This is a genomic window from Shewanella sp. GutCb (assembly GCF_002836135.1).
Lineage (GTDB): Bacteria > Pseudomonadota > Gammaproteobacteria > Enterobacterales > Shewanellaceae > Shewanella.
Window position 1 is genome coordinate 1 of sequence record NZ_PJBL01000020.1, and the last position, 57,076, is coordinate 57,076.

General features: G+C 44.3%; 59 protein-coding genes (1 of these 59 cut by a window edge). 17 read left to right on the forward strand and 42 right to left on the reverse strand.

Going from position 1 to position 57,076, the window contains the following annotated elements; all coding sequences use genetic code 11:
• Positions 1-325: 325 nt before the first annotated feature.
• A complete protein-coding gene (locus CXF86_RS11820) occupies positions 326-1,000 on the reverse strand; it encodes a YoaK family protein (protein WP_101093502.1) in 675 nt (224 codons plus the stop codon).
• 481 nt (positions 1,001-1,481) lie between these two features.
• Between CXF86_RS11820 and CXF86_RS11825 the strand changes: the two genes are divergently transcribed.
• Together CXF86_RS11825 and CXF86_RS11830 are read left to right on the forward strand one after the other, a co-directional pair.
• A complete protein-coding gene (locus tag CXF86_RS11825; RefSeq protein WP_102039084.1) occupies positions 1,482-1,772 on the forward strand; it encodes a DUF134 domain-containing protein in 291 nt (96 codons plus the stop codon).
• A 9-nt stretch (positions 1,773-1,781) separates the two neighbouring features.
• Positions 1,782-2,294 (forward strand): NifB/NifX family molybdenum-iron cluster-binding protein, encoded by a 513-nt coding sequence (locus CXF86_RS11830; RefSeq protein ID WP_102039085.1) that lies wholly within the window; start codon positions 1,782-1,784, stop codon positions 2,292-2,294.
• Between the two features lie 167 nt (positions 2,295-2,461).
• Here the strand turns inward: CXF86_RS11830 and CXF86_RS11835 are convergent, their stop codons facing one another.
• Positions 2,462-3,343 (reverse strand): DMT family transporter, encoded by an 882-nt coding sequence (locus tag CXF86_RS11835; protein WP_102039086.1) that lies wholly within the window; start codon positions 3,341-3,343, stop codon positions 2,462-2,464.
• 142 nt (positions 3,344-3,485) lie between these two features.
• Here CXF86_RS11835 and CXF86_RS11840 point away from each other — a divergent pair, with 142 nt between their 5' ends.
• Positions 3,486-3,977 (forward strand): MarR family winged helix-turn-helix transcriptional regulator, encoded by a 492-nt coding sequence (locus CXF86_RS11840; RefSeq protein ID WP_102039087.1) that lies wholly within the window; start codon positions 3,486-3,488, stop codon positions 3,975-3,977.
• Between the two features lie 111 nt (positions 3,978-4,088).
• Here CXF86_RS11840 and CXF86_RS11845 read toward each other — a convergent pair whose 3' ends face one another.
• The 7 genes from CXF86_RS11845 to CXF86_RS11875 all read right to left on the reverse strand — a co-directional run bounded on the left by CXF86_RS11845 (position 4,089) and on the right by CXF86_RS11875 (position 9,439).
• Positions 4,089-5,087: a permease gene (locus tag CXF86_RS11845; RefSeq protein ID WP_101093507.1), complete on the reverse strand. Its 999-nt coding sequence runs from the start codon at positions 5,085-5,087 to the stop codon at positions 4,089-4,091.
• Between the two features lie 125 nt (positions 5,088-5,212).
• Positions 5,213-5,461: a thioredoxin family protein gene (locus CXF86_RS11850; protein WP_102039088.1), complete on the reverse strand. Its 249-nt coding sequence runs from the start codon at positions 5,459-5,461 to the stop codon at positions 5,213-5,215.
• 68 nt (positions 5,462-5,529) lie between these two features.
• Positions 5,530-5,856, reverse strand: coding sequence for an ArsR/SmtB family transcription factor (locus tag CXF86_RS11855; RefSeq protein WP_102039089.1), 327 nt, complete (start codon positions 5,854-5,856; stop codon positions 5,530-5,532).
• Between the two features lie 302 nt (positions 5,857-6,158).
• Positions 6,159-6,410 carry a DUF2999 family protein gene (locus CXF86_RS11860; protein ID WP_101093510.1) on the reverse strand — a complete coding sequence of 84 codons (252 nt, stop codon included), beginning with the start codon at positions 6,408-6,410 and terminating at the stop codon, positions 6,159-6,161.
• Positions 6,411-6,660: 250 nt separating this feature from the next.
• On the reverse strand, positions 6,661-7,293 hold the full coding sequence (locus CXF86_RS11865) for a flavin reductase family protein (RefSeq protein WP_102039090.1): 633 nt from the start codon (positions 7,291-7,293) through the stop codon (positions 6,661-6,663).
• A 212-nt stretch (positions 7,294-7,505) separates the two neighbouring features.
• Positions 7,506-7,892: a hypothetical protein gene (locus CXF86_RS11870; protein ID WP_232775166.1), complete on the reverse strand. Its 387-nt coding sequence runs from the start codon at positions 7,890-7,892 to the stop codon at positions 7,506-7,508.
• Entirely contained in the window at positions 7,892-9,439 is a 1,548-nt protein-coding gene (locus CXF86_RS11875; RefSeq protein WP_102039091.1) for a S41 family peptidase, read from the reverse strand. The genes CXF86_RS11870 and CXF86_RS11875 overlap by 1 nt, the downstream gene beginning before the upstream one ends.
• A gap of 356 nt (positions 9,440-9,795) precedes the next feature.
• On the opposite strand from CXF86_RS11875, the gene CXF86_RS11880 reads away from it, so the two are divergent.
• Both CXF86_RS11880 and CXF86_RS11885 read left to right on the forward strand, forming a co-directional pair.
• Positions 9,796-10,851, forward strand: coding sequence for a cysteine synthase A (locus CXF86_RS11880; RefSeq protein WP_102039092.1), 1,056 nt, complete (start codon positions 9,796-9,798; stop codon positions 10,849-10,851).
• Between the two features lie 107 nt (positions 10,852-10,958).
• The gene (locus CXF86_RS11885; RefSeq protein ID WP_101093514.1) at positions 10,959-11,453 is read left to right on the forward strand and encodes a peptidylprolyl isomerase; all 495 of its coding nucleotides are present in this window, start codon (positions 10,959-10,961) and stop codon (positions 11,451-11,453) included.
• Between the two features lie 41 nt (positions 11,454-11,494).
• Here CXF86_RS11885 and CXF86_RS11890 read toward each other — a convergent pair whose 3' ends face one another.
• The 4 genes from CXF86_RS11890 to CXF86_RS11905 form a co-directional block, all read right to left on the reverse strand.
• The gene (locus CXF86_RS11890; protein ID WP_102039093.1) at positions 11,495-12,115 is read right to left on the reverse strand and encodes a hypothetical protein; all 621 of its coding nucleotides are present in this window, start codon (positions 12,113-12,115) and stop codon (positions 11,495-11,497) included.
• 58 nt (positions 12,116-12,173) lie between these two features.
• Entirely contained in the window at positions 12,174-13,322 is a 1,149-nt protein-coding gene (locus tag CXF86_RS11895; protein ID WP_101093516.1) for a sensor domain-containing diguanylate cyclase, read from the reverse strand.
• 479 nt (positions 13,323-13,801) lie between these two features.
• A complete protein-coding gene (locus tag CXF86_RS11900) occupies positions 13,802-14,176 on the reverse strand; it encodes a DP-EP family protein (RefSeq protein ID WP_102039094.1) in 375 nt (124 codons plus the stop codon).
• Between the two features lie 78 nt (positions 14,177-14,254).
• Positions 14,255-17,524: an nSTAND1 domain-containing NTPase gene (locus CXF86_RS11905; protein WP_102039095.1), complete on the reverse strand. Its 3,270-nt coding sequence runs from the start codon at positions 17,522-17,524 to the stop codon at positions 14,255-14,257.
• Between the two features lie 459 nt (positions 17,525-17,983).
• Between CXF86_RS11905 and CXF86_RS11910 the strand changes: the two genes are divergently transcribed.
• The gene (locus tag CXF86_RS11910; RefSeq protein WP_101093520.1) at positions 17,984-18,307 is read left to right on the forward strand and encodes a hypothetical protein; all 324 of its coding nucleotides are present in this window, start codon (positions 17,984-17,986) and stop codon (positions 18,305-18,307) included.
• Positions 18,308-18,360: 53 nt separating this feature from the next.
• Here the strand turns inward: CXF86_RS11910 and CXF86_RS11915 are convergent, their stop codons facing one another.
• From CXF86_RS11915 to CXF86_RS11960, 11 genes are all read right to left on the reverse strand, one after another.
• A complete protein-coding gene (locus CXF86_RS11915; RefSeq protein WP_101093521.1) occupies positions 18,361-18,570 on the reverse strand; it encodes a TOBE domain-containing protein in 210 nt (69 codons plus the stop codon).
• Between the two features lie 250 nt (positions 18,571-18,820).
• Positions 18,821-19,924, reverse strand: a complete 1,104-nt coding sequence (locus tag CXF86_RS11920) for an FAD-dependent monooxygenase (RefSeq protein ID WP_102039096.1) — start codon at positions 19,922-19,924, stop codon at positions 18,821-18,823.
• A gap of 3 nt (positions 19,925-19,927) precedes the next feature.
• Complete coding sequence (locus CXF86_RS11925) at positions 19,928-22,096, reverse strand: LodA/GoxA family CTQ-dependent oxidase (protein WP_219622734.1); 2,169 nt, start codon at positions 22,094-22,096, stop codon at positions 19,928-19,930.
• 2 nt (positions 22,097-22,098) lie between these two features.
• Positions 22,099-23,244 carry a ferritin-like domain-containing protein gene (locus CXF86_RS11930; RefSeq protein ID WP_180961056.1) on the reverse strand — a complete coding sequence of 382 codons (1,146 nt, stop codon included), beginning with the start codon at positions 23,242-23,244 and terminating at the stop codon, positions 22,099-22,101.
• Positions 23,241-23,543, reverse strand: coding sequence for a hypothetical protein (locus CXF86_RS22585; RefSeq protein ID WP_145992386.1), 303 nt, complete (start codon positions 23,541-23,543; stop codon positions 23,241-23,243). The genes CXF86_RS11930 and CXF86_RS22585 overlap by 4 nt, the downstream gene beginning before the upstream one ends.
• Positions 23,544-23,632: 89 nt before the next feature.
• On the reverse strand, positions 23,633-24,454 hold the full coding sequence (locus CXF86_RS11935; RefSeq protein WP_102039098.1) for an HvfC/BufC N-terminal domain-containing protein: 822 nt from the start codon (positions 24,452-24,454) through the stop codon (positions 23,633-23,635).
• Positions 24,451-25,407: an MNIO family bufferin maturase gene (locus CXF86_RS11940; protein WP_102039099.1), complete on the reverse strand. Its 957-nt coding sequence runs from the start codon at positions 25,405-25,407 to the stop codon at positions 24,451-24,453. The genes CXF86_RS11935 and CXF86_RS11940 overlap by 4 nt, the downstream gene beginning before the upstream one ends.
• Positions 25,408-25,419: 12 nt before the next feature.
• Positions 25,420-26,052, reverse strand: a complete 633-nt coding sequence (locus tag CXF86_RS11945; RefSeq protein ID WP_101093527.1) for a hypothetical protein — start codon at positions 26,050-26,052, stop codon at positions 25,420-25,422.
• 24 nt (positions 26,053-26,076) lie between these two features.
• Positions 26,077-27,438 carry a ferritin-like domain-containing protein gene (locus CXF86_RS11950; RefSeq protein WP_102039100.1) on the reverse strand — a complete coding sequence of 454 codons (1,362 nt, stop codon included), beginning with the start codon at positions 27,436-27,438 and terminating at the stop codon, positions 26,077-26,079.
• A gap of 312 nt (positions 27,439-27,750) precedes the next feature.
• Positions 27,751-28,920, reverse strand: a complete 1,170-nt coding sequence (locus CXF86_RS11955; RefSeq protein WP_232775165.1) for an MFS transporter — start codon at positions 28,918-28,920, stop codon at positions 27,751-27,753.
• Between the two features lie 367 nt (positions 28,921-29,287).
• Entirely contained in the window at positions 29,288-30,325 is a 1,038-nt protein-coding gene (locus CXF86_RS11960; RefSeq protein ID WP_232775164.1) for a class I SAM-dependent rRNA methyltransferase, read from the reverse strand.
• Positions 30,326-30,505: 180 nt separating this feature from the next.
• Here CXF86_RS11960 and CXF86_RS11965 point away from each other — a divergent pair, with 180 nt between their 5' ends.
• Positions 30,506-31,099: an esterase/lipase family protein gene (locus CXF86_RS11965; protein WP_101093530.1), complete on the forward strand. Its 594-nt coding sequence runs from the start codon at positions 30,506-30,508 to the stop codon at positions 31,097-31,099.
• On the opposite strand, the gene CXF86_RS11970 is transcribed toward CXF86_RS11965, so the two are convergent.
• Both CXF86_RS11970 and CXF86_RS11975 read right to left on the reverse strand, forming a co-directional pair.
• Positions 31,096-31,755 carry a GAF domain-containing protein gene (locus CXF86_RS11970; protein ID WP_102039102.1) on the reverse strand — a complete coding sequence of 220 codons (660 nt, stop codon included), beginning with the start codon at positions 31,753-31,755 and terminating at the stop codon, positions 31,096-31,098. The two genes, CXF86_RS11965 and CXF86_RS11970, sit on opposite strands and share 4 nt — an antisense overlap.
• 152 nt (positions 31,756-31,907) lie before the next feature.
• A complete protein-coding gene (locus CXF86_RS11975) occupies positions 31,908-32,858 on the reverse strand; it encodes a helix-turn-helix domain-containing protein (RefSeq protein ID WP_102039103.1) in 951 nt (316 codons plus the stop codon).
• 203 nt (positions 32,859-33,061) lie between these two features.
• On the opposite strand from CXF86_RS11975, the gene CXF86_RS11980 reads away from it, so the two are divergent.
• Positions 33,062-33,943: a hypothetical protein gene (locus CXF86_RS11980; RefSeq protein WP_101093533.1), complete on the forward strand. Its 882-nt coding sequence runs from the start codon at positions 33,062-33,064 to the stop codon at positions 33,941-33,943.
• Positions 33,944-34,015: 72 nt separating this feature from the next.
• On the opposite strand, the gene CXF86_RS11985 is transcribed toward CXF86_RS11980, so the two are convergent.
• On the reverse strand, positions 34,016-35,362 hold the full coding sequence (locus CXF86_RS11985; protein ID WP_257985335.1) for a sensor histidine kinase: 1,347 nt from the start codon (positions 35,360-35,362) through the stop codon (positions 34,016-34,018).
• A complete protein-coding gene (locus CXF86_RS11990; protein ID WP_101093534.1) occupies positions 35,356-36,045 on the reverse strand; it encodes a response regulator transcription factor in 690 nt (229 codons plus the stop codon). Before CXF86_RS11990 ends, CXF86_RS11985 begins: the two co-directional genes overlap by 7 nt.
• A 129-nt stretch (positions 36,046-36,174) precedes the next feature.
• On the opposite strand from CXF86_RS11990, the gene CXF86_RS11995 reads away from it, so the two are divergent.
• From CXF86_RS11995 to CXF86_RS12015, 5 genes are all read left to right on the forward strand, one after another.
• Complete coding sequence (locus tag CXF86_RS11995; RefSeq protein ID WP_101093535.1) at positions 36,175-37,227, forward strand: glycosyltransferase family 2 protein; 1,053 nt, start codon at positions 36,175-36,177, stop codon at positions 37,225-37,227.
• Positions 37,227-38,636, forward strand: a complete 1,410-nt coding sequence (locus CXF86_RS12000) for an ArnT family glycosyltransferase (protein ID WP_102039104.1) — start codon at positions 37,227-37,229, stop codon at positions 38,634-38,636. The genes CXF86_RS11995 and CXF86_RS12000 overlap by 1 nt, the downstream gene beginning before the upstream one ends.
• On the forward strand, positions 38,618-39,058 hold the full coding sequence (locus tag CXF86_RS12005) for a GtrA family protein (protein WP_101093537.1): 441 nt from the start codon (positions 38,618-38,620) through the stop codon (positions 39,056-39,058). Before CXF86_RS12000 ends, CXF86_RS12005 begins: the two co-directional genes overlap by 19 nt.
• A 114-nt stretch (positions 39,059-39,172) precedes the next feature.
• Complete coding sequence (locus CXF86_RS12010; RefSeq protein WP_102039105.1) at positions 39,173-40,696, forward strand: FG-GAP repeat domain-containing protein; 1,524 nt, start codon at positions 39,173-39,175, stop codon at positions 40,694-40,696.
• Between the two features lie 237 nt (positions 40,697-40,933).
• Positions 40,934-42,298, forward strand: coding sequence for a DUF4397 domain-containing protein (locus tag CXF86_RS12015; protein ID WP_102039106.1), 1,365 nt, complete (start codon positions 40,934-40,936; stop codon positions 42,296-42,298).
• A gap of 54 nt (positions 42,299-42,352) precedes the next feature.
• Here the strand turns inward: CXF86_RS12015 and CXF86_RS12020 are convergent, their stop codons facing one another.
• Positions 42,353-42,775 (reverse strand): hypothetical protein, encoded by a 423-nt coding sequence (locus CXF86_RS12020; RefSeq protein WP_257985336.1) that lies wholly within the window; start codon positions 42,773-42,775, stop codon positions 42,353-42,355.
• A gap of 245 nt (positions 42,776-43,020) precedes the next feature.
• Positions 43,021-43,257 (reverse strand): transposase, encoded by a 237-nt coding sequence (locus tag CXF86_RS12025; RefSeq protein ID WP_102039108.1) that lies wholly within the window; start codon positions 43,255-43,257, stop codon positions 43,021-43,023.
• Positions 43,258-43,745: 488 nt separating this feature from the next.
• On the opposite strand from CXF86_RS12025, the gene CXF86_RS12030 reads away from it, so the two are divergent.
• Both CXF86_RS12030 and CXF86_RS12035 read left to right on the forward strand, forming a co-directional pair.
• On the forward strand, positions 43,746-44,414 hold the full coding sequence (locus tag CXF86_RS12030; RefSeq protein ID WP_180961057.1) for a YiaD family glycine zipper/OmpA-like lipoprotein: 669 nt from the start codon (positions 43,746-43,748) through the stop codon (positions 44,412-44,414).
• 229 nt (positions 44,415-44,643) lie between these two features.
• Positions 44,644-45,432 (forward strand): molybdate ABC transporter substrate-binding protein, encoded by a 789-nt coding sequence (locus CXF86_RS12035; RefSeq protein WP_232775162.1) that lies wholly within the window; start codon positions 44,644-44,646, stop codon positions 45,430-45,432.
• Positions 45,433-45,528: 96 nt separating this feature from the next.
• Here CXF86_RS12035 and mgtE read toward each other — a convergent pair whose 3' ends face one another.
• From mgtE to CXF86_RS12095, 12 genes are all read right to left on the reverse strand, one after another.
• Positions 45,529-46,893: a magnesium transporter gene (gene mgtE / locus CXF86_RS12040; RefSeq protein WP_101093544.1), complete on the reverse strand. Its 1,365-nt coding sequence runs from the start codon at positions 46,891-46,893 to the stop codon at positions 45,529-45,531.
• Between the two features lie 85 nt (positions 46,894-46,978).
• Positions 46,979-47,254, reverse strand: coding sequence for an HPr family phosphocarrier protein (locus tag CXF86_RS12045; RefSeq protein ID WP_101093545.1), 276 nt, complete (start codon positions 47,252-47,254; stop codon positions 46,979-46,981).
• A complete protein-coding gene (gene rapZ, locus CXF86_RS12050) occupies positions 47,241-48,095 on the reverse strand; it encodes an RNase adapter RapZ (protein ID WP_101098039.1) in 855 nt (284 codons plus the stop codon). The genes CXF86_RS12045 and rapZ overlap by 14 nt, the downstream gene beginning before the upstream one ends.
• 468 nt (positions 48,096-48,563) lie before the next feature.
• Positions 48,564-49,007, reverse strand: a complete 444-nt coding sequence (ptsN, locus tag CXF86_RS12055; RefSeq protein ID WP_101092614.1) for a PTS IIA-like nitrogen regulatory protein PtsN — start codon at positions 49,005-49,007, stop codon at positions 48,564-48,566.
• A 2-nt stretch (positions 49,008-49,009) separates the two neighbouring features.
• Positions 49,010-49,297, reverse strand: a complete 288-nt coding sequence (gene hpf / locus CXF86_RS12060; RefSeq protein WP_101092613.1) for a ribosome hibernation promoting factor — start codon at positions 49,295-49,297, stop codon at positions 49,010-49,012.
• Positions 49,298-49,327: 30 nt separating this feature from the next.
• Complete coding sequence (locus CXF86_RS12065) at positions 49,328-50,839, reverse strand: RNA polymerase factor sigma-54 (protein ID WP_101092612.1); 1,512 nt, start codon at positions 50,837-50,839, stop codon at positions 49,328-49,330.
• A gap of 137 nt (positions 50,840-50,976) precedes the next feature.
• A complete protein-coding gene (gene lptB, locus CXF86_RS12070) occupies positions 50,977-51,708 on the reverse strand; it encodes an LPS export ABC transporter ATP-binding protein (RefSeq protein ID WP_101092611.1) in 732 nt (243 codons plus the stop codon).
• Positions 51,705-52,253 (reverse strand): lipopolysaccharide transport periplasmic protein LptA, encoded by a 549-nt coding sequence (lptA, locus tag CXF86_RS12075; RefSeq protein WP_101092610.1) that lies wholly within the window; start codon positions 52,251-52,253, stop codon positions 51,705-51,707. The genes lptB and lptA overlap by 4 nt, the downstream gene beginning before the upstream one ends.
• A gap of 63 nt (positions 52,254-52,316) precedes the next feature.
• Positions 52,317-52,874 carry an LPS export ABC transporter periplasmic protein LptC gene (gene lptC, locus CXF86_RS12080; protein WP_101092609.1) on the reverse strand — a complete coding sequence of 186 codons (558 nt, stop codon included), beginning with the start codon at positions 52,872-52,874 and terminating at the stop codon, positions 52,317-52,319.
• On the reverse strand, positions 52,871-53,422 hold the full coding sequence (kdsC, locus tag CXF86_RS12085; protein ID WP_101092608.1) for a 3-deoxy-manno-octulosonate-8-phosphatase KdsC: 552 nt from the start codon (positions 53,420-53,422) through the stop codon (positions 52,871-52,873). Before kdsC ends, lptC begins: the two co-directional genes overlap by 4 nt.
• A gap of 1 nt (position 53,423) precedes the next feature.
• Entirely contained in the window at positions 53,424-54,401 is a 978-nt protein-coding gene (locus CXF86_RS12090; RefSeq protein ID WP_101092607.1) for a KpsF/GutQ family sugar-phosphate isomerase, read from the reverse strand.
• 46 nt (positions 54,402-54,447) lie between these two features.
• Entirely contained in the window at positions 54,448-55,407 is a 960-nt protein-coding gene (locus tag CXF86_RS12095) for a calcium/sodium antiporter (RefSeq protein WP_101092606.1), read from the reverse strand.
• Positions 55,408-55,582: 175 nt separating this feature from the next.
• On the opposite strand from CXF86_RS12095, the gene CXF86_RS12100 reads away from it, so the two are divergent.
• Both CXF86_RS12100 and mlaE read left to right on the forward strand, forming a co-directional pair.
• Entirely contained in the window at positions 55,583-56,395 is an 813-nt protein-coding gene (locus CXF86_RS12100; protein ID WP_101092605.1) for an ATP-binding cassette domain-containing protein, read from the forward strand.
• Positions 56,382-57,076, forward strand: the 5' portion of a protein-coding gene (gene mlaE / locus CXF86_RS12105; RefSeq protein ID WP_101092604.1) for a lipid asymmetry maintenance ABC transporter permease subunit MlaE. Its footprint extends 91 nt past the window's final position; 695 of the gene's 786 nt are visible here — the first part of the coding sequence; the start codon lies at positions 56,382-56,384; its stop codon lies beyond the right edge, outside the window. Before CXF86_RS12100 ends, mlaE begins: the two co-directional genes overlap by 14 nt.

Below are 57,076 nucleotides of genomic sequence, written 5' to 3' on the forward strand. Positions count from 1 at the left end.
GGAGGGGATAATTGATGTTGTTGGTTATTCTTAATAAATATAATCTTAAAATAATTGAGGTTAAAGTATCTTTTTTACTTGTTTTTCTGATTCTAGATCCGTTTTTTCTGTTATAAATTGGCATAGTGTCGTTGAGGTTCTCGATTCTAAAGCTAATGAGTTTCGCCTAGCATACTTGTTTGCTGATGAATCTTTACTGCAATGCTTCAGGAGATAATTTTAGGTGCTAAAAGCGCCAATATAAGTGATTTATAGGTGTTCTTTACCATTGATAAAGCGTTATTTTTTATCAAAATTAGAGAGATAATGGGCTGAGTTTGTACTGTTACTTTATAGTGATGATAGCCGTTTTTACTTTATATAGACGATAGCTGATGGCTAAAATGATGCAGATCCCAGCGGGAATACTGAGCGCGTAGAATTGAAAATGGTGAAATAGCACCGCGCCTATTGTGCCACCACAGATAAAGCCTGTGATGATAAGTAAAAACAGTACCGCTTTGCGTTTATCAAAAATTTCCCCTTTGAACCAACCTCCTAACATGATCCCAAGATCTGTAAATATCCCCGTGACATGTGTTGTTCTGACAATCGCGCCACTATAGGTTGTCGCCAACGCATTTTGCAATCCACAGGCCGCAGATGCCAGATAGTGGCCAAAATAGGTCCCCCCTTGCAGAAAATAAATAGCAAAAAGAAGCAGTGAGGCTTCGATAATAAGCAAGGTATCGTAATGGCGGCCAAGTTTAACTGAGCTCCCAGATAGCAGTGCACCCGATAATGTGGCGCCCAGCATAAAACTGACAAGGAGCCCAATAAGATGAAACAACATTTTAGGTGATGAGTTCAGTAACTGGGTGCCAACTAAAGTGGCGGTGCCAGATAGGTGAGATACCGATTGATGCTCAAACCCCATCAATCCAATCGCATTGATACAGCCTGCTGTCAGCGCAAGAATAAAGGCGCCATATTCAACCCATTTGGGTAATTTTGATATCACATGAACTCCAGATTTGAGCGCGGTAAGTCGATGATTTATTTGCTGAGAGCGTAATGGCCAGTTTGTATAGCGTAGAGACTAATAGTGTTATGTCGCAATGTGTGAAGGTTGATTTAACCATCAAAGCGGCTTGTTTTCGCTGTGAGTATTTTACCGTCTATCAAAGGGCTCAACTGTTTAGTCGATCGCAAAACCGCAGTCATTCGTTACTAACTTATCGCTAGAACTAAGGCTGTGAATATTCACCTAACCCTAGTCCAATATCTGAATCGTTTATTACCTGTTTTATAGCGGGCAATTGCGCGTTAATAAATGCATATTCTCCGATAAGGTTAAGCGAGTGCGAATATTGACCAGTGTGAACTAAGCCACAGTTTGTTGTTGGGTGATTGCAATACCATACAGTTATTGGCGTAGGCCAATAACTAAGGCAGCGATGAAGAATGGCTGTTTCATCTATATCCGTTGATTAGGCTGATTTATGTCCAGACCCAAAAAATGTCGACACTTATCCTGTTGCGCACCCTATAGCCTGTTTAAACCTAATGGTGTTCCGTCCGTCGAACTCGAAAAAATTCAACTCGACGCCGATGAGTTTGAGGCGTTGAGTTTGGGCGATGTGAAGAAGATGAGCCAAATTGACGCCGCGGCATCGATGGGGATCTCACGGCAAACATTTGGTTATTTACTCGCTAGTGCGCGGCAAAAGGTGGCAAGGGCTATCACTCAAGGTCATGCGCTGGTGCTCCCTCAATCGGCCAACACCCAATAAGGAAGTTTTATGATTATTGCAATGCCAATGAGTCGAGGTCGACTCGCAGGCCACTTTACTAAAGCACAACGTATTGGCTTTTTTAATGAATATCATCATCTGGTGACGAGTTTTGACAACCCGGCATTGGCTGGTGGTTGTAGTGCAAAAAAAGCAATGCTGAATCTAATCAAAGAGCAAAAAGCCGATATTGTAATGGTGCAAAATATTGGCGAACGCATGCTGGGTAAATTACTCGATGCTGGAATAAGCGTGAGTCAAGGTGATAACACCTTAGGCATTGAGCAGCTATTAACAAGCTGTAGCGATGTGAGTCTTCGACTGCTTAATGCATCAGAGGGCAGAGCCTCGCTTAATCATCTAAAAAAAGACGGTTGCTGTGGCAGTACAGGCGGTGGGTGCGGCTGCAGTGGTGGTGCTGAGCCACAGCCTTTATTGAGTAAGGTGGCTCCAGATAGCGGAATAGAGAGTGCAACCCAGGGTGTAAAAGTGAGTTACGCTGGATTTAGACCGATAAACTAGCTTCACCTTCAAGTAATAGCGCTAGCTCTCTTTGTAGCAAGTGGAGGGTTTTGAACGCAAGGTACGAGTTTAATGACAAGGTCGTTATTAATGGTGGCATCAACGGTAGCTTTAACGCTACCGTTGATGTTTGTTGTTATTGTCACTTAATTTAATAAGCAAGGTTTTCAACTGCCCCTAATACGTTGGCGGAGCATTTGGATTAAGGTGGGGGCGATAGACGCTAGGATCATGCTGGCCATCAATAAATACTGATGTGGAGTAAATGACTCTCCTAACAAAACCATGCCACTCACAATGCCTGCTACCGGGTTGGCGATGCCGCCAAAGGTAAAGTCGACTACCGTCATACGCTGTAATAACCATACATACATGATGTAACCCAGCACGGTATTAAGCAGAATTATCCAGCCCAATCCAAAGCCGTTAGTCATACTAAACTGCTGAATGACACTGACATATTGCTCAGGTGAAAACAGTGCATGAATGAACGCTGCAACTAACAGTAACAGCCCACCAATAATCAACTGCCAAGTTAATACCGTCCACCAATGAATGCGTGTCCCGAGTGCTTTAATAATGGTGCTGCCAACTACAATGCAGCTAATAGCGGCAAACATAGCCAGTAATCCGAGCGGATTTAACGTGATAGCACTGGGGTCAAATAGCTTCCAAGCCAAGATGATTAACACCGCGCCAAATACAGCCTGCAGTGAATTAGGGCGTTTTTTACTTATCACCCAATGAAAAAGCATCGCAAAAACAGGCACCGAAATCATGCCTACGCCCGAAATCGCCGAGGGTAACGTGAGCGCCATAATAAAAATCAAACTAAAGAATGCGGCAATGTTGATGGCGCCTAACTTAATCAGTACAGACCAATCCGCTTTCTTGGGCAGGCTAGGCTTAAGGGCTAGTAAGATCAGTCCTGCTGGCAAAGCACGAATGGCACCGAGCAATAAAGGGGGCCAGTCAGGCAGCGTAAACTGCGTCATGGCATAAGTCGTCCCCCAAAAAAAGGCGGGGATCATGGCTAGAAAAATATTCATATACTACCTTAGAGTTAAGTATCTTCACGTAAAGATATAAGCTGATTGTGAACCTCTAATTTATTTTTGTAAAGTATCTTCTTATAAAGTATCTTTGCGTTAAGTTTAATTTAGCCGTTTAACAAACAGAGTATGGTGTGAAATGGATGATATCGATAAAGTCGTCGCACAATGGGGCGAAGAAAAGCCACACTTGCAAACGCTACCGATGGAAATTTTTGGACGCATAATGCGTTTGCAAAAGCATATTGAAGCAGAAATCGCAGCTTGTCATAAACAATATGGGCTAACATTGGGGGAGTTTGATGTGCTCGCGACACTGCGTCGCTCTGGCGAACCTTTTAACTTGACCCCGTCAGCCTTGTTGTCGTCGATGATGTTGACCTCTGGCGCGATGACAAATCGTTTAGATAAGCTTGAATCTAAGGGTTTTATTGAACGGGTGCACAGCACTGAAGATCGCCGTAGTGTTTCTGTTGGTTTGACCGAAAAAGGCTTTGCTATTATTGATGAAGCGATTGAAGAGCATGTGCGTATTCAGCATCAGTTAGTTCAGCAGTTATCAGATGCAGAAAAGCCGGAATTAAATCAACTGCTCAAAACGTGGTTAGCCGCTTTTGAAGGCGGTCAGTAGTAGAAAACCCCCTCTCTTTTAAAAGAGGGGATAATGGTTGTAGATGATGTGATAAATCATCTTTGGGGCCTAAGGCGACGTTAAGTAAACCATAACCTTGCTAGCTAGCCGTTAAACCAGATTTAACACCCAACCTAGAATGGTAAATGACACCAGTAGCAGTACAAATAAAAGTGCCAATAAACGCCATTGCATTACTTGCTTTAACATCACAAATTCTGGGAAGCTAACAGCAACAGTACTCATGCAAAATGCCAGTGTCGTTCCTAATGGCACGCCTTGTAGCAACAAGCTTTCTAATACGGGTATTACGCCAGTCGCATTGGCATACAGTGGGATCCCCATTAATACTGCAAGCGGAACAGACCACCATTGGCCATCACCTAAATTGGCTTCTAACCAGCCTGCTGGGACAAACCCATGCAGCGCCGCGCCTATGCCTACACCGATAATGACCCATTTCCATACTCGTCCAAATATCTCAACCGTTTCAGACTTAGCAAACTGATGTCGCTGTTGCCAGCCCATCGTGCTAGCAGCTTGGGTCGATGATTGGCCTGGTGGTATTGCTGTTGCGGTCGATAGTTGGCCTCTAGCATAGGCTTTAGCGGCTAAGGGTTGTAACCATCGCTCGGCTTTTAATAAGTCGAGTAGCGCGCCACCCAATATCCCTATGGTTATGCCCGTTAAGACGTATAACAGCGTGACTTTTAACCCTAATAAGCTGAACAGTAATAGAATCGCAACTTCATTAATCAAAGGGGAGGTGAGCAAAAAGGCCATGGTAATACCGATGGGGATGCCCGCGGAGGTGAAGCCTAAAAACACCGGAATACTTGAACAGGAGCAAAAGGGGGTAATTGCGCCAAATCCAGATCCTAAACCATAACCGACCAGTTTGGGTTTACCTGATAAATAGTCACGTACTCGTTCAACATTAAGTGACGCTCGTAACCAGCCAATGGCATAGATCATCACAATCAGCAGGGCAAATATCTTGGTGGTGTCTTCAACAAAAAAATGTACCGCTTGGCCAAGTTGGTTTTGGCTGGATAAGCCTAATAAATCATAAACCAGCCAATCGGCAAGTACTGAAAACCAAATCAACATTGGTTTACCTCGCTAAAGGGGTTAGAGAAAGTTAGCAATCGTCGTTAGCTGTCACTAGCGCTCTCTTGCTAGCCCACTGATGACTATTTACCGATGACGAGCTATAGATAAATAGTGACAGACGCTTATTGAGTGTTGTTAGCTTGATGTAATAACAGCTCAATTTCAGCATGGGAAGGCACGTTCCCCGCGCTCATTACCACGCCATTAATGACAATAGCGGGTGTCGACATGACACCATAATCTAGAATGGTTGTCATATCGGTGACCTTTTCAAGTTCAAAGTCTAGCGCTAATCCCTTGGCAACTTGCTCTACATCGGCGGCTAAGTTGGTGCACTTTTTACAACCACTTCCTAATATTTCAATTTTCATATTGTTGTCCCATTTTTAATTAATGTACGTAGATTATTGCGATTAACACTTAGCAAAGTGTGTACTGTTTAAGAGGGCTTAAGCAATGCGGCTTGGGCTTTGGCATTCTTTTCCAATACCGCCTCAACACAGCCAAACATTTTTAATAGGCAAGGGGTTTCAAGGCGATAGAAGATCTTTTTTCCATCGCGGCGGCTACTGATAATTCCCGCCTGTTTTAATACCGATAAATGTTTAGATACCGTTGAAATATCGGCGTTAACACCATCTGTGAGATCGCAAACGCAATGCTCTTGTTGCTGTAATTGTTCTAACAGCCATAGACGTGTTGGATGCGCCAGCGCTTTGAGCACTGCTGCACGAGCAGTTAGTCGCAGTTGTTCCTGTTCTGTCATACCAATGTCCTTCGTGGGTAACCCGATAGGCGTTCAATACTTTATCATTTGGCAAAGTGACCAAGTGTTATGGTGCAAGTATAGCGTAAAAATTTTATTGATTATCGTGACCGAGGGAACAGTTCTAGTAAGTTTGCAAACAAGAGGATAAGTCTAATAGGTTGTTAATGGCTGTTAGGGAACAATGGATTGTGACGGAGATTAACAGTGAGCTTTTGAAGATAAATATCGAGGGCGGTGACTTGTTTGGAGGTGTGGGGAAGGAGAGTTGATTAACTCTCTTCCCACAAAAATCTTTTTTGTTACTGTTGTAACTGAGCTTTTGCTGCTTCAACTTTTGAAAAATCTAATCCAAGTTCGGTGACAGCTTCTTTAATTAGGCCTGGCGCTTGCATTACTAAGCCCATCATCTGTTGCAGCTTTTCTGCTGGAATACCTAACTGGCCAACGGTCGCCATCGCCATCATTGGATTTTCAGTCAGTGTTTGGAACAGCTCACTGATTTGTGCGTCACTGATATTGTGTTCTTTTAAGATAGCAAGAATCGGATTCATTGAACTGCCTTCATATGCAAATTAAGTAAAATAGAGGGGGGATTCTATCACTCATGACAGCTAATTCGACGCTTTGGTAAAATAAAATTATCTGATGTTGAACCGTATCGAAGAGGAGTAATACCAATTACCTTAAGTATTTGACCAATTCAGAGTGCCTCAGACTTTTCCACTCAAGGTGCATTGGTGAAAAAAGTGTTATTCCCTTTTAAGCCTAGGCACATTTTTGCAGACACGGTATTCAGTTAGATTAAGGCGCTTTAGGGCGTTGTAAATCGAAGCGGTTTGCTTCGGTGATGCTGTAGTAAGCAGTGGGGCCACCAGCGCGTAATATTGGCTCGGCATCTGAGGTTAGGTATTCACCCTGGGCGCTAAGTAGGTGTTTGGCAATATGCACGGCAACCACTTCCCCTAAGACTAACCAGCTATCAATTTTATCACCATTAGCGCCTTGTAGTTGAATGAGCTGCGAGAGCTTACATTCAAAATTGACTGGGCTTTCAACTACGCGATCGGCAGCTACAATCGTTCCTGGTGTTGCAGTGAGCCCAGAAAAATTGAATTCATCTTCGGAGTTAGGTAAAACGACTGAGCTTTGATTCATTTTCTCGGCAAGCTCTCTGGTGGCTAAATTCCAGATAAACTCTTTGGTCTCAGCTATATTGGCGACACTGTCTTTCCAACCGATGCTGGCAAAACCAATAATGGGTGGGCGATAGTTAAAGCAGTTAAAAAAGCTGTAGGGAGCAAGATTGCGCTGCCCTTGAGCGTTCCTCGATGAGATCCAACCAATGGGCCGCGGACCTATAATTGCACTTAACGGATCGTGGGGCAGTCCATGGCCTTTACTGGGTTCGTAAAAGTAGCGGTTATCATCGTTCATCGTTATCTTTCCGTGATGGCTGTCAGTGATGGTTCAACGTCTCAACTTCTCGCGGTATTGTCAACCAGCCAGTACTGGCCCATTACTGATACTCATAAGGATGCGAATATTGACTGAAAATTTAAGGTTGAATCAATCACGTAATTTGTAGCGACTCTTTTTTGCACGCAAAAAAAACGTCTAAAAAGACGTTTTTTTCGTTATTGGATAACCTATTCAGCTTGGCATTTTAGCTCGGGCAAAGCCCTTGTTTCATCACTGTCTGGCAGTTTAATGGAGCAAACGTCAGCTTGGATCATCAGCTGCACCATTTGTGGCATCTCATCGTTTCTGCCCATAATTAATTGGCCACTAGGGTCTTTATGGGGCGCACGTTCAATGGCCAGCAAACTGCTTTGAGTAAATGCTGTTTGGCCTATTTGTATCTTGTTAGCCTTGAGTAAACTGGCAATGGCTTGCTCGAGCAGGCGAGTGTTATTGGCAGTCGATGATACTAATACGGCAGGTACCGCTTTAGTGTCATTTTCAGCAAAAGCACCGCAGCCACCTAGGCCGATCACGCCCATTGTAAGCACGGTGCCAAACACTCGCCGTAGCATTATAAAGCTCCTTTCATATCGATAATGATACGGTTGTTTTGCAAGAACGACTGGTTACGCTCATCTTTTAGCATAAAGCCTTCATCGATAAATTCATTGACGGCTTGAGAGCGAGCAACGCCAGCGGCAACTGCTGGGCAGCGCTCGTTATCTCGATAATAAAGCGCAGCACTTAATAGGCGTTCATCCGTATCACCCAGTGCATGCCCTAAATCATCATCAAGCATACAACCTTGAACCTCACTGGCGAGTGTTGGGCTAGTCGAAGGCACAAAGCCGTCAGAGTATTCACCAAACCCCTTGTCATTCACGCCTTTAAACTGAATCGTAAAGTAGGTGGTGCCACAGTTAGGTGTTGGATAAAAACCGTAGGGTTTACCACAGGTTGTGCCGCCTAATTGAATGACTTCGATATCGACACCGCGTAAACCGTTCATTAACGCTTCACTAGCAGAGCAAGTACTTGAGGTCGTAAGCACATACACTCGTTTAAGATCGAGTGTTGGAAGTGTGGAACCGCCAGTGAGTAATGCAGTATTAAACCCCAGTGTTTCGTCTATAAAGGGCATGGGCGATAAGGCCTGATTGTTCACTGGGTTGGTATTTGGATATTTGTCATTGAAGCTGGTTTCTTCAAAGGTGCGGTTGGTGGTGGCATCTTTACCGGCAATCATGTAGCCGAGTTGGCTCGCCATCGCGAGTAATCCCCCGCCGTTATACCTAAGGTCGATGACCAGATCGTTAATACCTGCTTGGCTCAATGTGGTCACAGCATCAAATAGCCCGCGTTCAGCGGTGGCAATATGCGCATTAAACTGCAGATAACCCACTTTACCGCTAGTGGTTTGAATAGTTTTAGTATTTTTCACCGGGGTCGAGACTATTGTTTGTGCGGTTAACATTACCGTTCGATCGGTTGCAGCGTCAAGATCGCGCACGGTAAAGACAGTTTGCTTACCATTTTGGCTTGGAAATAGGCCAGCATTGATGATGTCGATACTGGCGCTATCGGCGGCATCTCTGACACTCACGCCATCAATTTCTACAATAACGGTACCGCGAGAGACATTAGCAGCACTGGCGGGAGAGTCAGGCTCATTATAAGTCACCGTCACTTTACGGGCACCGCTTTGGGAAGCGTTAGTGAGTTTAAAATTGAGACCGTAGCCTACTGAAGCACCAGATTGATTCAGATCCTCCCATTCAGCGGTAGACATTGAAAAGTGGAAGTTATCTTTGTCATTACCCGAATCTGACTGCTCCTCTGTTATCAAAAGCTTAAAATACTCTGCAACTGAATAAGGAGCGGGATCACGATCGATAATCTCGCTATACCAAAGGTAAGTATCGTTGCTCCACGAACGTAACCAAAGCTTTTCAGTCTCTGCGCTACCGGTTTGATTGGCTCTGCATTGGTTAACTAAACTAGAGTCACTAGCAAACTGACCTTGCACCCAAGTTTCGCTAGAGTCTCCCCCACCACAAGCGGATAAGCCAAGTGTAGTGACGATAACTAGCAGCAGTAATTTTGTTGAACCCAACATCATAAATAATCCTTTGGTTTTGCTAATATGTTTTAACAAACAGGAATGCAATTAGTAGAGGTTGCAACTTTATTACAAATGAAACAATTTGTAATGTAAATTCGCAATAATGTAAGCCTTAATGTTGGGGTTTGATGGTTGATCTTGCCAATGCCTGATCAGCCCCCCTTAGTGTGGGGCTATGATTACAAGCAAATTGTACTTTCATCCTGTGCTACCTTAGATAAAGACGTATTATTAATTGTTTGCCCACTATCATCATTGGCCATAACAGCTATACCGCGATGCTTGTTGTCGCAACCTGCTTAATAGCAGTTGGGCCTAGTCTTTATTATTACTGCTAACAGATAAGGCAATCTATGGAATATCCCTCATTATCGAGCAATATCACCCAGCTTATAGGTCATACCGATCTGCTGCGGATCGACAGCTTATCTACGCTGAGTGGCTGTGAAATTTTAATTAAATGTGAGCAACAAAATCCAGGTGGTTCGATTAAAGATCGTGCTGCACTGCAGTTGGTTACCGATGCCATTGAAAATGGCAAGCTAAAGCCGGGCATGACGATTGTTGAAGGTACAGCGGGTAACACGGGTATTGGTTTAGCGTTGGTGGCTAAAGCACTGGGGTTCAACATGTTGGCGGTGATGCCGCGAGGCCAAGCGTCAGAAAAAGAGCAGATGATCACTCTACACGGTGCCAAACTGATGTTGGTTGATGCTTGCCCATTTGCCAACCCCGATCATTTTTACCATACGGCAAAGCGTTTGGCGGAGGCTAATGATGATTATTGGTGGGCCGATCAATTTGAGAATACCAGCAACAGCAAAGCGCATTATCAGCACACTGGGCCGGAGATCTGGCAGCAAACCAATGGCAATATCGATGCGCTAGTGTCGGTGGCGGGCACTGGCGGCACAATTGCGGGTAACTCTCGTTATTTATCAGAACAAAATCCAGCGTTGCAAACATGGTTGGTTGATCCCGACGGTTCCGGCATATATGCCTACCTAAAATCAGGTGAGTATGTATCAAGCGGCAGTTCGTTTACCGAAGGGATAGGGATCATGCGCCTTGTTGAGAACTTTAAGCAGGCTAAAGTCGATAAAGCGATCACCTTGCCCGATCTCGACCTTATTGCCATCGCACGTCATGTTCAGCGTGAGGATGGCATTGTGCTCGGCAGCAGTGCTGCGCTGAATGTTGCAGGGGCACTCTACGCCGCGGCGAAAATGGGCAAGGGCAATACGATTGTGACTTTTTACTGTGACTTAGCAGAGCGTTCTTCGTCCAAGCTGTATAACGCAGAGTTTCTTAATAGCAAAGGCTTTAATCAACCGATTGAGTCGCTTGAAGAGATGTTTCAGCGATATAAAAACCAAGCTAGTGAGGCGGTGGTTAATGTCGCGCGTTAACTCGCTGAGAGCGATGTGCACTTTTGCTTTAAAGAAGTGCAAAATCGAGATAGAGGCTAGCAACACAAGGTATACTATGCGCTCTTTTTTGCGGCTTGCGAGTTGATATGATTATTTTTACCACTAACTTTGGCGATATTGAGATAGAGCTCGATTTCGACAAAGCCCCCGTTAGCGCTAAAAACTTCCTCAAATATTGTGAAGATGGTTTTTACCAAGGCACCATTTTTCATCGGGTGATTAAAGGTTTTATGGCACAAGGCGGTGGTTTTACTGCTGAAATGGAAGAAAAGCCAACCCGTGCTGCTATTGTCAATGAAGCCAATCGAGGCCTTAAAAACCTCAGAGGTACGCTTGCGATGGCACGTACTGATGCACCGCACTCTGCTACTGGTCAGTTTTTTATTAATTTAGGCGACAATGCATTTCTTGATTATACCGCGACGACTAATGCAGGCTGGGGTTATGCTGTGTTTGGTAAGGTAACGGCGGGAATGGATGTGGTCACTAAAATAGGTCGAGCTAAAACGGTTTCTCAAGCAGGTCATGACGACGTGCCTAAAGAGCAAATCATTATCGAAAAGGTCACTATTAAGGATTAATCACTCCCGCCTAAAACCACTTACTCATTAAAGCGCTAATATCAATAGCGCTTTTTTGATCGCGACATGATTAACGCCATCAGCTGTGCAAACATAACCCCTAAAAAGCTGCTTAGCAGCAGACTTATACCCGCTTGCTGCAAGCTCCAACTTGGCTCGTTGGTCGGTATCAACAGCATCAGCAGAAATATCGTAACCGCAAAAGCTTGTCCGATTTTTATGGAACAGTGATTTTTATTAGGTGTAGGAGGGTTGGCTTTCATTGCGGTTACTTTTTGATAGCTTCTTGCGAGCGAGCGTCTCTTAAGCGGTTGCTTCATCAACCACCATAGTGGTGCACTCAGTGTCAGTAGCAATAAGCTGGTGAAATTCCATAAACAGGGGATAACGCCACTGCATTCTGGGCAAACATAGCCAAACCAATGGCCGAATGCATTGCCATTACTCCATAACATGCCTGGATTCATCGCATGGCAATGTGGGCAGGGAACAACTTGTCTGGCTAATAATGGCTGCTTACTGTGTTTTTCAATGAGCGTGACCTTGGGAAGCCGTTGACCTAATACTAATTCGTTAATTGCCAATACGGGATTGATGGCCCAAAACAGTAGTAATGGGCTCGGCAGCTGCAGTATCTGATACTTGTTAGGGTCATATCGCATCTTAACTCCTGATCAATATAGGGCGTTTCGGCTTAGCTGTTCGCCTCGTTAGTTAGCATTACACACAAGCATTAATTCGGTTACGTCCATCGGCTTTGGCGCGATAAAGCGCGGTGTCTGCGGCGCATAGCAATGCAGTGCTGGTTCTAAATTGTCCATTAATTTCGCTAGCGTGTCCTTGGCTCACACTGACCGAAACAGATGCATCAAGACCGATATCCATGTAGCTTAAGTCGTTAATGTTCTTTTGAATCAGTCGTGCGGTTTGCGCTACCTGCCTAGCATTGCTATTGGGCAGAATAATGGCAAACTCTTCGCCACCATAGCGGGCAGCGGTGCAATCTAAATTCGGTAATGAGGCTTCAATTGCTCTGGCTATTTTCTGTAAACAGTAGTCACCTAATATATGGCCGTATTTATCGTTAAAAGACTTAAAGTGGTCAATATCGATAATCAAAACACTCACCGGGCGACCTTTATCGACACAGGTTTTCCAGTGGCTTTGTATTTCAGAATCAAACACACGACGATTGGCTAGCTTGGTTAAGCAGTCGGTGGATGCCCATTGGTGTAGCTGTTTATATTCGGCGCGATACTTAGTCAGATCTCTAATCACAATGGCAAACAGGGGCGTGCTTAATGCAAAATGTGTTATCGACACCTCGACATCTTTGCTGACATCGTTTGGTAACCGCAGCGTGGTCTCTGCTGGTGCGTGGTTTAGTGGGCGGCTACCGGTACGTGATTCGATAATCATTTTTTGGTAAAGGGTTTTTTGTGGCTCTAATAAATAGTTTTGCCACTGCTGGCCAATCAATGTTGGTGTTGTCATCGATTGATTAGTATTGAGCTGTTCACTACTGAGATCTTCGCCAATCAATAAGTCGAGAGCATGCTCGTTGATAAGTTGAATGGTGCCGTGTTCGTCGACGACGACTATGGCTTCCATAAGCAGATTAACCATCATCTTAAGGGGTTGCAGGTGGGTGCTTTGAAGCTGGCTGGCGACGGCTATCGGCTTAAAAGGTAATGTTTCACTGGTGGCAGCGTGCTCTGTAGGGCCATCGCTGATAGCGGTATTGGCGATAATCGCGGTCGGCTGCGACGCGACAGTCGCGCTGTTTTTGCTCGTCGCAATAGTCGTCGCCATCGAGAGCGCTGAGCTTACAGCTGCCTTAGAAACGGTATCCGTTGGAGTCGCCAACATAGCAAATATCCCTTTTAAATTATTAATTTAACGCTTAGCCCACGTCAATTGAGTTAATACTTTAGCTAAAGGGGAAATACTTTACCTTTCGGCAACCTTCCTAATTAAGTCATTGTTACTATGTGATTTTGTTCTTAATCTTGATGTTAAGGTGTCAACTTAAAGTGCTAGATTTGCTCGTGGCTATAGATAAAAGTATTAGTTTGTAGGCTATTAGCTTGAGTATTTAGGCTAGGTGCTAGGTGCTAGGTGCTAGGTGCAGCAGAGGAGTAGAACGGATCTGTTATGGGTCACTCGTTTATAGGGTCGACAGCTTACTGGAGACATTTCTTAGTACAGAAAAATATGGCTAGCCATTCGCTTGGTATGTTATTGATTGAGAATGGGTGACTTATCTATTTTCGTTAATTAATACGAAAAAGATGAGGCGAAACGGCCTCATCTTTTGGGGTTAACTATGGGTGTCTAGTTAATTACTACTAAGTTTGTCCACGACTAATAATTACTGGATCTGGGCTTAATAGCATTAGACTATTTTGGCTGTTTGATAACACGAAGCGAAAACTCGCCTTGCCAATGACCTTATCTAAATCGAGCAAGTTTATCTGCTGGCCATTATCTTGAACCCAGACATCATCAATTACTTTGCTGAATGGTTTTTCAAAAGTGGCGCCGACAAACTTCAATCCCTTATCGGTTTTATCGATTAGCTTGTATGTGATGGTTTGCTCTTGCTCAATGACACAATCACCAGTTACTGGTTTATTGTTTATGTCGGTGTAATTGAATTCTGGCAGGTTGTTTGTCAAGGTTACTATCAGGTTAAACTCTACGATGTTGGATATATCAGACATTTGATCTTCCTTTGATTTAGTGGGGGGATTTGTTATTCAAAAGCAAATTTCTACTTATTGAACCTAATGATGTGCTCATCAAAAATTATCAATTTCAATACCATTATCTTTTAGTCTGCTAACTAATTCTGATTGACTGTCTAATTCATCAAGGCAGGCTAAAGCCTTTGCGTAGACGATAGCAAATCTAGGGCTTTGGTTAATTTTTACGATATTTTTCAATCGTTGTTTTACCTGATGGCATTTCTGCATATTCATGGAAGGGGTGTTCGTATTTTTAGCTATCTTAACTTGCAACAGTTCACTGGCGGATAACTTATTAAGGTAAAGTCTATTCTTTGGTTGCCTTTCCACAATAATCCCAAAAAAGTGCGTCGATTTTGCGGCGTGTAATGCGCTTTGTTTATAGTCCTTATCTTTAAGGTAAAAAGTCGCTGCAGCAAAATGATACTTAGCCCAAACAATGTCAACTTGTGTTGATTTTCGAAGTGACTGATCAGCTTTGAGCATTGCAGCAATTTGTATCGGTCGATACTCTTTAGGGAAGTTTTTTGTGTTTTCGACAAATATGAGCATAATAAAAAAAGTGTTATATTGCTGTACACGCCAGAGTTCATTTTTAGGGTCATGTTTTAAAGCTTCTGTTATAGCTTGGTAGCTCAATTGAGCCTGATTGAAAGCTTCTTTATGACGGCCAAGATAATGAAATAAAGTTGCAAGTAAGTGATTATTTGCTGCTAACCTTTCTAAGGTATAAGGGTCATTAATGTTGCTAGTGTTTAATTGCTGTTGAATTTGTTGATATATTTTAATGGCAGTATGAATATCACCCTGTGCCAGCACTGCACGGGCTAACCATGAGCGAGTATTTGCGACATCAGCCATGAGTTGAGAGTTTGTCGTATCTTTAGCTAGCGCTTGTAGATTTAACTCCAGCGAGGCCTCAAACCCCCTACGTGCACTTACAAAGTCCTGTTGCTCCATCGACACAGACCCCAAAGTACTCTGCGCATAAGACAACTCCATCAGCGCATCATTATCCTCTGGCGCAATATCAAACATGGTCTGGCTGTAGGCGAGGTACTTTTCAAACCACACTCTTGCCGCATCCCAATCGCTTTTATCGTAATCGAGCTGACCTATCCAAAAAGCATTAGCGCCTAAGGTTTTAAGCAACTCTAAATTTTGTGGCTGGGCAGTTAATAACGCAGTTAACTTGCTGCGAGCGGCATGAAAGGCGGTGCTGGCCTCGTCGAGCTTGTTGCGCGAATAGGCGACTTCGCCCATGGCCTCAAGGGTTTGTGCGTGTTGGAAGTTAGCGTCAAAGCCTAGGTTGTTATCGATATTGAGCTTGGCGTCAGTAAAGTACTCCAGCGCCTTATTACTAATACCATTGAGCAGGTCCATGCGGCCAATGCCGCGCATCTTGTCGGCGAAATCACCCACCATAAAGCCGAGTAGGTTTTCTGCCGCTAAACGCTTTTGCTGCGCCATTTTTTCCGCTTCGGTGCTCTTGTAACTCATCACTATGGATACGACTGACAGCACGCACAGCGCTGCAATGGTGAAATGACGACGCCAGCGTTTGCTGCGTTGTTGTTTGGCGGAAGCGGCAATCAACGCTCGCTCCTGGGGTTCAATGGTAAACAAGGGATTATCTTGCAGGGCTAATGCCTCATTGAGAGGTTTGCCGTCGGCGAGCAGGTAGGCGCTATTTTTGTGCTCTTTGCGCCAGCGCTTGGCAAGATGATATAAGCGGCTTTTTATCTGCAAGCTAGTATTGTGCTCATCAATCCAGCTCGTGGCGCGCGGCCAACGCCTTAATAGTGCTTCGTGGGCAATGCTAAAGCAGGGCTCACCATTTTGCAGGTGTGAGACAAACAGCCGACTGTCGACCATGGCTTGCACTAAGGCATTTTCGGACTCGGATTCTGATTTTGATTTAGCGAGCAGTTGTGACCAGCGCGCGGTGCGGCTGGTAATGGACACTTCATCTTCTCTTAGGGTCACCAGCAAGGACAACACATGCGGCAGGCAGTTTTTTTGCTTTTCAGTTAAGCCATTAATGGCATCTTCGGCATTTTTACCTATGGCGCCCTCGATGCCGCCGAGCTCTTGATACACAGTGACTTGCAACTGATCGTCGCTGCTGCGCCTTAGGTATAAGGCTTGCAACATATATTGCAGCATTGGCAGTGCGTCAGGGTTGCTGGCAGCTTCGCTACAAAGCATTTCGTCTAGCGGCATGGCGCTATCGGGATCGATGTCCCACGTTAAGTTGGCTGCGATAGCGGGCAGACGGATCATCTGTAACAGTTCACTGCGAGAGGGCGGTGCTAAGTCAAAATGGGCGCCGCGACTTTTACCCGCCATTAATGTGGGGTAGTTCACCAGCAAGGGGTAAAACTCATTACGACAAGCACTTAAGATAAGCACAGTGCCTGAGGTGGCTAAGTGCTCAATAAGCTCGACAAAGATATGCCGCTCTTCATCTTTAAACAGCGGTGATGAGAGTAATATTTCAAGTCGATCGATGAATAGCGCGAAATGGGTATAGTTATTTGTTTGCGTTTTTAGCGCTTGCTGGCATAGCTTTATGACGGCATTGGGCTCATCAATCAATGTGGTTGCAAGTGTGTCTGCACTATAACCGTCAAACACGGGCAGATCGTTTAACTCCCAGTCGAGCATGGCGCTGGCGAGCTCAATAAACAGCTGCGAACTGCTTACATCAGCAAAATCAAGACCACTATAGGAAGCGACTTTAACGCTGTTGTAACCGGCGGTGGTCATTAAGTTAGGCATAATGCCTGCATTAATGAGTGATGACTTACCACTGCCGCTGGGGCCTAAGGTTAGGCAGAAGGCTCTGCCGTACTTAATTTGCTGGCTTATTCTATCCAGCAACACGCTGATCTGTTTACCTCGACCAAAGAATACGTCGGCATAGTTGGCGCTATAGGCTTGTAAACCAGGAAAGGGAGAACCACTTTGCCAGCTTTGGTGAGCGGCTACCTCTTCTTGGCCAATGGGAAAGCGTACTTCGGCTAAGGTGCGATAACCCCGTTTACGAATGGTTTCAATGAATATGGGGGAGGTGGCGCTGTCGCCGAGAGCGCGGCGTATTTGATTAATGATTTTGTGCAGTGGATTGTCACCCACATCGGTGTTGGGCCAACAATGATTGACGATGTCATCGCTACTCAATACTTCACCTGCGCGTAGGCAAAGTAGTTTTAGCACATCCATGGCTTTTGGCTCTAGCTGCTTGACCTGCTTACCCGCGCGTAAGCTGTTTGCATTGGGGTCAACTTGCCATTCACCAAAGAAAAAAGTGTGATCACTCATAGTTTCATTCCATTGAGTCCTGATAGGGTGATACCTATACCTAAACGACTTAGAACCGCTCCCACGTGAATGCTATTTATATCAGCGCCTGCATTTCCAAGTGGCTTGAGTATAGCAGCCTGACACTAGGTCATCGTTATTAGGTTTAGCCTGTATCTAGTCAAAAATAAATTAATAAATCAGGCGTTTAAAGTCTAAATCCTAAATGATTATGTCATCGTTTTGAATGTAATAGAAGTGTGTATCTTGTTATTTTTATGTTTATTTTGTGCGTTGTAGAGATGTTTCAACTTGGCTTTAAGGAGAGTCAATTTGATGCTTTAGTGAAATGATTAAGCCATTATATTTTTAATTTGGTTATACAATCGGCTTTATCAAGTCAGTCGAACTTTACTTTTGCAGAGAAATGGCTGATGTTTATAAAAGTGTAAAATCGATTTGTGGTCAATAGAGGGCGTTATGTCGGTAATAGCAATTGGTTTTTTGGTGCTGTTTTTTGGGATCGCTTTTATGGGGATGCCCGATCTTAATCGTACGCTTAAACTGCACGATAGAGAGCAGTGGAATGCTTTGTTAGGATCTCAAGGCACCTTTATGGCGTCTTTCGATCGGTTAACATTGTTTAGCTGGACCTTGAGTCGTCGGTTTGAGATCTCTGATAATATCGATATTCAGTACGCTGGCCACCAAGCTTTTAAGCAGGCGACTCGGGTTAAATACACCATGTTACTCGGCATATCTCTGATTATTATTGGTTTTATAGCCTCTTTTTTTGGATATTAGTTGGCAGAAGAAAAAAGCCGCAAGCTAAGTTACGTTGCAGCTTTGATGAGCATTTAGTCTACAGCAACCATAACATTGCTTGCTTTAATGATCGCGTAAGCCTCGCCACCCACAACTAGACCTAGTTGTTGACAAGACTTCTTAGTCACAACTGAAGTGATCTCAACGCCAGGCGCCAATTCAATAACAACTTCATTATTAACTGAACCTTCATCGATAGATTTAATTTTGCCACTTAGGGTATTACGTGCGCTGATTCTCATGGATTAATTCCTTTGGTATATGAAGGCTAAATTATACGTTGTAATGGCTTATCTCGATATTTTTAAAGCATAGGCGTTACAATTGTTTGAAGTAAATCGCAAATTGCTAATAAATTGCAATGTTATTTTTACTGATGTGACTTTACTTTTTAAGTGGCTGTTATTAATCGACTAAAAATGTAGCGTAATTGTTTTGCGTTGTATTAGGTTAGCAAGTTTATTTGATTTCCCACGGCAGCTATTCCCTTTGTTATTGACGAGGCTGCTGCCTGCTTTTCCAAAATGTACTCTCTGGCCAGCGCTGCTCCTCACTATAAAAATAAGCTTTTTGAGCGAGATATTGGATGAAGTTATTACCGATATTATTGCGGTATTGGTTGATGGTCTGAGCGTTGTTATCTAACCAATCGACAATCGCATCGGCGGCATCGATACCATTTTTAAGTGCTTTGTAGATCCCTTGTGAACTAATAGGGTCATAGATTGAGGCGGCATCGCCGACGGTTAACCAGTGTTCTGCTGCGGGGGGATTCATTATGGCCGATTGAGCCACCCACGTATGCAAACTGCTTGGGGTTGATTGACTTATAATCGGCTGAATATGTTGCGTGAGCTGCATGGCTTGTTGCCAAGAACGGGGGTCTTTTAGGTGTTTGTCTTTCACGGTTTGAGGATCGGTTGCGACGGTTACTATTACCTTGTTATTGGGCAAGTGAGCTAAATACCACCAGCCATAATCGACGGCTTCAAGCAGTGTCATTTGGCGATAACTGTTTGCAGATATAACGTCGTTAGAGTCAAAGTATGCGCTGACGGCCACCAGTTGATCTTCAATTTTTGCTTTAGCATTAAACTGGCGTGCCACTTTGGCGCTGCGACCTGTAGCGTCGACAATAAAGCGACACCTTAGCTGAGCATTGTTACGCAGCAGGACTTTGATCGGGTAGGCATGTTGCTCACGTACAAGGCTGGCAAAATGGGTGTTTTTTAACAGTGCGCCTCCTCTTTTTTCCACCTGTAACGCTAAAAATTTATCGAAAGCGCACCGGTTTAAATGCCATCCATGCCCTTGCGGATTAAAGAGATAGTCGTTAAAGCCTAATTGATCACTGCCCCAGCTTGAATAACTGCCTAAGCAGGGAGCGTGTTTTTGTGCTGTAAACGCGTCCCAGATCCCTAGTTTTTCTAACAGTTCACGGCTATCGGGTGGAATGCTCTCGCCGATACGAGGCGCTGTGTAATCACTGGCCTCGATGACGAGCGTATTTTTAACCCCTAGATTGTGCAAAGCAATTGCTGTTGCACAACCCGCGGGCCCCCCTCCGACGATGATGACGTCATAGAGTGGTTTCATCGATTATCCCTTTTTATTGATGGCAGTTTCGTTCCCAGCCAGCATGGGCCAGGGTGTGGGTTCTTTTAGGTTTGGCGTAGCCCCGGTGAGCTTACTTTCAACTTCTAGGTAAACGTTGTCGGGGTAGCTGTTGCCATCGTTAATAGTGGTGGCTTGCACTATTACGCCGATGTCACTCCACTTTTCGAGCATCTGGCGATAATCCCAGAAGCGTCCCGCATTGGCGAGATTGCCGCTATCATCAGGACTATTTTCGCCAGGCACTGTGCCTTGACCTCTGACAGAGTAGCGCTGTGGTGGTAAACCATGGCGGTCTTTCTCTATCTGCAGGTTTTGATAATCTTCGGCGGTGTAAACCGTGACGGGTCGCTGCGCCGGCCATGACCAATACAGGGTTTGCGAGTCTTGAGTATTGGGTGATGATTGATGAATGGCGCAGGAGTTATAGTCTGCATGCCAAGGCAGTGCCATAAACTTGGTGGCATCGCCTGGCTCTAGTCCTAAATACTCGACTTCTTCATGACGCGGGATCCACCCAAGTGTTAGTAAAGGGGTGCCATAGCTGAGTTTTTGGTTGATCACGCCAGCGTAATTGAGCGCTTTATGATGGATCCTAAACGGACCTGCGCCTTGCTGCCAGTCAGTGACATACAGGCTCGGCTCTCGAATGATCCAAGTCATGTCAATGCCAGGGCTAAAACGGCCGCCTAAGCAGTTTTGCAGCGTGGCGCGATCAAGGTATTCACCTTGGCCTAGTGGGTTGTCGTTTACCTTTTTATATTGATGATTCGACCAGCAGTGTAAGAAGTGATACTGAGTGACCGTTGGGCTTAAAAACGGTTTTCCTCCTGCTGGGCTTGAATCGCCTAAGGAGAGCGGCATCAGTGGTGCACCGACATCAATCGATTGCGAGCGCCAGCTCGCTTGCTTACCATCATTTGGCTGACGGATATAAGCGAGTCCCGCTAAGATGGTTTCGTCTGGATTATCATCGGCAGTTATGCTGTCCACGCTATTGTGGGCATCAATGGCAAAGCCGGGTAGGTAGGCATTCCATAGCTGCTGGGCGGTGGCTCTAAAAAGCGGTTTAATATGATCATCAAAGGCGGGTTTACAATCAGGGTTAAATTGTCCATCGCTAAATACCGTGGGCTCTAAATTGAGTTCACGTAAGAAGACGTCATACGCTTCGTCGAAAAGTGATACTACATTCAGGGTTTGCGGGGCATAGCTTGGATCTGTCACCACCACCCATCCGCCAAAGGCCGATTCTGTAGTGCCATCGTCAAATACCAAAGTGGCATCGACTGGGCCGTCAGAGGTGTCGTCAAACCATTGGTCGTTGTTTACCGGGTTATTGAGTGGCGGAATATTGCTAGCATCGAGTTGCCACGCATTACTCCGTCCATAGCCGCCAGCTACAATAAGGCGGCCGTCGCTGTCGGTTTCCATTTCGCCTAAACTTTCGATGCGCCCTTGAGGAGTAATTAGCTTGACTAGTTTCTGGGATTCCTCGGATAGATCGGATTTGTCGGGAAGCTCGAAGTGCATATAGGGAAACGACTGTGGATAATGCGGCAATGGCACTATTTCACCTTTTTGTTCAATGCTTGCGTGCTGTTCTGCGGTGAATTCTGCCTTGCTACACGGCCCCTTTATTGCTCGGGGGCCAGCATCAATAATGAGTTTTTTCAGTCGGCCAGTATTGTAAGGATCGAGTCCTTCACGGAGGTTTCTTAAGGTGGGGGTTTTACCGTTGTCGTACGCTACCGCGCCATGATCATCGTCATTGGCAAACCAGCTGCATTTCTTGTTGGCTAGATGCACACTCCAAACAATATCGACCACTTTCTTACCGTTAATCACGCTACCTATTTTTATCTCTTCGCCATTTTGGGCTGGGTACTGGTTAACATCTTTGGAGGGGTAAGCAAAAATACGAAAGCGCGCCGCCTGACGTTTAAATGCGCCGCAGTTGTCGCGAAACTCAGAGCTGTTGATAATGCTGTCTTCAGTGCCGGGGCGAATTGGCAAGCCGCCTGTCGTCGTATCGCCAGGTTTACCGGGCTGTGGCATCGCTGCAATAGATTCTGGCGCGAGGTAATACTCATTACTGTTACCTACACGGGCAATACCAATGGCAGGGTGAATTTTAAAAATTGACTGAGTCATGGTTATTGCTCCTGTTGATTTGATTGACTAGAGAAGGTCGGTGGCACACCGTTTTCCCAGCATGCGGCAATAGCGGCACCGACTTTGTACATAGTGGTACCAAATTCGGCTCCAGCACTTTGCTGTACTTGTTCGACCGTTATGCCGTTCTCTTTAGCCAACTGCTGTTGGTAGATGGGGTTAAATACGATGTTCATTAGCTGCAGGAAGTGGCCAAAATGGCTAATGAGGATTTGTTGGTTTTTACGCCCGCGCGGGCTGCCGAATGTCAGTGGAAAAGTCACTGGTAATGCTTGCTTACGTAAATAGGTAAACTTTTGAAAGTGATCCCAGTAGGGTTGAATATCATCGACTTGGTTTTGATATTCTGGCGCTAACAGCTTCTGTTGATAGTCTTCGTAGCGCTGATTAATGGGTTTATCGGCGTCGCAGCAATCATGGGGCCAATCTGCCCCTTCGCCTTGTTCGACAATCAAATCAATTAGTCCGTTGACTTGTACTAGCCCTTTGCCACCACTGTTGGTGACGGTGAGCGATATTACGTCTGGATAGGTAGAGGTAAAGTGGGCGACTTGGTTGTTGTCGGCGATGATACATTCACTGAGCATGGCGGCCCCTTCGCGGATTGCTTGATAGACTTCGCCTATCGAGCTGTACTCTGCTGCATTTGGACCTGACGGCGTGGTACTCGATTCACCAGGGCATTCAATAATGCACATAGTGTTAATACGCAGTGCATCCATCGGCCCAATTTCAGTGCTGTATGGGGTATATACATCGGTAGGTCGATTAGGGTTATTCTTAAAATCCAAGTGGGGGACTTTACCACCATAGTGCGGTGATCGAATCAGTAGATCACAGCCATAGGCGTTGGCAATATTGGCCGCACATTGCATGTGCAGCATCTCTTGATTGACGACTGAACGGACTATACGCCTTGCTTCAGATGCTTGGTCGATGACCGAGTACATTGCCGACATGTAATACGGAATGGTATAGAGTTCAACGTCGACAGCCCATTGTAGATGTTCTCTTAGGGCCTCAATAGTCCATGGGTTTTGGCTGGTTATCTTGTTGGGATGCACCATAGTTCGGCTTTTGAGTAGATCTTGCTGCGATCTCATCCCGAGAAATTGAGTAATACTCATAACGTTAGTCCTTTTTCGTTCGCGACATATTCTGCCGTTGTGACACCATAGGGAGTGGGGCATTTTTGACTGCCGATGAGTTGTAAAAATGGTGGCTGTTCAGTAATGCTTAACATTGAAAATGTATCAGTAGCGGATTGGATTGCCACCGGATTAGAGAGGGGGACTTCTGCCGCCGCCGCATAGGCGCTGGCCATTGCGGTGGCGGCGGAAATAAAGATGACAATTTGTTTTTTTAAATAGCCTTTTTTGATTGGGCTGCGTTGTGTTCTCTTAAAGTACATGACGATATGCTCCATATTGTGTCAGTTGACATCCGGTGTTAACTGGATTGCTTTTTACTCGGTTTACTATTTTTTAATGGTTTAGTTTTAATGATTTAGTGTCGTTAAATTTGGTTAAAAATACCCATCTCTATAAAATACCTGCGCCACATTAACCACAGTTCTTCAATCGTCTGAGCTGTGCCTATTTGCTGTTGAATCAGTTGATCTTTACTGGCTTTGATTGACTGGGTTTGTTGCAGTTGCTTGAGAAAACAATACTGAGTAGCGTTTAAATCAATAATCCCGAGTCGATAGTTTCTTCTAAAGACGGCAGCAAAACTGGGTTCTGGTAATGGCAGCGGCGGTTGTTGGTTGTCGTTACTGCTGCGGTAGTAGTTGCAGATGGGGTAACTTAGCTTAAACACTTGCAGCACTGGGACTAACTGCAGCTGTTGATCCTGGGTCTGTTCGTCTGCTTGGTTTTGCTGCGGATCGGCAGGGTAGCCAGTGGCTTTGGCATCAAATAGATGATTGAGTGCAATTTCGAACTTTGCTAGCTCAATCATAAAGTCTGGCCAATCTTCTTTTATCTCCAGCTCTGCATCTGGTCTAGTCTGCTGCAGAAAATGGGGCAAGTTATCCCCGAGATTATTGAGGGTGTAACTGTTCGAAGGCGATGTCTGTAAATACTGAGTCGCGAACAATGCGAACAGTTCGTCACCGAGTGCATATTTGAGTGTGGGGAATTGACTGGCCATACACTGCTGTAGCCTAAGAATGTAGCTGCGTTGGTAGATCCCAACATGCGCTTGCGCCGACAGTTTGTGTGAAGAGACGATCTCATTACTGATGAATGCATTTAACGCTGGCTGCATTGGCTGCGTCAGTGCATCCAGCATACTTTGCTGTATTTGGGGCAAGTTTTGCGGCGTTAAACTGCTCATTTAACACCTTGAGTTGCGGCTAAATGAGGCTTTGAAATCATAAAGTCAATGGGGTTTGAAACAGCAGCAGTGCTAATTTCGGTCTCATTGATATGGGGTTCGGTAATGATGTTTGAGATGTTGCTCATATACTGTTTAGCTTTGAGTAACTCTTGATGATAGGCAGAGAACGTGGGGATATTGCCATCCCACTCTAAGCAGGTGGCACAGCCTTGGGTGCGTTGCCAAGCCAAATTAAACAGTTGCCACACAGCATTTGTTACCGGGCTGTCGTGCGTGTCTATGATGTAGTCACCGCAGTGCTGGTGGCCTGCGAGGTGCATCTGCACTATTGATTGATGCGGTAGGCCTTCGATGTACTCAATAGGGTCGAAATCATTATTGAAAGCTGACACAAATACATTGTTGACGTCGAGTAACATACCGCAACCCGTTTGAGCGGTGAGCGCGCTAAAGAACTCCCACTCTGGTATGTGCGATTGGGTGTAACTTAAGTAGGTACTGGGGTTTTCTAGCACGATAGGCCGTTGTAAAAACGATTGCACTTGATCAACACGCTGACATACGTGACGAAGTGCTTCTGCGGTCAGTGGCAGGGGCAACAAATCGTGGCTATTGAGGCTTAAGGCGCCAGTCCAACATAGATGGTCACTCACCCAAGCGGGTTGCACTTCATCAATGAGTTGCTTTAACCGTTTAAGGTAGGTGAAATCTAGCTCGTCAGTACTGCCAATAGACAAAGATACACCATGCATTACTATGGGGTAATCTGCTGCTATCTGTCTGAGAACGTGGCGCGGACGTCCACCTGAATCCATAAAGTTTTCTGAGATAATTTCAAACCAATCGACCTTGGGTTTATTATCTAAAATCTCATTAAAATGCTGGCTTCGAAGGCCAAGGCCCAAGCCCAAATTTGGGCTTGCCTCGGTTTGACGATGAAAGTTAGGCATCATTACCTCTGATTAATCGTCGTTGAGTTTGTTGTTAGTGTCGCTGCACTCAGATTCAGCAAGTGTTTTAGAGCGTGATTCAATGCTACGTTCAACCAGTTCTTGAGTGTTCTGGGCTGGGTTATTAAACCCAAAGGAGCAGGATTTATCACCTGAATTGCCGCAAGAGTCATATTCACCAAATGACTCTAGCCATGCTTGAGGCGGACCCGCGGGGAAAGGCGCTTGGCCTACATTACGACGAGATTTGTCCATGCGTTGTTGAAACAGTTCTCTAGCAAGTAACCAAACACTGTTGTTTTTATTCGCGCCGAGGGTACTGAAACGTTCTGCTTGAATGGGGGTGGCGCAACTTCCTTGCCATGAGCAGTCATTAGCGCCAGGTTTACACTGTTCTGCTGCATCACCAAATAAGCCACAGCCACCTTGCCCAGCACAGTTATTAAGCGTGTGGCATACATGAGTTTCTGTTGCGCAGTAGCCAGTGCCAGCGCAGGTATTGGTACCAAATCTGTCATGTCCACGGCAGGCATTTAACCCCATACAAGCATGTAACTCCAATGGTGTTGCCGTATTGGGCATATTTTTGTTTATAGGCTGACTACCGCAACCATGACTTTGGATCTTATCGTTTAACTTAGACATTTCGTTATCCTCAATAGGGTTGGGTTAAGCCATTAATGGGGTATTTGATGGCTCAAGAAAGCCTTCTAAGGAGACATTGGGTAGGTCGAGAATACGCTGCTCAATGTAAGCTATCTTGTGAGTGCCCCCGACAGCTTGATTAAACAGTTCGATGATCTGTGACTTAGGACTAGAGGCATTGCTAAATCGATATTCTTCAAAGGTGGCGGTGGCAGTGTATTGCTGACCATCGGCGGCTATATACTTAAAGCCTGTCATTTCGCCGCAGAGCGAACTTAAGATCCAAAGCATGCTCTTATGGATCCCAAACATAAATATTTCGAACTGAGTGTGCTCGTCTGCGCGGTAACAGGCCTGCGACATAATGAACAGATAGCTGTACATTGCATTGGTGAGGTTCGATACGGCTTGGATCGTGGCGGGGTAGTCTGGTGTTTCGGCGTTATCGGCAAAGTTGTAGACAAAATATTGCTCAACGTCCATCTCATCGCCAAATATGTTTTTAAACTCGGCGTTGATATTGATCAGCTCTTGTTGAAGTTGGTCAAATTTATAGTAGTGGGCGAGCTCATGTTCGGAATTATCATCATATCCGGTGCCAGCCCCTTCCCCTTGTTCCACAATGATCGCCAGCGCTGCTAGTGCACTGGCTTGGTCAACAACATGGATTAACCCCCCTGCATCGGCGGCATTTTCGTATACGGGGTTATGTTGTTTGTCGTAATAGATGGTGTCGATATTATTCTGTGCGTAGTAGCCACGGTTGGGAATAAGCTGCGGCCGTTCTGAGTCATAATCTCCCTCATGGCAATAATACTCTTTGATACAGTCTTCAATGCCTTGATAGAAGAGCCCAATGGTGAGGTAAGGGATCGCTGTAACCTGCTTTAAATTCTTGTCGAAAGGTTTGGGGCTTTCAATCTTTTTGAAGGTTTCCAACTGCTCAGTGCTTAATTTCGCTCGATTGATAGGAAACTCTGGCTCGTGACCAGGAAGATAAGCAGGCCATTCACTTGGCGCTTGTCCCACCAGAACGGGGTTACCGAAAAGAGATTGTTTCACATTGGCAGAGAGCGACATATGCAGCATCTCCTCCACAACAACACTCATGATATTTGCGCCAGCTTTATTGGCAAAAACCATAATCTTGGCGGAAAGTTCCAGTGCTTGCTCCTGTGCTTTTTGTTGACAGGTTCCTTTTTCAATCAACAGCTTAGTGAATTCTTTTTCTAAATAGTCTTGTTTTGGCGTTCGATTGATAGAGTAGTAGGTTGATAAGTAGGCCGGAATGGTGGCGATTTCGATACCGATTGCTTGTTGCAGGGCTTCTTCCAAATTACCTTTAGTGATTTGAGTGATACCATCACCCATAATTGTTTGTGCCATTGTTAATTCCTTTTATACATTGCTAATTAAATTCATCTTAAAAAGTGTTTAGGCTTCTGCTGTTATTTTGGCTATGTCGAATGTTTGATCCGCTAGCGAGATAGAAGTCATTAACTAAAACTTAGGACATATTTGGCTTAGCAACCTTTCGATAATCTTCTATTAAAATATTTTGATTATTAATCAGTTGGCTACATCGTGCTTGAGTTGAGTCTTACGTTATTACTTAATGCAATTGGTATTGGTGTTCTGACGCGGCATGTGGGGGCAAGGGATGTAGCGCATGTATTTTAATGCGCTACACGTTGGGGGTTAACCAATGGCTGGCGTGTGACCGCTGTGGGTTCTTTGTAAGTTTTTTAACAGCATATAGATTGACGTTGTTGCTAACACAAAGCCTAAATACAGTATTAAAGAGTGGGCTGAACGGCTACTGTGCTCGGCGACGATAGGACCGAATACTGATCCAACACTATAACTGAGTAGCATTAACTCGGTTGCAGCGACAATTTTTTCAACCTCTAAAGCATCGCAAGCTAGCGTGATTGCAATGGGGTAAAGCGCAAAGCAACTGGCACCTAAAACAAAGTAACTGATGCTGACTAGTGCAATCGAATTCCCCTCTAACACACCGACAATGCCTGCCGTTCCCAGTAAACAAAACTGTGCCATTAACAGGCTTTTACTGACTCTGATGGATAGATAACTCACCAGAGGTTGAATAAGCATGCCGCCCAGAATGATCAGCGCCATTAAAAATGCGGTTTTTTCAGTACTGCCAAGTTGGGTATTGATGTAGGTCGGCATCAAGCCATAAATAGGCCCAAGTAGCATACCTGAGACCAAGCAACCAATAATGGCTGGTGTGCTGATCTTTCTTGCTTGTCGAAGGCTAATTTTTTGGTGTTCAATAACCGCTGGCTGACCTATTTTAATCAATAATGGTGGCAAAATAGCAATGAACAATAAACCGATAACACATATAAAAGGCGTTAATCCGCTGATACCAACAGGCCCGATGGCAAGTTGCCCTAATGCGCTACCGCCATAAAGGGATGTCATATATAAGCCTAAGCGCTTCGCTCTTTGTTTGGCGCTATCAGCCATCAACAACCAAGACTCTACGACCACGAACACACCAGCCACCGCAATACCAGCGATAAAACGTGCTGCTAGCCAAACCCAAGCGGTTGGAAAAATTAGCATGAGTACTATGGTGAGAATTAGCAGTGATAGAAACATCACTAATGCGATACGGTGACTTGTTCTGCTAATGACTGACTGAATACAGGTGGTGCCGACTAAGATCCCTAAATAGAAAATACTTGCAAGCCAAGCAATGAGTGATGTGTCTATTTCGAACGACGTTAAAGACAAAGGGATAAGGCTCATGAGAAAGCCTGATGCAATAGCAAAAAAAGCCAGACCTGTCACCGGAGTGAACGTGCTATTTTCTGATGTTTTAAAGGCAGATTTATCCACCTTGTACTCCTTAAGGTTATGCTTTTGCATGTTTGAATGCAAATTTGAGTCAGCGGATTTTATGCCTTTTCTGGGTAAAGTAAAGTTTATTTTTTAAACGCTGAAACAAGGCAGGTTATTGACTGGAGTTTTAACTAGTATCTAATTGTATTTAAATAATATTAAACTAAATTTACTCTAAGGTTCGTGATGAGGTTGGTCGTTATTTTATATGAGATTTTTGGGTGGTTTTAAAAGCAGGAACTCGTTGTGTGACTAGCCAAGTAAGCTTTTTCTTTACAGCGGTTAGAGGCTAGATTGTATTGTAATAGTAAAAATGACGAGTTTAATGTCGTCACTTTTACTGTATTCAGCATGTTTCTGTTGACTAGCTTAAGGTTAACGCAACCATTTTTAAGGGATGATTACCATCAAAAGAAGGGAAGTCTTCATGGCAATCGAGCCATGCATGGTGGGTCACCTGACGCCCTTGTTTTTCAACGCAGCGCACTAAACTGTCAAACCAAGCTTGGCGGTCAACTTTAGCGACATTGTTACAGCACACTATGGTGCCACCGGGCTTAGTGGTTAGCATTGCCGGCTTAAACAAGCTCTGGTAATCATTAATGAGATCGACAATGCCAAAGGCGCTTTTGGCGTATCTTGGTGGGTCTAAAAAGACCAAATCAAATTGAGTGGCTGCCAGTTTGGGATAGGCGGGTAGTTTTTGATTCCTGCGTCCGCCGACTTTCAAACCTGCCAGCTGTCTTAAGGCAGGAAATGCATCACTTTGAATAAACTCACAGACATTTTCAACGTGGTTGAGTTGCGCATTCCTTTTGCCCGCAGCCAATGCGAATGAGGAAAAATCGATATTAACAACCCGTGTTGCGCCGCCAACGGCGGCAGCGGTGCCAATACCGCAAGTATAAGAAAATAGATTGAGTACCGTACGATCCTGACTGTGTGATTTTACATATTCACGGCCAATGCGCATGTCCAAAAACAGCAGTGGATCTTGGCCTTCATGGCGCAATTTACTGCTGAACAACATACCATTTTCCTGCATTTGCTGTTCACTTGTCGCGAAAACTTCATTGTCATCACTTAAGCTATTCAGTACGCGGGAATTCTTGTTGGAGCGGTCATTATAAATGACCGGTAACATTGACTCTTGGGTCAGCTGAACTGTTATTTGGCTAAGCTCATCTTCAGTCAATGCTTGGTGAAAACTTTGGATCAGCCATGCATTGCCATAGCGATCAATATTGAGGCCATTGATGCCCTCTACCGTACCGTGAAATATTCGATAGCAATCGGTTTCGTTTTGCTTTGCATTCGCTAAAAATTGAGTTCGTTTGCTAATGGCAACACTCAAAGCTTGTGATACTGACTGGGGAGTAGGGTTCGATGGACTTATCGACATAAATACAGGGCTCATTTGAAATAAAGGCAGATGGGACGCCGCTAATAATAGCAAAGTTAGCGCAATAAATATCGTTACCGAAAGCCGAGTGGTGTTTTAGTGGCTTTATTAAGTGTGAGTGGTATTTGTTAATATGGATTGCTACGCTTGAGGCGTGAGACCTGACCAACAGAGGTGTTGATGAAAATTGTGTTAGTACATGGCATTTTTAATACCGGGTATGTGATGCGCTGGATGCAGCAACAATTTACGCTTGCAGGCCATGAGTGCTTTTCACCCACGATTGCTCCGTTTGATGGACGTTTGGGTATTGAGCACGCTGCAGCCAACTTAAAGCGGCAGATTGAGCAAGAGTTTGGCCTTGCGGAAGAGATTGTTGTCATCGGTTTTAGTATGGGCGGCATCGTGGCACGTTATTATTTACAGCTTTTGGGGGGAGCTGCAAGGGTAAGGCAGTTTTTTAGCTTATCGGTGCCTCATGCGGGCAGTATCTGGGCCTATTTGCCATACCCATCAAAGGGCGTTAAACAATTACGCCCTAAAAGCGAGCTGTTAAATGAGCTGCGCGCAACAGAACATATCCTTGAAAATGTTGAACTTTACTCTTACAGAACCCCTATCGATTTTACTATTGTGCCTAATTCGAGCTCCATATGGCCAGCGGCTGAGAATAAGTCATTTTGGATAGTACTGCATTTGACGGTGATATTTAGCCACAAAATTGTGGCAGAGATAAACCGCAATCTCGCATCGCAAGGGGCTGATAGGGATTAAAGCGAGTGTTGCTGATTGAGAGTTGCGACGGCATCGTTACTTAAGCTGTCTACTTTATCGGTTTTCAGATCCTTGTAGGTTCGTTCAAATGCATCCAGTCGCGCTTGTTTTTGCAGTTGATCAAATTCAAACGATTTTTTATGTAATTGTTGGATTAGCCGTTGATTATCTTGAACTAATTGTGCCTGTTGATAGACACGTTTGAGGTCAGTTTCAACGACTAATTTAAATCGAGTCAGCAATTGTTTGGTGGGGTTATCGAACTGCATCGGTTGCGAGTCAAGCATACAGATGGTGCCAAAGACATCACCATTGGGCCAACTCAGTGGTAATCCTAGATAGGCTATCATCCCCAGTTTTATATCGGGATTATTCGACCAATGAGGGTCTTGGGTGGCATCGTTAACCGTGAGCAGTTTCTTTCCGGTGATCACTGATTCACAATATAATCCCATGCCCAAGCGTTCGCGTTCTTTAGCTCTGTATGGGTTGTGGGGAGTATTGCTGCTAATAAAAACTTCAATCTCTTTAGGGTAGGTTCGCATGATGAGAGTTGCAGGAATTTGAGATATTTCAGATATTAAGTTAACCATCTCTTGCCAGCTTTGGCTTATGTCTTGGTGGATGTCGATATTCTGAGTGTCGAGAGTAACCATATCTATCTTCCTTTTTAAAGCCTCACTTGCTAACAGTAAGGCAATTTCATGCAGTCCTCATACTATTTAAGTTGGTTTCTACCTAAAATCAACTTGGTAAACTAAAAAGATGAACTAAAAAAATGAAAAATGAGGTTTCAGGAAAATAATCATTATTTGCTGTTTCGAATAAGGTTGATAAACAAAGGGCTGGCGATTAATACCTGACGTTGAAGTTCAAATGAGACATAGCTGCGGCGTTTGCCTTGGTATTTAGCACCTTGCAAACGTTCGCTTAATATCTCACCTGTATTAACGACAACACCGCCGAGAAAATCCATTAGTTTGATGCCTATATCAGACCGCGCTTTGTAGCCAAACGAAGTGTTTACTGGGTTCTCGACTAAGGTAAAGAGCAGTTGCGCGACGAAGTCCTCGGACACATGGGCACCGCCTAAATAGGTGCTTAACATGTATAGGCAACCAGGTTGCTCTGCAGCAATTAAATGTGCCGGAGTTAGCTCATTGTCATTAAGCTTGCCGTGCAGTAATTGCTCAAATGTTTCTTCGGTAACTTTAACCATAAATATATGGCCGGCGAGCAAGCCGTTGACTTGGTAAAACGACACTTCCGTTGAATCTACCGCCGCTAATGACTTGATAAAGGACTGACTCCATTTTTCCCGTCCACGGCTAAGGTTGGTGTGATAATTGGCTATCCAGTTATACATTTGCGGTGCTTCATCAGCCTGTTTGCAGAGTTTGTCGAAGCTAACATTGTCTGCAGATATATAGGGGTGAGCCCCCATAACATGGTTGTAGTTTAACTGTTGCTCCATCATTTTATTGAATGCATCAAGTGACGGCAGTTGTTTTAATTCAAAGCTGGGATCGCATAAAAGCGTGTGTGGTTTATCACCAAAATACTCCATTAGCGCGACTTGCCTGCGCAGGTTCGGGCTGACTTTGCCACGTTCCCAGCGACTAATGGCTAGTGAGTCGACGTCTGCAAACAGGTCATTGTTGCTAATCAGTGCTGATGCTAACGCTTCTTGAGATAACTGTGCTTGAGCACGTCGCTGAGAGATGTAATCAGCAATCCCGGCAAAATTATCTGACTTCATAACGTTTCCCCATATTCTTAATTAAATCGTAGCAGCGATATCCACCTAGGCATCGGATTATTATTTTTTCGTCGCCATGCCCTAATACTGCAACTGCATTGTTGGTTTAATAGTGACCAATGCATTACCGCGTAACCTTAAGTTAGCAGTTATTACTGATTAGGGTTAATTGCAACATACATGTTCATTTGAGGAAATACACTATGCCTAGCAATATCATATCTACCGATTTAGCTTCTTTAAATGCAGACCCTAGCAATACTCGAACGGTAAATAAGTTTGCTAAAGTGGCGCTGACGACCTTGTGTCTAATGGCACTAACCGCTTGTGCAAGCGGTGATGGTATGGGTGAAGATGGTCGCGATAGTAACCGCGGTATGAAAACCGGTGCCGCAGGTGGTGCCATTCTAGGCTTGGCGATGGGCGCAGTAGCGGGTGATGCAGGCATGGCCTTAAAAGGTGCAGCTATCGGCGCTGCAGCGGGTGGTGTGGCGGGAGCGGGCGCTGATTATGCCAATGATAGAGAAGATTACCGTAATGAAAATGCAACTAAGAGCATTAACATTAACGGTTTGCCTGGAACTCAAGTTGGAGTGGCTAGTCAGGCCCCGGCAACACCACAAAATTGGGACCGTTTAGATACTTTTAGCGGCCAATGGCAAGTTAATATCTGGGCCTTAGATAGCCAAGGAAAAAGAGTTGAAGCCACGGGGGTTGCACAAGGGGGGTTAAGTAAAACAACCGCCGCTACCTTGTCAGTTGAAAATCTGGCGGTATCTGGCGTTAAGCAAGATTTAACCGGGCAAGTTGAACTGTCTTACTCGCCTGAGCTGGGTTATCAACTACAAACTGACTTTAACGGTAATAAGAAGCTGAATTTTTCGGGTGAGTATCAACCACAGTTGCAACGTTATAACTACTATCCTGTTGGTGTGAATGGGCAAACTTACTCAGGTAATGAACGTAGTCAGATGCGTATTGAACTGAGATTTGCGGGTAAAGATGTATTTTTAGTCGACAGCTACGCAGTGGTGGATGGGCAAGAGGTACAAATACAGTCTTACCGTTTCACCCGTCAAGGATAAGTTTCAATACCTATTTAAGCTATAGCGCTAATGGCAGTGAGTTAGCGCTATAGTTTAGCTTAACACTGAGCATTACAATGTTAATTGTGGAAAGGTTAATTGTGCGCTGCAGCCTGTGGGTTGCATATTGGATAAGCTGAACTGCCAGTGGTAGCGTTGACACAGGCTATCGACAATCAACAAGCCAAGTCCGTGACCATGTTCATTTTCTTGTTCTGATTCGGTAAGCCCACGACCTTTGTCGGTGATGACTATCTCATGACGATTGATTGATATTGTGATCTCTCCAGAGTTACTTGCATTAATGGCATTGCTGATGACATTAGTCAGTAACATGCGCAGTACTGCGGGGGGCGGTTTTATGACTGGAGCTTGCTCAAAGTTAATGCTGATATTAATACTCTTACTATTAGCCAGCCCTTGTAGCGGTTGAATTATTTGTTGCACTTCGGCTAAAGATAGAGATCTTGGCGGATTGCTTCCGGTTGCTCTTTCTTGTTTAACTAAATTTAGTAGGGCATCAATAGTGTGCTGCATATCAAGGGCTGCACGTTGGATACGGCCTCGTTGACGTGCTTGAAACTCGAGAGCGTTGTTTTGCTCTTGCAGTTTTGCAGCGCCGCTGATCACGGTCAATGGTGTTCTCAGTTCATGGCTGGCATAACGAGCAAAGGCTTGCTCCTGCTTCATCATCATCTCATTTTGTTGTCGATAATGGTTCAGGCTATCGGCAAGCTCACGAAATTCAGCCGCCGATTGGTCTGAAACACTAAAGGTTTTGTTGGACTCTGTTGATTTTAATTGCCGACTTAACTGCTCTACGGGCTTAACTAGGCGGCGGCTCAGCTTATGGATAGCAAAGCCAAACAAGCCAAAGAGTACGCCGATAAAACAAAGCACAAACAGATTAATAGCGGTCCATTCAGTGTCACTCAATTCAACATTTTCGGTTGGCATAATCAGAAACAAAGATTTCAGTTGGCCATCGAGTAAAAATTCTCCTCTATAGAGAAAAATCTCTTCTTGGCTATGTGCTCCCTCTGCGCTTAAAGGCGACAACGCGACTAACTCATGCAAAAATCCAACCTGATTATTGTTATAGACCTCACCATTAAATCCGATAGGAAAATCGCCTAACTCACCATATTTCTCTGGAATTAATTCTAGAGAGTAAAAAGCTTGCACGTGCATACCGATATCTAAGGGTTGTTTGGCCCCTTGCTGGAATAAGCTAATGGCGTAGGGGGCACTCGTTTCAAGTTCGTGTTGATTAACTTCATCTTCAATCCATTGCATCAGTCCAAGCATCGATAGGTAAATTGTCAGACCGATCATTATTGCAATAGCACTGAAATACCACATCAACTTATGCGGTAGGCTTGAGGCTGAAGAGACCTTATTAAGCAGCTTGTTTAGCAAAGTTCCTCTCCAAGCTGCAGTCTAAAGCCTATTTTTGGTACTGTGGCTAGCATGGGCTGTTTAAAAGGTTTGTCGAGTTGATTACGCAGCTGGTACATATGGCTGCGTAAAATATCATTGCTGGGTGGCGATTGTCCCCAGATCTCTTCAATTATCATCTCTCGTTTAACCACATTTGGCGCATGTTTCATCAGCAGTAACAATATTTGATAGGTCGTTGGTGTGAGTGCTAACCGCATCTGTTGACGATAAGCTTGGTGCTTAGCAATATTAAGTTCGACATCGCCGAATGTGAGACTGCCTTGTGCTACTTGGCCACGGTGACGTTTTATTAGTGCTTTGACACGGGCATCGACCACGTCGAGATCGAAAGGTTTACCAAGATAGTCATCAGCACCACAGTCAAAACCACTCAGTAGATCCGCTTTGTTATCCAGTGCCGTTAACATCAGAATGGGGGTGGTACAACCAAGCGACCGCAATGCTTTACATAGGCTTAGGCCATCGAGTTTGGGCAGCATTAAATCTAATAAGATGGCATCAAAGTCAAATGCTTGCGCGAGTGACAAGCCTAGCTCGCCATTATCTGCGAAATCAAGTTCAGCGCCTTGAGCCTCAAAGTAGTCTCCAAGAATGCCCGCAACGTCTATGTTGTCTTCAATAATGAGTAGTTTTAGTGTCATCGTTAAGCGATTAATCAGTCAGTTAGTTGTACCCACTTTAGCACTATTTTTGTCGAAAAAATGTCAATGACATTTTCTTCACCTCAATAGCTGCATGCTACTGGGAAAATATATCGAGTAGGATGTTTCATGCCATATTCCCATGCGAACCCAAGTGCTCACAACGCTGAAATATGTTTGTCAGTCATTGTGCCACTGTTTAATGAATCACAAATGATAGCGCCATTAATTTCGCGGCTAACGGCAGTATTATCTGAGCTTGATGAAAGCTCTGAAATTGTTTTTGTTGATGACGGTAGTAGTGATGACTCTTGGCTGCAGGTCAGCCAATTACCTTTGGCCGACAATGAATATCAATGCATCAAATTGAGCCGTAATTTTGGTAAAGAGGCTGCAATGTCGGCGGGTATTGAGCATGCCAGAGGCTTGGCGGTCATTATGCTTGATGCCGACTTACAAGATCCTCCAGAGCAAATCCCATTAATGCTGGCGCAGTGGCGTGCCGGATACGAAATCGTCAATATGAAACGACGAAAGCGCCTAGGTGAAACCTGGTTTAAGCGTTTTTCTGCGGCTTGCTTTTATCGATTGATGAATTGGCTTTCTGATTCGCCGGTGCCGGAAAATGTCGGTGACTTTCGTTTAATGAGCCGTCAGGTTGTCGACAGTATTAAAGCATTGCCTGAGCGTAATCGATTTATGAAAGGTTTGTTTAGTTGGCCTGGTTTTTCACAAAAAACCTTGGAGTTTGACCGTGATCCTCGCTTTGTGGGCGAAACAAAATGGAATTACAGCAAGCTATTTGGCTTAGCAATGGATGGCATCACCTCTTTCAGTTTTAAACCGTTGCGTATCGCTACCTGGTGTGGCGTGTTTACTGCTTTTAGTGCCTTTGCTTATGGTGGTTGGGTGGTAACTAAAACGCTTGTATATGGTGACACCGTTGCCGGTTACCCCTCAATGATGGTGGTGCAACTTGGCTTGGCGGGTATTCAGCTGTTGGCATTAGGGTTAATTGGCGAGTATCTAGGGCGAGTCTTTGTGGAAGTTAAGCAACGGCCACTTTATTTCATCGAAGAGGTCGCTTATCGGCAGTCAGTTTCACAGCTAAAGCCTAGCCGTCAGCAGCAAGGTGACGAGGTTGCGGTACAAAGCAATATCAGTTACTTGGAGGCTAATTGATGCAAGCTTTGAGTTCTGCGCAAAAAAGCTTGGCTGTGCTGTTGCTGGTGGTATTGACTCGATTATTGCTACTGCCTTGGTATCCGTTAATGGATACCACGGAGGCTCGATATGGTGAAATGGCGCGTTTGATGGTGGAAACCGGTAATTGGATCACGCCGTTATTTGATTACGATGTGCCGTTTTGGGGAAAACCCCCACTGCATACTTGGATGAGTGCAGTGTCTATTTTGGGCTTTGGTGTCTCTGAGTTTGCAGTGCGTTTCCCGCATTGGATTGCTGCCATGCTCACCTTAGGTGTGGTGGCACTTTTTGCTAAAAGGCTACGTTTACCAGTATTGCCAATACTCATTATTTTAGCCTCAACAGTGGTGTTTATTGTTAGCGCGGGTGCTGTGATGACCGACATGGCATTGACCTTAGGTTTGACGATGGCAATGGTGGGGTTTTATCTGTGTTGGCAAGGTGAAGTTCGCTGGGGCTACTTTGGCTTTGTGGGTCTTGCGATTGGCTTACTGGCGAAAGGCCCTGTTGCCTTGGTTATTTTCGGCATTGGCACTGGATTATGGCTACTGTGGCAGTATGGATTGATTCGACCGTGGCTCCTTTTATGGCGGCGGGTTCCCTTGATTAAAGGAACCATATTAATGCTACTGATTGCCCTACCTTGGTATGTTATTGCTGAAAATACCACGCCGGGATTTTTAAGTTATTTCATCGTCGGTGAGCATTGGTCAAGATTTGTTGATAGTGGTTGGCAGGGGGATCTGTACGGCACTGCACACGATCAAACTCGCGGTACCATTTGGCTGTATTTTATTGTCGCGGCCTTGCCTTGGTCTTTGTTTTTACCGCAAGCGCTTTATAAAGTGATTATCGAAGCGCCAAAGAGAAGTGATGAAGATAAAGCGTTACAGGGCGCAGGTTTCGCGAGTTACCTTGTTTGCTGGATGATAGCGCCTATGGTGTTATTTACCTTTGCAGGTAACATATTACCGGCTTATGTGTTGCCTGGGATCCCAGCATTGGCGATATTGATCGCTTTTGCTTGGCGCCATACACAAGTGCCGATGTTGCATCGAATCGCACTGGCTATTACTGCGTTATTGATCATCGCAGTGGGTGTTATTCATTTTGACGCAGGAAAGAATAAAAGTGAACGTTGGTTATTGCAGCAACGACAAGTGGACCTTGCTACTTATTACTGGGGCAAAATACCATTTTCTGCACGCTTTTATACTGCAGGCAAGGCTGAAAAAATCACCTCGTTAACCGATGTAAATCAGAATGGAAATCCATTTTATCTCTTTGTGCAACACTCCAAAGCCGATGATAGTCGTTTTGTAAATTGTGATGAGATTGCCAGAAATAAAGATAGAGGCTTACTGCTTTGTCGTCCCAGCCGATAGGTTTACTGAGTCAGTACTGGCGTAAGTACCAACAAGAAGGGCGCTTCTTGTTGGTCGGTGCTAACGTATTTGTTGCTGATGCGGTGTTATTTTACCTGTTATTTGAAACGTTTGGTTTACCCCTGATATGGGCGAGAGTCGGGGCATTTTCCGTCGCGGTAGTGTTGTCGTGGTTTGCTAACCGCTGTTGGACTTTTAGTGATAGGCAACAAGCGGCTAAAAGTCGGCAATTAATAATGTCTGTTTTAGTCTCGAGCATGGCGGCGGTCGCTAATCTGTCTGTTTTTTATTTGATATCACTGTGGCTTGGTCAATCGCTGCTAGATACCGCATTAGCCTTTAGTGTGGGTGTATTAACAGGTTTAGTACTCAATTGGTTTGGCGCCAACTTTTGGACTTTTAGATCGCTAAATATCGATTAATGCCGTTTATTGAGGGTGATATGTTACAAACTGTTAAATTTGCTTTTACTCTTAGCCTAAAACCGATAGCTTGAATCATTGTACTTTTGTTATCGCTAATGGAGTAAATCAAACATGGAATCGGTTTTAAAAGGCTTGGGTATTGGATTAGTGGTATTAGGGGGCCTTGTCGCTCAGCCTGCTGAAGCAAAGTCAGCGTCTAAATTGACGCTGACAGAAACGACATTGAATGCGCCTTTTAATTTGACGCACCCTATAGTGTCGGCCGATCTGTTACCTGCTGCAGGTAAAGAGTTAGTCGCCTTTGGGATTGATGATTTGAGCCAGCGCTGGATGGCGGTTTATGCGTTAGAAAGCGGTAAGTATAAGCTGGCGACTAAATTCGAATTGCCCCAAGCCCTGCACTCGTTCGATATTACTGAGTATCAAGCAGGTAAACGCCAACAGTTGTACTTTTTATCGCAAGATGAACTGCTACTTTTTCAGCCTCAAAAAGACACCGCCAATGCCGAATTAATCTCATTAGCTGATATCAATTCTTTATCCTTTAAATCCCGCCCAGATTATTTAAGTCGAGGCGAATTTATCGCGGATTTAAATGGCGATAAACAAGACGATATTTTGATCCATGATTTTAATCAGGTACATCTATTTATTGCTGATAACGGTGAATTTAAGCAGCAAGTGTTGCCGATTAAACCGCAGTCTAGATTGTTTGAAGATGGCGCCACATATACCCAGTCCAAACTCTATGCTAGCGATATTAACCTTGATGGTTTAGTCGACATTGTCAAAATTGGAGAAGGAGAGTTAGAGCTTTATCGACAAACAAAAGACAAGATGTTTCACCCCATTACAGAGTTTGTGTCAGTACGCCAACCTATAAGTGGCATTGACTGGTGGAATAAGCGTGATGCCTATGGTGAGCAGCTCGACCAAAGTGAGTTGGTGTATCGCAAAGTGGAAGAGCTTAAGGACATCAACAACGACGGCATTACCGATCTGGTGGTGCGCTATACCAAAAGCTCAGGTGTATTTGATAGATCCAACGACTATGAGGTCTATCTCGGTGAAAACCAAAAGGGCAAGTTGGTGTTCCCGAAGCTGCCTAGCAGTGTTGTTAAAGCAGAGGGCACATTAACGGGGCTACAGTTCGTTGATATTGATAGTGACGATAAAGTCGAAGTGATGGTGGCTGGGTTTGATATCGGCGTATCACAGATTATCGGTGCATTGCTTTCTGGCAGTATAGATCAAGATGTTCATTTGTTTAAAATGGATGAACAAGGACGCTTTGCTGAAGAGTCAAATGTCAGTAAAGAGGTTGAACTCAACTTTAGTTTAAGCTCAGGCCAAAGTGGCAGTCCAGTGGTCAAGTTAGCTGATCTTAATGGCGATGGTTTGAAAGATTTAATGCTATCTGATGACGAAGACACCTTAAGAGTCTATTTCGGTCAAGCTGGTTCACGCTTATTTAGTCGTGATGCAGAAAAGCACGATTTAAAGTTGCCTATTGATGGCGGGATGCTGCAAAGCGACGACCTTAATGGCGACGGTAAAGAGGACATTTTAATCAAATATGGTAAGCAAGATGATAAAGCATTAGCCAACCAATTTAGAGTGTTCTTCGCTAGCTAAATAATTCTTGAGGGGCAGCGAGTTGCTGCTCCTTTACGCTCATTTGGTCTTTTATTATGCCTTCCGTTAACACCTCATCCTTCCGTAAAAGTCATTTATTGTTCAATCTATACAAGTAATAACACTAATTTACAAAGCTATTCAAAGGCTTTCCTTACATTGCAATTGTTGACAGTTCTTGACGTGGATCCTTGGTCATAGGTAATGAGTTTGTCATTAATTAGTTAAGGAAAATAAATGAATTTCACACCTCGGGGTATTACTTGTCTCTTTCTTGCATTGGCTACAGCTGTCGGATGTAGCTCAGATGATGACAGTGATTCAAGCAGTGAAGCTTACATACAGTATTACAATGCGTCACCCAATAGCACGGCAACGGCGCTGGTTTTAGATGGTTATCAATACACAGCGGTGAGCTATGCTGATGCTCAACCTCGTTATGTTTACAATACGGGGAGTTCCGAGATGGAAGTGATTGGCACTGATGAGCTGGGCGATGAGTTATCGCTCTATTCATCGACACTCTCACTTTCAAATGACGATGAACATTTTTTTGTTTTACTCGGTGATTATGGCGCTACTGAATTACTCGATATTCAATATGATCGCAGTGAGATGGATGAATTGAATATGGATGAAAGTGATGACTACAGTAAAATGCAGATGTTAGTGATGCATGCCGCCATGGATGAGCCGACTTATGATGTTTATTTTGGTTTGGATGGCGAGGACTTTAGCGGCGCGAACATGCTTGATTCGCTTAGTTATAAGGATTATTCAAGTGAGTTAATGTTTGATACTGGTGAATATGTACTGTATTTGACTCAGACCGGACAGAGTACGCCAATCTATACTACTGCAACACTGGATTTAACCGCTAATACGGTTTACAAATTTGTTATCCGTAATAGTTTTGGCCCTGGAACACCTAAGCTCACTATTGATGCTGTTGATTCGACGGGTAGCCCAACCCAATATGCCAATATTTATGCCAATGCTGAGTATCGTGTTTTTAACGCGTTAAACAGTGTTGATAATATTGATATAGCGATCGCAAGTAATCAGGAGACTCAATATCTTTATGAATTAGGCAAACATAGTTTAAGCGATTTCAAGACCATAGGTTATAACGATTATGGTGTAACGATTACCAATAAAGATTCGAATGAGGTGTTAGCCAATAACTTGTTAGTGACCTTTAATCAAGATGAGAGTAAATCGATACTGGTTTATGAGGACGAGCTAGGAATGACCAAAGGGATGACGCTAACTCATGATCATCGTCCTCGTGCTTTTACCCATAAAATTGATCTAGCGAACTTAGTTTTCGACTATGAAACGTTAACCATCTACTTTGTTAAATCAACCGAAACCATTGAATCTGCTAAGTATAAAATCACTGATTTTGAGTTCACCGAGTTGGAGTCAATCAGCATAGAGTCTGGAGAGTACGAGATTAATGTCGTCTTTGAAGATGAAAATGAAACGCTCACTTTACTCTACCAATCTGACCCCCTGTTTTTTGATAGTGCAGGCAACTACACCATGGTACTGAATAAAGATGACACACAGCCTTTAGGTTACCGACTGATACTATTTTAGTTGAGCTAAGACATTACAGACCGCGGTTTATTGCGCGACCTGGTATGTTCTACACTACTGTTTCTCTAGGCTTTTGAGAGCGTCGATGTCGACGCCCTTTATGACTTCTTTCTCTAATGCGTGTTGCTGACTAATATTATTGGCTTTCTTTTGTTCCTGTAAGCGCTGTTGTTCAAGCATTATTCTGGTTTGACGCTGCGCTGCTTCCTGTTCAGTTTCGCATTGTCTAAAGCCATCAGACCATCCTTGACCGTATTGTTTATCGCTGTTAAAGCGATTGACGTCTTTTTTGAATTCGTCGAATAAACTCCCCGCCGCTTTATTGCCACTATGACAGCCATCATCAAAGCCATCGGCATAGGGCAGTGGGAAACCTTTTTGGACCATTAAATCATGTTGACTAACACAAGCCGAAAGTGAAAAGACAATGGCGATTGAGCTAAGAGTTATTTTAATTATTGAACTGATTGAATTCAATGTGTGGGATCCCATGAATACAGCCTTTTTAGTAAGCACTGCTAGTGAGTTTAATGTAACCGCAGCCGTTTGAGTGGATTTTTAATGTTACTTAAAGTTAATTAATCATCGAATATGGTTGCTTGCAATGGCATAAGTCGCAGAGGTAAAAGTGAAATTAGCGCGCAATTATTATTGTTATTACGATAACACTATCATTTCATTTGGGGCAAAACGATATACCTTTACCTCTGCTAAACAGGGTTTTATTGAGTAATATGGCTCAGCTCTAAGGTTAACTCTTGAATACGGCTGCGTAGTTGCTCAATCTCTGATCTTAAGGTCAATGTGCGGCTTGTTGACGGTTGTTCGCTTTGACGAACAAGTTGATAAACAGCCTTAGTCGACACGCCATATTGCTTTGCTACGTCAGATAAAAGCCGACCATTACTTTTGACTTCATTGATAATACTGAGGTTGATAGTGTGGTTTACTGCTGTCATTGGACACCTCTTATCTATACGTTAAATTAATCTAATAAAAATGGTCTTATTCGACATCCCACTGGCTGATGCCAATATGCATAATCATATGCGTGAACTCTTGGTACTTTGTTGCAACTTTCTGGATTAATTTCATGGGTGTTCCTATATCGCTTTATACGACTCAATCTAATACTACTTTATAGGTATGCTCATTTTGTGCCAAAACAAACCGCTAGAATAATCACTTACAGATCAAATGCTTGTGGTTTTTGGTTGTTGTGTGTCAGGGTGATATAAGTGGCGTTGGCTACAAATGAGGGCATACTTGCGCGATTTTGGTGCGCAGACTTAGCAATTGTCAGGATTTTATATCGTGTAAGCTGTACGATTTTAGCGCGCTTGATTTTGTAGCCATTGTCTAATAATTGCCTGCTTATATACTGTTAACAAAATAACTCGATATGTTGTCGTCTTCACTTGGGTGAAGACAGTTAGGAGTAATGTTTATGAGTGTTAAGCACGGCGGAATTATCGCAAGCTGTCTGGTTGCAGCAGTGTTCGTTTCAGGTTGTCAGACAACCAATCCATACAGTAATGAATCCCAAAATGGTAAAGCGACTAATGGTGCATTGATCGGTGCACTTGCTGGTGCGGTCATTGGAGTTGCCTCTTCAAGTAAAAGTGATAGAGGTAAAGGTGCTTTAATTGGCGCTGCATCAGGGGCTGCCCTTGGTGGTGGTATTGGTTATTACATGGATGTGCAGGAAGCTGAATTGCGTCAGCAACTGCAGTCATCTGGCGTCAGTGTCACCCGAAGTGGCGATAATATTATTTTGAACATGCCAAACGATGTGACTTTTGGTGTCGATCAAACTGATCTAAGCCAACGGGCGCAGCAAGTGTTAAATAGCGTCGCTTTGGTGGCGTTAGAATATGATGAGACCAAGCTCAATGTGATGGGTCATACCGATAGTTCTGGTGCTGCATCTTATAACTTGAGGCTGTCGCAAGTCAGAGCGAGTGAAGTCGCTAGCTACTTGATGAGCCGTCAGGTTCCATCAGCAAGAGTGGTGTCTCATGGCGTGGGGGAAGAAAGACCTATAGCAGGCAATGGGACTAAAGCGGGCAGAGCAGACAATCGCAGAGTTGAGATAGTACTTAGCCCACTAAGCTAACTAGTGTCTTTATTCAGATAAAAAGCCACCGACTCGGTGGCTTTTTGCTATTCATTAATTGCGACTTTTTGTCTGGTGGCGTTAATTTGTGAGTGATCCATTTCAACAGTTTTAAAGCCCCTTTTGCTGATGGAGCCTTGGCTGTTGTTTTTTGCGAGTAAATGCTTTTTGATCGGCGGCATCGTTATATACACCGATTGTACCTTCAGTACTTACTATGGAAATTATCATGAAAAAATGGATTGTAGCCTCGTTATTAATATTGCCACTAACGGCAACCGCTGCGCCGATAGAGATGCGCGCAGCGGGCAGTTTAAAAAATGCCATGTCAGATATTGTTGCGGCTTATCAGTTAGAGTCGAAGCAGGCTGTTAATACCGATTTTGCACCCTCAGGTCTACTCAGAAAGCGTATTGAAAAGGGTGAGACTGTGGATGTGTTTGCGTCTGCCAATATGAAACATCCACAAACCTTACAAAATGACGCACTGGCAGAAAGTGTGGTGATGTTTGCACAAAACCAAATGTGCGCGTTGACGCAAGCCAGTGTTGAAATTGATGATGACTTATTACAACAGATGCTCAGTAGTGACGTTCGTCTTGGCACGTCGACTCCTAAAGCCGATCCGTCTGGTGATTACGCGTGGAAGGTTTTTGCAAGGGCTGATGCATTAGTTGCTGGGGCGAAAAATAAATTAGAGAACAAAGCATTACAGCTAACGGGCGGTGAAACCAGTGCTAAAGCACCTAGTGGCCGTAATACCTATGGTTGGGTGATGGAAAATAATCGCGCTGACATCTTTTTAACCTATTGCACTAATGCTGTTCTTGCACAAAAAGAGGTGCCTAGCTTGAAAGTGGTACAGCTGCCCAATGAGATAGCGGTGGGAGCAGATTATGGCTTAGTCGTGTTAAAGGCTGCACAACCTGATGCCTGGAAACTAGCAATGTTTGTGTTATCTGAAAAGGGCCAAACAATCTTAGCGGACTATGGTTTTAAAGCGCCACTCAAACGATAAATACAACAAGCTCTGCGTGAAGATTGATGAATACTAAAAGACCGCTTTCTAGCATTAGCTAAAAGGCGGTCTTTAGTTTATTCAACTTTCTTTAAGCTACTTTATCAGGAATACGGTCGCCAGTCCTAAGAAGGCAAATAAGCCGATAACATCAGTCACTGTGGTTAATACCATGCCGCCTGCAAGCGCTGGGTCGATGTTCATCTTTTTAAGCAATAACGGAATACTTGCGCCAGCAAGGCCTGCAACCGTCATGTTGATGAGCATAGCTCCACCAATCGTTGCTCCCAAGGTAATGTCACCTTTCCAAGCCCACACTGCTGCAAACACAAGAACGGACCACAGCAAGCCATTCAGAAAGCCAATGGCAAGCTCTTTGCCAATAAGCCACCTGGAGTTACTTTGACCAATTTGGCCTAAGGCGATACCACGAATGACCAGCGCTAAGGTTTGATTACCTGCAACACCGCCCATACTGGGAACAATGGTCATTAAAATCGCGATAGTGGCAAATTGCTCTAATGTTCCTTCGAACATATTACTCACCGATGCTGCGAGCAGCGCGGCAAACAAGTTGACGGTTAACCACAGTGAACGGCGAAAGGTACTTTTGAGTACAGGACCAAAGGTATCGGTATCATCATCCATACCTGCCATACCCATCATCGAATGTTCGGCATCTTCTCGAATAACATCGACCACATCATCAATGGTAATACGGCCAAGCAACTTGTTATCATCATCAATAACGGGGGCAGAAACCCAGTCATGACGCTCAAACAGTTGCGCCACTTCACTGTCGGACATACCCACGGGAATAGCTTCGAGATCGGCGGCCATGATCTCTCTAATCGATGAATCTGGATTACAGGTGAGTAGATCGGCAATGCGCACACCGCCGAGTACTCGGTCCTGTTTATCGACCACATACAGCATATCGGTTGCGGCTGGCAGTTCGCCGCGAATTCTCAAATAGCGCAATATCACATCGATATTGACGTCGGGTCTTAGGGTTACAGTATCGGTATTCATGATACTGCCAGCAGTATCATCGGGATAAGAGAGCGCCTGCTCAACCCTGACACGGTCTTGGGCACTCATCGACTGCAGCACTTCATTAAAGATGCTGTCTGGTAAGCTTCTAAGAATGTAGGCTAAGTCATCGGTATCCATGCTTTCAGCCGCTTTAGCGACGCGCTCTGGACTCATTTGGCGAATAAGATTGTCTTTAAGCTCTTCGCCTAACTCATCAAGAATTTCACCTGTGTGCTCTTGGTCAATCAATTGCCATAAAACTTGGCGGGTGCGGGGCGGCGAAGATTCGAGAATAAAGGCGATATCGGTGGCTGCCATATCCTGCAACATATTGCGGACATGAACAAACATCCCGCTACCTAATGCTTTATTTAGCTGATTGAGGCGTTGGTCTGTTGTTTCGTTGTCTAAGACTTCAATCGGCATGGGTCCCTCGCAGGGTCTTTTAAAAGGCGCTTATCATAACGTAAGTAAAGGGGGATAAATAACAAATATTAGGAAAATGGACGGACTAATTATCTTCGTCGAATTTGGTATTGATCAAATGACATATGGCATCTAACGCTGGTTTTGCATCTGGGCCGTTGGCGAGAAGCTGTATGGATTTACCCATTCCAGTTTCTAACATGAGTAAGCCTAGTACACTTACCGCTGAAGCTTGCTTTTCACCTTGAATAATAGTGATTTGGGCATCAAATTCTGAGGCTAAAACCACCAGTTTTGTTGCCGCTCTGGCATGTAGCCCGAGCTTATTGCAGATGGTGACTTGCCGTTCAATCGTTGGCATTTTTTAACTCTCTATGGCTAGAAGTGACTTTATGTCGGCCTTTTTTGAAGTGTTCAGCGAGTCGTTCTGTGACATAAACAGAGCGATGCTGGCCACCAGTACAACCAATAGCGATAGTGAGGTAGCTGCGGTTGTTACGTTCTAAATCGGGTAACCAAGTCTCCAATAAATTCTCGATCTGCCAGATAAACTTATTGACTGTAGGGTGCAGATTTAAAAACTCTTGCACGGGTTTATCGAGCCCTGTCATGGGTCTGAGATCCGGCTCCCAATGTGGATTTGGAAGAAATCGAACGTCAAACATAAAATCAGCTTCAGTTGGCATGCCATGTTTAAACCCAAAAGACTCAAACTTGATCATCAGCTCTTTATCGACGTTGCCTAATAAGATCTCACGTACTTGGTCATTGAGATCGTAAATATTGAGGGTAGAAGTATCAATATAATGGTCAACGATCTTAGCGAGCGGTTCCAACTGGCGCCCTTCAAGCTGAATTGCTTCTTTTAATGAAATGTTTGCATGAGACAAAGGGTGCAGACGACGAGTTTCGTTGTAGCGCTTGAGGAGCACTTCATCGCTAGAGTTTAAAAAGAAGCTCAATAACTCCACGCCTTCTGGCAAATTGGTCAGATGCTTAATCCATTCGTTCTCTTTTTCTGGCATGTTGCGGATATCAACACTAATAGCGACTAACTCTGAGTTACCAGAAAGTTGTTCAAGCAGGGTGCCCATCATTGGCAATGGTAGATTATCGACACAATAATAGCCGAGATCTTCTAGCATTCTTAACAGTACTGATTTGCCTGAGCCGGAACGACCAGAGACTAGAACGAGTTTCATCTTTTCACTACCTAATAAAAGTTAGAATTAATGTTTTATAAATGTATACGGGGTGTACAAGATTATAGATTAACTTTTTTCTGGCTTAAAGCAATAGCTTAGGCTAGTTGGTAATAATAAATAATATTGCTGTAATAAATGCCTAGGTCGTTAAATCTTACTGCTTGTATATCGGTAATCTCTAGCGACTTACGGACTTGAGTCCGTCGAGATAGTTGCACTTTTAGGTTTGTTTTTACCGCAGTTTATACATTATTTTGGCGAGGTGGGACGATACGGAGGCAATGCAGTTTAATTATTCTCCACAAATAGCCTATAACACGGCAACAATAGCTTAGGAACACTGGTTTAAGTGTTTCTAAGCTATTCCTACAAGAGTGTGTAAGCGTTTCTCTTTGCTCATGTCTTGTACTTCTTGAACATCAAAAAATGCGTAAAAACTAAGCTCGACAGATCAGAGACCTCTCACTATTGAGTGATTAAGTCATATAACTCAGATTCACTCTTACTTTTTCTCAACTGCTTCACGATCGCTTTGTCGTTAAGCTTTTCTGCCATTGAAGACAGCGTCGCGAGATGTTGCTCACATTGATCTGCGGGCACTAACAGGGCAAATAATATATCAACCGGTTGCTTATCTATCGAGTCAAAAGATATCGGTGTTTCACATTTGATTAATATGCCCAATGGATGGTCAATATTAGCCAATCTCCCGTGAGGGATTGCTATACCGTTGCCTATACCTGTGCTACCCATTTTTTCGCGAGCCAACAGGCTTTCGAAAATCTCTTGTGAAGAAAGGGTAGGGTACTGGGCAGCGGCAATATCGCTGATGAGTTCCAGTACTTTTTTCTTACTGCCCGGAGTGGCACAGGTAGTGCATTCCGGCTGCAGGATGGTACATAGTTCCATCGTTAGTGTTTGGTCAGCTTCTCTTTGTGTTTAATAACCTGACGATCTAATTTGTCGATCAGGGAGTCGATTGCGGCGTACATGTCCGCATGTTCCGAAGTGGCAAAAACTTCACCTTTTTTCAGGTGAATTCGTGCTTCGGCAATCTGTTGCATTTTTTCAACATTCAATATGACGTGCACATTATTGATCTGATCGAAATGACGTTCAAGCTTTGTAAATTTTTCTTCAACATAACTGCGCAGTGACGCAGTGATTTCAATGTGATGCCCAGTAAGGTTAATTTGCATAGAAAGATTCCTCCAAGTGTCTAATTTTAGTTATAAACTCTTGCGTTGGTTTGAGGGCGGGATCATCATTGCTTCGCGGTATTTCGCGATGGTACGTCGAGCAACTTTAATCCCCTGTTCTGCCAACAGTTGCGCCATTTTGCTATCGCTTAATGGTTTCTGTTGGTTTTCAGCTGCGACTAACTTCTTAATAAACGCTCTAATTGCTGTTGATGAGCACTCTCCACCGTCGTCGGTTCCGACATGACTAGAGAAGAAATACTTTAACTCGAAAATACCTCTAGGGGTATGCATATACTTTTGTGTGGTCACCCTTGAGATAGTGGATTCATGCATCTCTACGGCTTCAGCAATGTCGTTGAGTACCATAGGTTTCATGGCTTCATCACCATATTCGAAAAATCCCTGTTGGAACTTCACAATACAGTTGGAGACTTTTAGGAGGGTCTCATTACGACTCTCAATGCTTTTAATAAACCATTTAGCTTCTTGTAAGTGACTACGAATAAATTGGCCATCTGCTTGATTTTTTTGGCTACGAGCCATCGAAGCATAGTGTTGATTGACGTTGATTTTTGGCATGTAGTCGGGGTTGAGTTCAACCACCCAACGGCCTTTCTTTTTTGTCACTGAAACGTCGGGGATCACATATTCGTCTTTACTTCGCGTGACTGCCAGGCCCGGTCTTGGGTTCAAGGTTTGAATAAGCGTGATAGCATCACGCAGGTCATCCTCTTTGAGCTTAGTCTTACGCATCAATTGCCTAAAATCACGTCCAGCAATCAAATCTAAGTAATCTTTAATGAGCAGGCGAGCATTGTCTATATGGGGTGTTGTTTCTGCATATTGAGCTAATTGGATAAGCAGACATTCACTGAGATCTCTGGCTGCGACGCCGATAGGGTCGAAATGCTGCACGCGTTTGAGTACGGCTTCCACTTCGTCTATCTCGATCTCTGGATCGCCCATTGCTTCAAGAATATCTTCACAATTCTGAGTAAGGTAACCTCGCTCATCAACCGCATCAATAATGGCGGTGGCAATCGCTAGGTCATTATCAGAAAAAGGCGTTAGATTTTTCTGCCATTCAAGATGTTCGTATAAACCTTCAGTGGTTTCGCCTTGGAATGGCATATCATCATCGCGCATTCCGCCGGAGCTTGAATTCGAAGACACGGTATAGACTTCATCCCAAGTAGTATCCATTGGGAGTTCATCTGGCATTGAATCTTGCGTTAATGCATCAGAGGTGTCTACCGCAGCGCTATCCTGCTGTGGATCAACATCTGTGTTACTGCTGTATTCATTGTCGCTATCCGACTCTGAATAGCTGTCAGAGTCACTGGTGGTTCTATCTTCGTTGCTGATAGGCTCGCCATCGGATTGCTCTTCATCTAATTCAAGCAGTGGATTAGAGTCTAATGCTTGCTGGATCTCTTGCTGCAGCTCTAAAGAGGACAATTGCAAAAGGCGAATAGCCTGCTGTAATTGTGGAGTCATAGTTAGCTGCTGACCCATTTTGAGCTGGAGTGACGCTTTCATCTTACCGCTATTCCCTACACTGTAATTAAACGTTGAAGCTCGGTGATTTGACGAAGAGAGCTTAAAGAGTCAACACTTTGATTGTATTCATATACTTAGCTAATGCTATACAATTAAACCCGCATACTGTGGGTTAACTATAGCCTGAATTGTTCACCTAAGTACACTGCTCGAACCTGCTGATTATCTAATATCTCGGCAGGTGTGCCTTCTGCAATCAAATTTCCGTGACTTACGATATAGGCATGTTCACAAACGTCCAATGTTTCACGCACATTGTGGTCTGTGATCAACACCCCTAAGCCACGGCTTTTTAACTGTTCAATAATCTTTTTAATATCGATAACCGATATTGGATCAACGCCGGCAAAAGGTTCATCGAGTAGAATAAACTTTGGGTTGGCTGCCAGTGCTCGAGCAATTTCAACTCTGCGGCGTTCACCACCTGATAACGCCATGCCTTGGCTATCGCGGATATGGGTGATGTGAAACTCTTCGAGTAGGTGTTCAAGTTGCTCTTCACGCTGCTCGTTATTGATATCTTTGCGAGTCTGTAATACTGCCATGATATTGTCACGCACTGAGAGCTTTCTAAAGATGCTTGCCTCTTGTGGCAAGTAGCCAATGCCTTTACGTGCTCGGAGATGCATTGGGTCTAAGGTTAAATCATCGTCATCGATTAAGATCTGACCCTTGTCGCTCTGAACTAAACCAACAACCATATAAAATGTTGTGGTTTTACCTGCACCATTAGGACCCAATAACCCAACAATTTGCCCTGTTTTGACCGTTAAACTCACATCTTGAACAACGGCTCGGCTCTTATAACTTTTCGCTAAATTGCGTACGGTCAGCGTTTTTTGGGTCATTGCTGTTCCTGCTTTTTAATGGGTGCGGCTGGGGTTTCAGGCGTCTCTTCTTGATAAGCTTCAGGCTGAATGATAGTGATCACGCGATCATTACCTTTACCTGTACTTTCTGCGACTAATTTTTGTAGTCCGATATTGTACTTGATGCGGTTACCCGTGACTTGGCTGCCCTCTTGCTCCAAGGTTGCATTACCTAACAAGGTTAAGGTTCTTGTTGCCAACTCATAACGGATCTCTTTCGCACTTGCCATCGCCGGGCGGCCATCTTCCATCATTTGGGTATATGTCGCAGGATTACCCGTAGCCACGAGTATTTTTCCTGAGCTCGCTTCTTTAGAGAACACCCGTAATTCATCAGCCTTCATTTTAATTGAACCCTGAGTTACTTCTACAGGACCAAAAAAGATCACCTGATTATTTTTTATATCAGCTTCTTGGCTGGCAGCAGCAATTTTAACTTCTTGCTTTAAGTCATCGACTTGCGCGTAGCTACTAATGCTAAGCAGACACAACAGACCTGCAAGTATTGATTGATTGTATTTCATAACTTCCTTCTACTCCGCTATTGGGTTGCTAGCATGAGTGAGTATATTTGTTTTTTGAATCGCTTACTTAACATCGTAGATCCCTTCGACTTGACTGATCAACTTTACACTTTGGGCGTTAAGATCAGCATAAAGGCCTGTTCCCTGAATCACAAACTCATTGCCAGTGACGTAAATGATTTCATCAGAGGTCATAACCATCGTCTCTAGATCAAGCTCTAAATAGGAGGTAGACAATGTTTGGATCGGCTCTTCTGGACTAATAGAATCGATAATAACATTGTTTTCCAATGAGACCTTACCGGTTAAATTGTTATGGGTTCCTTTAGCCGCGGTTAAACGCCATTGGGCTTGACCATCATCGGGATAGATCAAATAAACCGGGTCAGTGAAGTAAGTCATACTGGCTTCTTCAAAGTGTTCCATGTGCTTGGCGGTGACTTTGCTATTAATGAGACCCGCTTCATTGTATTCAGTGCTGCGCATATCATTGATGATGTAGTTAGGGCGTTCGCTTATATCAATGTCTAACGTTTGGTCGCTTTTTTTAGACTGCACTTGCCAATAAAGGATCAGTGCGGTGCCAAATAAAGCGATAATCGCTAGGGTGACGCGATTCATATGCTCATCCCGTGAGCCGACTCAAACTTACCTTGGCTAAGTAATAACAAGTCTGTGAGCTCTCTAAGGGCGCCATGACCACCATTAATATGAGTTGTCATTAAAGCATGTTGCTTCACGTAAGGGTGGCCATCAGCGACGCAAACCGATAAACCGACCTCTTTCATCACCGGCAAGTCGACCATATCATCACCTATATAGGCAACTTCATTTGGGTTGACATTGTAAAGTGCTAATAACTCATTGTAGGGGCTTAACTTGTTATCAACGCCTTGATAAATATGAGTGACGCCGAGTGCTGTCATTCTATCTTCGACAATTTTTGATTTTCGACCAGTAATAATCGCCACGTTAATGCCGCTAGAAAGAACGGAGCGAACACCGTAACCATCTCGAGTGTGGAATGTTTTAAGCTCTTCGCCGGAGTTGCTCATATAGACTAGGCCATCGGAAAATACGCCATCTACATCGCAAATAAGCAGTTTGATTTTGCTGGCGGCTTGCCAAACATCATCGCTAATCGGGCCATAGAATCCCTGTTTAGACATGTTAAATAACTCCTGCTTTCACCATGTCGAGCATGTTAAGTGCGCCGACAGGTTGTTGCTGTGAATTGATGACTATCAAACCATTAATGTTTTTCTCTTCCATCACTTTTAATGCTTCTGCTGCAAGTACATTATCAGTAATGGTGACACAGCCTTTAGACATAACTTCAGCAATGGGGGTGGTACGTAAGTTAACTTCTGCATCAATCACTCGGCGTAAGTCGCCGTCGGTGAATATACCGACTAAAGTGCTTTTCTCATCGACAATGGCAGTCATGCCTAAGCCTTTTTTAGATATTTCGTAAAGCGCATCGGTAATACAGATATCATGCTTTACCAGCGGCAGCTCATTGTCTTTATGCATTACGTCACTGACTTTTAAGAGTAGCTTACGCCCTAAAGTTCCACCGGGATGAGACAGTGCAAAGTCATCTTTAGTAAACCCGCGAGCTTGCAGTAAAGCAACCGCTAATGCATCGCCCATCACCAAAGTGGCCGTCGTGCTCGATGTTGGCGCTAATCCCAGCGGGCAGGCTTCTTCGGGCACTTCAATACAAAGGTGCAGATGGGCTAGCTTTGCCATGTTGGATTCCGGCTTGCCTGTTAACGAAATCATCGGCAGCCCCATGCGCTTGATTACTGGCATTAATGTCAGAATCTCACTCGATTCACCTGAGTTAGAGATAGCAAGGACGATATCGTTTTCGCTTAATACGCCTAAATCACCGTGACTCGCTTCACCTGGATGGACAAAAAATGCAGGCGTTCCAGTGCTGGCTAATGTGGCTGAGATCTTATTACCTATATGGCCTGATTTGCCCATTCCCATAACGATAACTTTGCCGGTGCACTGCAATATTAATTGGCATGCTTGGGCAAACTCATTTGAGTCTACATATTGGTAAAGGTTATCGAGTGCTTTTTTCTCGATATCAATGACCTTGGTGCCCCACTGGCGTAGCTGCTGTTCATCTACCATTTCTTGGTCTCTCTCTAATTTACTGCTTTATAGGTCGCATTCATATTTAAGATAGGAAAAGTAACGCTTGATACGCGACAAATGTAATGAGTAGAACAACGCCATGCCAAGGCTTTAGTTGCCTAGCGCGTCCGCTCAATAATATCAGTATTGCAAGCGCACTGCTCGTTGCAAGTACCATGTAGAAATCTCTCGTGCTTGCCGCGGCATCGACGGCACCTGGCGCGATAATGCCGGGTATGGCAAGTACCGCTAAAATATTAAATAAGTTTGAACCCACAATATTACCGATGGCTAAATCATCCTCTTTTTTCAACACGCCAGCAATACAGGCTGCAAGCTCAGGAAGACTGGTACCCACGGCAATAATCGTCAGTCCGATGACTAAGTCAGAAAGGTGATAAGCCTTAGCAATGCCTACAGCACCTTGAACCATCCAATCGGCTGAAAGAGGTAACAACACCATGCCGATGACAAGCCAAAAAATCGCTTTCTTGGTGGGGACATTTGAGGGAACCTCATTATCGGCATCAATGGCTAACGCATCGCGATTATTATTCGTCAGACCATGCCAAATTAGGTAGCCCATTAATGCGAAAAAGAGCACTAAAAGAGACACGCCTTCAATTCGGGTTAAAAAGCCGTCATATAAAAAGTAACCCACAATGACGGTGGCGGCTAACATTAAAGGGATTTCACGTTTCAGCGTTTGTGAACTGACGGAAATAGCCCCGAGTAACGCTGTAATACCTAGAATGAGTGTGATGTTAGCTATATTGGAACCGAGCACGTTACCAATGGCTGTATCTGTCATGCCTTCCATTGACGCGGTGGCGGCAACAAACATTTCTGGTGCAGAGCTGCCCATAGCCACAATGGTTAAGCCTATTAACATTGGTGGAAGGCCTAAGTTGCGTGCAAAAGCTGCCGCACCGTATACAAACTTATCTGCGCTCCAGACTAAAGCACTTAAGCCAGCCACTAACAAAAATATATTAAATAACATCGATTCTAGGTATTTGAGGATATAGCCGCGTATTTTCGCTGTAATTTAACAAAAATGAAAGTATTGAGACGAGATAGTGTTGATTTGGTTGTACCTGATTGTTCAATTACGTACAATTTCTCCCTTTCCAGTACGGAAAAATGGATGTTTCTTAATTTGAATGCAGGGCTCATGCATGACTCAAAACCATAACTCATTGGTCGAAATCCAGAATATGGCCTTTAGCCGCGGCTCACATGTCATTTATGAAGACATCAGTCTATCGATCCCTAAAGGCAAGGTTACTGCAATAATGGGACCTAGTGGCATAGGCAAAACCACCTTACTGAAATTAATCGGTGGTCAGCTCACGCCAAGTAAAGGCAAAGTACTTTTTGATGGCATCGATGTGCATCAATGCAGCCGCAGCCAATTATTTGTATTGCGTAAGCGCATGAGTATGCTGTTCCAAAGTGGCGCGCTATTTACGGACATGAATGTGTTCGATAATGTTGCGTTTGCGCTTAGGGAGCACTCTGGTTTACCTGAAGCGATTATTCGCCGCATCGTGTTAATGAAACTCGAAGCGGTTGGACTGCGCGGCGCCGCCCCGTTAATGCCAACCGAGCTTTCAGGAGGAATGCAGCGCAGAGCTGCCTTGGCTCGTGCCATCGCCTTGGAACCGGAAATCATTCTTTATGACGAACCGTTTGCAGGACAAGACCCTATTTCAATGGGGGTTTTGGTTAAATTAATTCGTGAACTGTCCGATGCACTTAATCTGACTTCAGTGGTGGTGTCGCATGATGTGCAAGAGGTGCTAGGCATTGCTGATTATGTCTATGTGCTGGCAGATAAAAGAATTATCGCTCATGGCACCCCCGAAGAACTGCGCTTGGCTGACAATCCGCAGTTAACACAGTTTATTGGCGGAGAACCAGACGGGCCGGTGCCGTTTCATTACCCTGCACCGGACTATAAGAAGGAGCTGCTAAGTGGGCTTGATTAATCAAATCGCTAAGTTGGGTCGTGGTGCTATTGATTTAGTGGTTGGTCTTGGTCAAGCGGGACTGATGCTATGGGGTGCGATAGCGCATCGCCCAAGGTTTAGAAAAGGTACGCCGTTGCTCATCAAGCAATTGTATGTGGTTGGCGTGCAATCAATGGTGATTATTTTAGTATCGGGGCTCTTTATTGGCATGGTATTAGCGCTGCAAGGCTATAATATACTTGTTGGCTTTGGCACTGAAGAGAGCCTAGGACCCATGGTCGCCTTGAGCTTATTGCGTGAATTAGGTCCTGTAATTACCGCACTATTATTTGCCGGACGCGCGGGCTCAGCATTAACGGCTGAGCTTGGCCTAATGAAAAGCACTGAGCAGCTCTCGAGCCTGGAAATGATGGCTATTGATCCGCTACGGCAGATTATTGCACCGCGCTTTTGGGCGGGAGTGATAAGTTTACCTTTGTTAGCATTAATGTTTACCGCCATAGGTATTTACGGTGGTCATGTTGTTGGCGTTGAATGGAAAGGGATCGATAGTGGCGCTTTTTGGTCAATATTGCAGTCTTCAGTTGAATGGCGAGAGGACATTGTTAACTGTATTATAAAAAGTGCATTGTTTGCGGTGGTAGTGACTTGGATAGCACTTTATCGCGGTTATAATGTGGTACCTAATCCAGAAGGGAT

Coding starts and splice junctions, on each gene's coding strand:
- CXF86_RS11825 (WP_102039084.1), top strand. CDS start 1,482: ATGTCCAGACCCAAAAAATGTCGACACTTATCCTGTTGCGCACCCTAT.
- CXF86_RS11830 (WP_102039085.1), top strand. CDS start 1,782: ATGATTATTGCAATGCCAATGAGTCGAGGTCGACTCGCAGGCCACTTT.
- CXF86_RS11835 (WP_102039086.1), bottom strand. CDS start 3,343: ATGAATATTTTTCTAGCCATGATCCCCGCCTTTTTTTGGGGGACGACT.
- CXF86_RS11840 (WP_102039087.1), top strand. CDS start 3,486: ATGGATGATATCGATAAAGTCGTCGCACAATGGGGCGAAGAAAAGCCA.
- CXF86_RS11845 (WP_101093507.1), bottom strand. CDS start 5,087: ATGTTGATTTGGTTTTCAGTACTTGCCGATTGGCTGGTTTATGATTTA.
- CXF86_RS11850 (WP_102039088.1), bottom strand. CDS start 5,461: ATGAAAATTGAAATATTAGGAAGTGGTTGTAAAAAGTGCACCAACTTA.
- CXF86_RS11855 (WP_102039089.1), bottom strand. CDS start 5,856: ATGACAGAACAGGAACAACTGCGACTAACTGCTCGTGCAGCAGTGCTC.
- CXF86_RS11860 (WP_101093510.1), bottom strand. CDS start 6,410: ATGAATCCGATTCTTGCTATCTTAAAAGAACACAATATCAGTGACGCA.
- CXF86_RS11865 (WP_102039090.1), bottom strand. CDS start 7,293: ATGAACGATGATAACCGCTACTTTTACGAACCCAGTAAAGGCCATGGA.
- CXF86_RS11870 (WP_232775166.1), bottom strand. CDS start 7,892: ATGCTACGGCGAGTGTTTGGCACCGTGCTTACAATGGGCGTGATCGGC.
- CXF86_RS11875 (WP_102039091.1), bottom strand. CDS start 9,439: ATGATGTTGGGTTCAACAAAATTACTGCTGCTAGTTATCGTCACTACA.
- CXF86_RS11880 (WP_102039092.1), top strand. CDS start 9,796: ATGGAATATCCCTCATTATCGAGCAATATCACCCAGCTTATAGGTCAT.
- CXF86_RS11885 (WP_101093514.1), top strand. CDS start 10,959: ATGATTATTTTTACCACTAACTTTGGCGATATTGAGATAGAGCTCGAT.
- CXF86_RS11890 (WP_102039093.1), bottom strand. CDS start 12,115: ATGCGATATGACCCTAACAAGTATCAGATACTGCAGCTGCCGAGCCCA.
- CXF86_RS11895 (WP_101093516.1), bottom strand. CDS start 13,322: ATGTTGGCGACTCCAACGGATACCGTTTCTAAGGCAGCTGTAAGCTCA.
- CXF86_RS11900 (WP_102039094.1), bottom strand. CDS start 14,176: ATGTCTGATATATCCAACATCGTAGAGTTTAACCTGATAGTAACCTTG.
- CXF86_RS11905 (WP_102039095.1), bottom strand. CDS start 17,524: ATGAGTGATCACACTTTTTTCTTTGGTGAATGGCAAGTTGACCCCAAT.
- CXF86_RS11910 (WP_101093520.1), top strand. CDS start 17,984: ATGTCGGTAATAGCAATTGGTTTTTTGGTGCTGTTTTTTGGGATCGCT.
- CXF86_RS11915 (WP_101093521.1), bottom strand. CDS start 18,570: ATGAGAATCAGCGCACGTAATACCCTAAGTGGCAAAATTAAATCTATC.
- CXF86_RS11920 (WP_102039096.1), bottom strand. CDS start 19,924: ATGAAACCACTCTATGACGTCATCATCGTCGGAGGGGGGCCCGCGGGT.
- CXF86_RS11925 (WP_219622734.1), bottom strand. CDS start 22,096: ATGACTCAGTCAATTTTTAAAATTCACCCTGCCATTGGTATTGCCCGT.
- CXF86_RS11930 (WP_180961056.1), bottom strand. CDS start 23,244: ATGAGTATTACTCAATTTCTCGGGATGAGATCGCAGCAAGATCTACTC.
- CXF86_RS22585 (WP_145992386.1), bottom strand. CDS start 23,543: ATGGAGCATATCGTCATGTACTTTAAGAGAACACAACGCAGCCCAATC.
- CXF86_RS11935 (WP_102039098.1), bottom strand. CDS start 24,454: ATGAGCAGTTTAACGCCGCAAAACTTGCCCCAAATACAGCAAAGTATG.
- CXF86_RS11940 (WP_102039099.1), bottom strand. CDS start 25,407: ATGCCTAACTTTCATCGTCAAACCGAGGCAAGCCCAAATTTGGGCTTG.
- CXF86_RS11945 (WP_101093527.1), bottom strand. CDS start 26,052: ATGTCTAAGTTAAACGATAAGATCCAAAGTCATGGTTGCGGTAGTCAG.
- CXF86_RS11950 (WP_102039100.1), bottom strand. CDS start 27,438: ATGGCACAAACAATTATGGGTGATGGTATCACTCAAATCACTAAAGGT.
- CXF86_RS11960 (WP_232775164.1), bottom strand. CDS start 30,325: ATGTCGATAAGTCCATCGAACCCTACTCCCCAGTCAGTATCACAAGCT.
- CXF86_RS11965 (WP_101093530.1), top strand. CDS start 30,506: ATGAAAATTGTGTTAGTACATGGCATTTTTAATACCGGGTATGTGATG.
- CXF86_RS11970 (WP_102039102.1), bottom strand. CDS start 31,755: ATGGTTACTCTCGACACTCAGAATATCGACATCCACCAAGACATAAGC.
- CXF86_RS11975 (WP_102039103.1), bottom strand. CDS start 32,858: ATGAAGTCAGATAATTTTGCCGGGATTGCTGATTACATCTCTCAGCGA.
- CXF86_RS11980 (WP_101093533.1), top strand. CDS start 33,062: ATGCCTAGCAATATCATATCTACCGATTTAGCTTCTTTAAATGCAGAC.
- CXF86_RS11990 (WP_101093534.1), bottom strand. CDS start 36,045: ATGACACTAAAACTACTCATTATTGAAGACAACATAGACGTTGCGGGC.
- CXF86_RS11995 (WP_101093535.1), top strand. CDS start 36,175: ATGCCATATTCCCATGCGAACCCAAGTGCTCACAACGCTGAAATATGT.
- CXF86_RS12000 (WP_102039104.1), top strand. CDS start 37,227: ATGCAAGCTTTGAGTTCTGCGCAAAAAAGCTTGGCTGTGCTGTTGCTG.
- CXF86_RS12010 (WP_102039105.1), top strand. CDS start 39,173: ATGGAATCGGTTTTAAAAGGCTTGGGTATTGGATTAGTGGTATTAGGG.
- CXF86_RS12015 (WP_102039106.1), top strand. CDS start 40,934: ATGAATTTCACACCTCGGGGTATTACTTGTCTCTTTCTTGCATTGGCT.
- CXF86_RS12025 (WP_102039108.1), bottom strand. CDS start 43,257: ATGACAGCAGTAAACCACACTATCAACCTCAGTATTATCAATGAAGTC.
- CXF86_RS12030 (WP_180961057.1), top strand. CDS start 43,746: ATGAGTGTTAAGCACGGCGGAATTATCGCAAGCTGTCTGGTTGCAGCA.
- CXF86_RS12035 (WP_232775162.1), top strand. CDS start 44,644: ATGAAAAAATGGATTGTAGCCTCGTTATTAATATTGCCACTAACGGCA.
- mgtE (WP_101093544.1), bottom strand. CDS start 46,893: ATGCCGATTGAAGTCTTAGACAACGAAACAACAGACCAACGCCTCAAT.
- CXF86_RS12045 (WP_101093545.1), bottom strand. CDS start 47,254: ATGCCAACGATTGAACGGCAAGTCACCATCTGCAATAAGCTCGGGCTA.
- rapZ (WP_101098039.1), bottom strand. CDS start 48,095: ATGAAACTCGTTCTAGTCTCTGGTCGTTCCGGCTCAGGCAAATCAGTA.
- ptsN (WP_101092614.1), bottom strand. CDS start 49,007: ATGGAACTATGTACCATCCTGCAGCCGGAATGCACTACCTGTGCCACT.
- hpf (WP_101092613.1), bottom strand. CDS start 49,297: ATGCAAATTAACCTTACTGGGCATCACATTGAAATCACTGCGTCACTG.
- CXF86_RS12065 (WP_101092612.1), bottom strand. CDS start 50,839: ATGAAAGCGTCACTCCAGCTCAAAATGGGTCAGCAGCTAACTATGACT.
- lptB (WP_101092611.1), bottom strand. CDS start 51,708: ATGACCCAAAAAACGCTGACCGTACGCAATTTAGCGAAAAGTTATAAG.
- lptA (WP_101092610.1), bottom strand. CDS start 52,253: ATGAAATACAATCAATCAATACTTGCAGGTCTGTTGTGTCTGCTTAGC.
- lptC (WP_101092609.1), bottom strand. CDS start 52,874: ATGAATCGCGTCACCCTAGCGATTATCGCTTTATTTGGCACCGCACTG.
- kdsC (WP_101092608.1), bottom strand. CDS start 53,422: ATGTCTAAACAGGGATTCTATGGCCCGATTAGCGATGATGTTTGGCAA.
- CXF86_RS12090 (WP_101092607.1), bottom strand. CDS start 54,401: ATGGTAGATGAACAGCAGCTACGCCAGTGGGGCACCAAGGTCATTGAT.
- CXF86_RS12095 (WP_101092606.1), bottom strand. CDS start 55,407: ATGTTATTTAATATATTTTTGTTAGTGGCTGGCTTAAGTGCTTTAGTC.
- CXF86_RS12100 (WP_101092605.1), top strand. CDS start 55,583: ATGACTCAAAACCATAACTCATTGGTCGAAATCCAGAATATGGCCTTT.